Source organism: Caballeronia sp. KNU42 (assembly GCF_053760385.1).
In genome coordinates, this window is sequence record NZ_JBSNBT010000003.1 from 57,672 (window position 1) to 115,342 (window position 57,671).

Consider the following 57,671-nt stretch of genomic DNA (forward strand, 5'->3'; position numbering starts at 1 on the left):
GCAAGCCGCGGATTCCGAATGCCGGTTTGAAATTGACCGTTTTCGATTCTTGAGTGCCAGGGCGTGTGACACTCTAAATAAGCACAACACTTTCAGCATTTGGGAGAGCAACAAATAGCTCACAGAAGTCACTCTTGAAGCTCGATTAGTGCCGCTAGCCGTGATAACGACCGGTTCGCCTGCATTCCCTGCCCCCTCTTTCTTACCGTGTGTGCGTGAGCACGGGTGGCCCGGGCGCAACCCACCCCGTCTCGCCCCCCCGGGGGCGGCATGCCGTGATAAGTCCAGTTATCACCGCCACACTGGCTGTGCGCCCCCGGCGGTCACACGCGGCCACGGGCTGGCAAGTCCCGTCCGGTCCAGGATGGCTGGCCGGGTCGCCCCGCGTCGTAGGCGTTACCGGGGTCCAACGGTCCTCCGTAAGTCCGAAGCGGGCGGCAGGTTCTCGGCCTTTGCCGACATTGGGGCGGGTCGGGTTCTACGTCAGTAATGTGGCGGCTTGCTGACAGTGGCGGCATCGAGCAGTCGGACGGCAGCTTCCTGCATCAGCGAACTCACACTTCCGACCCTGAGCTGCCTTTCAGACCGGCGCAACACCAATGGCTGTTTCTGGGGATACAACTGCCCACCGCAGCTCCCCAAGTTGTCGCGGCGCATGAACTGCCTCTTAGGGAACTTCGAACTCTACTCAGCATGGTTTCCCGACCGTCGTGCTCCGAGCCGGGTTGAATGCGCTCAAAAGGCATAGCCTGTGCGAGAGCGACGCAGTGGTTGCTGCTATCAGCGACGCGACTGGCATATAACTCTAGACGATCTTGCTTACATAGCGCGAGTACACCCACCCGTGGACTGCGGGTGACTCGTCGTCGGCGATCCACGCGACGGAAGACCACGCTCTCTGCCTCTCGAGCAGCATAACCACCTGCCCGAGCGAGAGATTCCCGACAGCCAGAGACTTGCTCGACGGATGGGCGTGTACTTCCAGTTTCTCTTTCAAAACGAACCGGAACGAATGAAGTTGTTCCCGATCTGCTGCATAGATGACGGCTTTCTTGCGGATGTTCTGTTTGACCTCGCGCGGCGAGGCGGTGCGGGAGTGTTCCTCGAGCGCCCTCTTTACATAGAAATCGGCGACCGGATTCAGGATCATGTAGATTGCGCTGATCAGAACCGGGACGATAAAGAGCACCACAAAGGCCTTAAGGCGCGAGTCCTTCATCGACAGGATTTCATCAACAATCGTCTGCACGAACGGCGCCATCCTCGCTTCTGCTTGCTGTGCGGCGCGATCGATGGCCCTGTCAACAACTGCTTGCACGTCAGCGATGTCCCCAACTGTCATCGATACGGGTGCTGGCGGATTTGTCCCAATCAGACGGGTCGCCGATTCGACAAGTCCATTCGACCTCATCGCCTCGACCACTTCACCGAGTTCCGTGATGGGATTAGCGGCCTTCCATGTCCTCAGTAAATCGGTGAACTTGTCAGTCTGCAAATCTTGCAACCACTTGTTCGCGTGCAGATCGGCATAAGCCGATTCGAACGCCTTCGCCGAAGCCAAGAACGAAGGTTCCAATCTGAACGCGTCGATTGCTCTTAGCTGCCGCGCCCAGTTAGGATTGAGAGCAGCCTCAATCGCCTTATGGTGCTTGGCCCATCCAGTGTCCAAAGTGTCCTGGATCGCTCTGATCTGTTGTCCCAACCCGTTATCAAAGGAAGCTTGGAGTGCTTTGATCTGCTGTCCAATCCCAGTATCGAAGGAAGCCTGGAACGACTTGATTTGCTGTCCAATCCCATTGTCGAAGGAAGCCTGCAGCGACTTGATCTGCTGTAGCAAGCCGGTGTCGGCTTTCAGCGCCTCGATTGCCTTGAAGGAAGATGTCATCGTGGGGTCGAGCTTAAGGGCGTCGATCGCTTTGAGTTGGTGGGCCCAGCTCGCGGCCTCCATTGCTTCAATTTTTTTGACGGACTGCGTTAGCAAAGGATCCAGTCCGAGCCGCTCCATCTCCGTCATCGGCTTCATCATCTTCTGGTCGGCACCCGGTGCCTTCGCTTTATCTAACGGTTCCTTGTCCATTTCGCGTCGTCCTCGGATCACTCTACAGAATCGCCTGGAAACTACCCCCGGCGATGCGTACTTCTTGCGTATTCGTCTGCAGATTTTATCGGATTGGCCGACATACGGGGCGGCGCTGCATCACTACGCAGCGCGTCCGGATGTCATATGCCTGCAGCACACGTTCGGCGCGCACGGTATCCTCTCTTGATATGCCTTGAACATACGGGCGGACTATCGCGAAAGATACCTACGCAGAATGCTGCTCGGTCTCATTTCAAGCGTTCGGTTGCTCACGCGCCGGCGGAAGTCCTGCCACGCGTCCAGCCATCGGTGCAACAGAACTGGAGTGCTCATGCCAACTGACGCATCACAAGGCCCGATTGCCGCGCTTTGGCGCGACAGCAGGTGCCTCGGAAGTCCATTCTTCGGTGGCGTGGTCGGTAATCTTGCCGCGAACTTATTGTGGGAGGCGGGCAAGTGGGGTGCGCGACCGGTGATCAATCGGGTACCTGAATTGGCGGAACTGCTCAGTCGTGGTGGGCAAGACGGCAATCATCACCTACTACGTGCCCTGCGCCACGCGGAATGCGAAACTCTGGTCGAAATGATTGACTGCGCAATGCTGGGTAGCGCTGGTCTGCGGTTGGGACCCGGCCGGATTGCTGAGACATTGCGGGTTTGGGTGATGGCGCGCCACGACGAGAACATTGGAACTCTATTGAGGGTTCGTCGAGCATTTCAGCGTGCCGGAAAGGCGCTGAAAAACATGCCCGTCGCCGAGTTGGTCCGTCTGAACGGCGCGGCGCTTTCAGACTTGCCGGGCCTGATCCGTGCGGGTTCCGAGTGCCTCTCCGCGTCAAGCATTACGGGAATGCGCCAGCGCGTGACCGCTGAATATATTCAGGCACTCGAGAGGGCTCTCGCCCGTCCAGCGCGTTTCGGTGCGCTTTCCAAGTCGGACCTTGCACCGCTCGCTCCTGCGGGCCTGCCCGACGTTTTGCGCAGGCAACTCGAAATGCACCCGGGGGGATGGTGGGATGCACTGAGGCTGGCATTCCGCGAAGAACTGAAAAATCCGGCCAATGAGTCTGCCCGCGTTGCTTGGGAACTTGACGTTCAGTGCCATTTGTCGGCCCAACTGGGCTCGTCCTATGCCGACCTCTCAGCCCGCCTCGATTCGCTTGATACAGACGAACAGCAACGCTGGCAAGCTTGGATGGAGTTTCGTCTGACATTCGACAGCGTCGCCGAAGATCTCGCAGACCTCATCGGTCGTGTGAATGACATACAACTCGGCGTCGGCCGTATCGAGTCCAAGGTCGACTCGGGCATCGAGGGGCTTCAGCACGGTGTGGACACGCTTCAACGAGCCATGGAGAAGTTGTTGGCTCGGTATGGTGCGTCTGCCGTCGAGGAATTCGAGGCGCTCCGCTCGGTGCATGCGGCAACGTTGGAAGAGGTATCGGCGCTAGTGCGCGTCATTCTCGCGCAACCTGACTTGCCAGTCGACCAGGTCCGCCCAGCTTTGGAAAAGTCTCTCGGCGCTCACCGCGAACTCCGCGCTGAACTCGACGTTCTGCGGGCACGGTTGAAGGATCAGCCGGACGTTCAGGAAGAGTTGGACCTGTCGATCGCTGCGCTCGATACCGGCTCGCCTGTTGACCTTGTCCAGGCCGAGAAAGCACTCGAAGCGGCAAGGGGTCGATTTCGCGCGGCTGTGAAAGTGAGGCGGTACCAAGAGGCGGAAGTTGAATATCAGCTTCTCGCGCAGCAGGCGCTCCTTGCGTCAGCACGATTGCGGTTCTTGGAGTCCGCGGTACTCTGGAAAGAAGCTGCAAACTGTCTCATACCTGAGATGGGGATTCTTCGAGGCACGGCAATGCGAAACGAAGGACTGCAGCGTTACGATCACTGTTTATTGTTCGGGGGGACGCAGGAACTTTGCAATGCAGTTCAGTGTTTCGATAACGCGTTGACTTTGCTCAACTCATCAACAATGTCTACTAGCTGGGCGGCGACGCAGGACAGCCGGGCAAGTGCACGGCGAGTGCTCGGTGAGCGCTTAGGCGGCAACGATGGGTTACAAGTGCTGTGCGACGCGATCGCCGGCTACGATGCCGCGCTTGAGATCCGGACCCGAGAAGCGATGCCTGCCGACTGGGCCATGACGCAGGACAACCGGGCAAGTGCGCTGCGAGTGCTCGGTGAACGCGTAGGTGGCCGTGACGGATTGCAGGCCCTGCGCGACGCGATCGCTGGCTACGCTGGCGCGCTCGAGATCCGTACCCGCGAAGCGATGCCCGCTGGCTGGGCGGCGACGCAAAACAACCGAGCGAGCGCACTGCGAGTGCTCGGAAAGCGCGTGGGTGGCGATGAGGGGCTGCAGGCGCTGCGTGACGCGATCGCCGGCTACGATGCCGCGCTTGAGATCCGGACCCGCGAAGCGATGCCCGTTGACTGGGCCATGACGCAGGACAATCGGGCGAGTGCACTTCGAATACTCGGCGAGCGCGTGGGCGGCGACGAAGGAATGCAGGCCCTGCGCGACGCGATCGCTGGCTACAATGTCGCACTCGACGTCCGGACCCGCGAGGCGATGCCCGCCGTCTGGGCTGCGACACAGAACAACAGGGCGAATGCACTGCGAGCGCTCGGTGAGCGCATGGGCGGTTGCGACGGGTTGCAAGCCCTGCGCGACGCGATCGCCGGCTACGATGCCGCGCTTGAGATCCATACCCGCAAAGCGATGCCAGCAAGCTGGGCAACGACGCAGAACAACCGGGCGATTGCGCTGCGAGCCCTCGGTGAGCGCGTAGGCGGCGACGATGGGTTGCAGGCGCTACGTGAGGCGATCGCTGGCTACGATGCCGCGCTTGAGATCCATACCCGCGAAGCGATGTCCGCGAGCTGGGCGGCGACGCAGAGCAACCGGGCGAGTGCACTTCATGTGCTCGGTGAGCGCGTGGGCGGCGAAGAAGGGTCACAGGCGCTGCGCGACGCGATCTGCGCCTATGATGCCGCGCTTGAGGTCCATACCCGCGAAGCGATGCCCGCGAGCTGGGCCGGGACGCAGAACAACCGGGCGAATTCGCTGCATGTGCTTGGTGAGCGTGTGAGCGGCTGCGACGGGTTGCAGGCGCTGCGCGACGCGATCGCCGGCTACGATGCTGCGCTCGAGATCCATACCCGCGCAGCGATGCCGGTTAGCTGGGCCGCGACGCAGGACAACCGGGCAAGTTCAATACGGGCGGTCGGTGAGCGCGTGGGCGGTAACGACGGGTTGCAGGCGATGCGCGAGGCGATCGCCAGCTACGATGCCGTGCTCGAAGTCCGTACTCGCGAAGCGATGCCCGGTGGCTGGGCCACGACGCAGTACAACAGGGCAAATGCACTGCGAGCGCTTGGTGAGCGCATGGGCGGCTCGGATGGGTTGCAGGCGCTGCACGATGCGATCGCCGGCTACGATGCCGCGCTCGAAATCCATACGCGCGAAGCGATGCCGGCTAACTGGGCCGCGATGCAGGACAACCGGGCGATTGCGGTGAAAGTGCTACGTAAGCGACTGCGTCGCGAATAGTATGTTGAGATGGCAATTTGTTCTTCGGCTGTGAGCGTGCCCGTCGATAAATGCTGCCCCCATAACCTTCCACGATGACCATACGTCGGAGAACGAAGTAACGCCGACACTCCCTAATAGTGCCTTGACCATCGCGCCAAAGTATTCGCCTGAAGTACCGTGGGCAGCCCCGGATGACAGGAGCAATGGCCGTTGTACCCCCGGGAGCGGTCTCTGGTTCACTAAAAGTTCGTATGACCGCGTCGGGTGGGGAGTGTGAGTTCACCGATGCGGGAAGATGCCGCCCGTCTGCCTAAATCTGTCTCCGTCAACAGTCCTCCCCATTGCGGGCGTAGGCTCCGTCCGTCCCAACGGCTGTTCTGGCCGAGGACCTGCCGGTTACCGATGCAACATGAAGGACAAGTGGTCGGCCGCAGTACGCGTTCGCTCAAAGATCCGGAAAGCTGCCATTGAGAATTCCAACATCCTCACGGCGGCACGCTCATCGAGCTGGTGCTTTCGGCCAGGAGCGGGCGCTGCTTAGTGGCAGCTATGGCGCGTCGAATTGAGGCTCAGGCTGTCTACTGGTTCCAAATCGATTCAGCCTTTGACGATGTGGTGTGGTAGCTAACGCTTGTCTCGCTAGCGTTAGCTACCACACCAACCGAGACGATTCAGACTGCCTAACGTGTCTTTGAACTTGACCGCACTGAGCAACAAAGTTGGTCGTACCTACTTCAGCACTACGACGACAGGCGAGTGACCGTCGCCGTAGACGACCTCGTACCCAAACTCCTCTATGAGGTCTTCGTCGTCCCAGACATCATTGAAGCTTGTGCGGTAGTTGAAGATGAGTGTCTTAACGTCCTTGCTGTCGTGGAGCACGCGGGCCACCGACTCCTTGTGCGGGTGCTTGGTGTTGCCGGCACCGTTCGAACTGAAGATCCAGGTGGGCGCGGAGAGCAGTGATGCCATGGCGCGATCCGTGTTGTTGCGGCTGCCATGGTGGGCCAGCTTGACCACGTCAACCTTGACGCGCTCGTTGAGAGAGAGGGTGCGCAGGCTGTTCGCGATTACCGAAGGGTAAGCGTCCCCTAGCATGAGAGCAATTCTTCCTTCGTACTCGAGCACGAGCGCAATGCTCGAGCCATTTGGGATGGTTTCATCTTCCTTGAACTTACTTTTGGCTAGCTCGGGGATGTCCATTGGCCCCATCGGTTCCAAGCCTGGTGTTCCCAAGTCGAGGCCTGACGGCACTTCGCCGCTGTCTTCGGCCTCTTCTGCAGCGCCAAACTCCTCGATGACGTCGTCCCAGCGCTCGCGCAATTTGACGAGTTGCTCGTGGGCGGGGCCGAGTACGGTCAACTTCATGCCTCCGTCGATCGAGTACGTGACGACGCTGCCGTCCGCCTCGAGCGCAATGGCCTTGCCGTCGGCCGCCTTATTCCAAGTCGCCTTGTGATTCTTCTTCAGGATCTCCGATAGGCGGATGCCTTCCTTGACCCCCATCGGTTCGAGGCCGATTGCCTTCATCTGGTCCCAGCCGTTGAACCAGATGTCGCCGAAGGTGATGCCGTCGGGCAGGTCTTCCAGGAACTGGAGGATGCCTTGGATGTGGTCCAGGTCGATGTGGGTCACGACCAGCAGTGCGAAATGCAGCGGGGTGCCGACTTCCTCCACTCGCTTGCGAAGGTGATCCCGACCTGTCGCTGTGATGCCGCCATCGATCAAGATGTGGTTCGGCGCATCTTCGGTTCCGTACTCAATCCACAGTGCATCTCCCCGCTGGGCTGGGAGCACATGGATGCGGTATACGTTGCTCATGCGCGCTCCTCGTCCAGTCGCAGGACGGTAAAGAATTCGCCGGGGACAGTGACGCGTCCCAGTTCGCGCACCAGGGCCAAGGCCATGCGCGTGCCCTCAACCTGCGGTCCCGAGCGCCCTTCGGCTCGGTCATCCCCGTCGATTGCGACCAGCACGTCGGTCAGACGGCGAACGCCCGTGCCAAGATAGGGCAGTCCGCGCCGAACCGCCTCAAGCGCATACCCCCGGAGCTTTTCCACGTCGATTTCGTCGCCGCGTCCGGTTTCACCATACGTCAACGCCATCTGGGCCATCGCAATCGCGCCGTCGGGGATCGTTGGGAACCAACGGTAGAGGTTCCCGACCCAGCGGCGCCAGTCGCGTTCGAGCCGCACGTTCGCTTCCTCCCTGTGCGAGAGCAGCATGTAGGCCCCTGCTGCTGCAGCGACCGGGTTCACGGTCTTCTCGAAGAGCCAGGCATGCGCGCGTTCGAGCATCATCTGACCTGCCTCGGTCTGACCGGTGTGCAAGAAGCCGAGCAGGCTCATGGACTCCACATCGTCGATCTCTGGCGCGCATCGCCAACGTGCCGAGGTTGAGCGTGAGTCTGCAGAAGTCATCGCGGTATCGATGACCACCGTTAGCAGCACCGACGGGGCGACGAGTTGGCCGAGGCGGTTCTCCGACGTGCTCGCCCAACCTTCCGGGAAAACGGCGTAGTAAGTGCCGCCGACCGGGTCGCGTACCGCTGCAAAGGCGCGTGCTCCATCGCCATTCATCAGTGCGCCAGATGCGGGCACCGGCAGCATCATTCGCGCATTGCGCTCGTCCGATTCCACAAGATTCATGAGCACCGGATCTGAAACTGGATCGCCCGTCCACCAGTGCGTCAAGTCCACCGGCGACAGGCGGTTCTTCGGAAATGAGCGCGTTGGGTTCACGCGGTTAATCCACCGCCAGCCCGCAGACTGGGCCACACGATGGTAGCCACTGATGCGATCCAGTTCACTCGTACTGCGGTCCAAGGACAGCACGGCTCTTGCGGCCAGTTCTCGGAACTGCGTTGAACTGCGATTGAACAGATCGGGCGTTTCCGCGCGCGCAGTTTTTGGGCCGCTTCGAAAGATGGCCGGTGCGGGGCGACTGAGCGCGGCCTCGAGTGACCTCGCTTCGTTCCCGCGCGGCAGCGTCTGCACGATGCCCAAGCTCGCTGCCGATCCGAGCCACTCGTGCGGGGACTTGCCGATGTCGAAATTCAGCTCCGTCAGGCGGCCGTCCCGAACCTCAACGCGCTCCGCCTGGCCGTCACCACTCGGAAGAAATAGGCGCACGAAGTACTGGCCAGCGTCGAGTGAAAGGTTCTTCGGCGCATCGTTGACACCGAGTAGGATCTTGAGACTTGGTGCTCGCGTCCCGCTGCGAGGTGCTGCGGTCACCTCGGCCATTGCCAGGGTCTCAGACCCGGTCCCCCAACTCGGCGATGACAGCCGGATCGCCAACTGACCGGTGCTCATAATCCGACCTCCACGCAGGGTGGCATCACGTACTTGCTCCTCTGAGCTAGCACCTGGGTCTTGTCGCCAGCGGCGAGCGCTTCGAATCGATAAGAACCCGTCGAGAGCGCGACCCACCAGGGCGCTGGATCGGGTGGACGTTCTTCACGCGCCTGAGTGTCCTCATCGACGAGTGCGAGGATTGTTTGCGGCAGCAGGTTCGGATCGCGGGTGAAGACCTTGACGATGACTTCGGGGTCGGCGCGCAACCGGTGAATCATCAACTCTGGGCCGGTTTCGTGGGGCTGGCAGTACTGCGGCTGGACCTGGAACGACATGCTGGCCACGCATTTGTTGATGCCCTCCGCGAGAGCAGGGACCTGAACCTCCCAGTGGTCGTCCTTGTCGCGGCTTGCTGGTCCGCGCATGGACTGGAGCAGCCCCTGGGTGAACAAGCTGGGTTGCCCGTTCAGGCCGTAGGCGGCTGATGCCAATCCGGTGGCGAAGTACACCGGTGCAATCTTGTCGCGCAGTTTTCGGCTGAGTCCGGCGGCTGCAATGGGGTCACCCGTCGCGCCGTTGCCGTAGATCTCCAGGAATTCCTTCGTCGGCGGTGTACGACAGGCGTCGACCAGATGGATCTGGAGCTTTGCAGCGCAATGGCGCAAGACGCCCAGGCGCATGCTGTCGAACGCAATGGCATCGGCCATGGGGTTCACAGGATTGCCGCCGAAGTCTTCCAAAAGCAGAGCGTTCTCGGCTTCGCCGAACGCCAGTCCGTGTCCGCAGAAGAAGAAGACCGCCAAGTTTTCCGGGTTACGGCCGGCGCGTGCCATCCAGTCGATCACTGCTTCCTTGACTACGGGCATTCGGGCACGATCCACGGCATATGGCACACCACCTGTACCGTTGATAAGCACCGGTCCATCCGCTGAACAGAGCACTTGCAGCGACCTTAAGGGCCGATCCGGGTTATGGAAGCCTGTGCCGGCATCCATGAACCAAGTTGCGAGTGCATGGACCGACAGAGGGGGAGACGACAACTGCCCCATGCCCATGGCCATATCGAACGGCTTGGCGTCGTCACCGTCCTTCAGGTACGGATAGTCGCCAACGCCAACCAGGAGCACGTGCGTGCCTGGATCGGTCTGTTCATCGTCGAGCAGTACGGTCATGGGCGCTGGTCCTCAACTCAATGGCGCGTCCGGCACGGGTAGCCCGATTGAATTTGCAATCGGCAGTCCGGCGCGTCGACGGAGCGCCGCGTCCGTTAGCGCGTAACCCCAGTTGGTTAGACGTCCCTCGGTCAATTGACCGAAGCCTGCCAGCCGTGTGGGTATCTGCGCCAGCGCGCCTGTGATCCCGTTGTCCTGGGCCGCCGCCAGCGGATCCGAATAGTCACCTATCTGCGTGTCCAGGCCCCAGTAAGCACCGTGGCGTCGGCCGGCAGTGAACTCATCGATCAGCCACCGTTTGCGGAGCGCGCGGGTCTGGTCGATAAGAATGTCGCGGACTCTGCCCATCTGTAGTGGCGTCTCCGACGGGTCGCGTTCAATCTCGAAGGGCGCGCCAGCATCGCTGACGAGCACGAGATCGACTTTGTCAACGAGTGTTTCAAGTCCCATGTTGTCGTACACGCCGCCGTCGGTCAACACGATCCGGCGACGCAGCTGATCCAGGTTCGGGATGTCTTCGCCCTCGGCCCAGGTGGATGGGTCGGTCTCGACGACGATAGGCGAGAACACGGGCGGGAAGGCGCTCGATGCGGCGACCGCTTGCGCGAGCGGCACACTGGCACCCGGTGACGTGCCCAGTTTCCAATCTGCCAGCATGTCCTGCCGGAACCGGAAGTTGCGTCCGGTCTGCATGTTGGTGGCGTGAAGCACAAACCGCGGTTCGCCCGGCCGTGCTGGGTCTGGCATATCGCGGGTGGTGGCGCCATGGAACAGGTGCTTGTCGTAGCAATCCGCCAAGTACTCGCCAGCCGACTTGAACGGGTTAATGAGGCCCTTGATGCCCGCCGAGACGTCGATGGTCTTGTCGCACAGCGCCCGCAGTGGGTCCACCACCTCGGCCCTGAAATTTCGAGCGCTACCGTCGGCGAATTCGAGTCGCCGCCATCGGTGGGCGAGCAATCCGGCCAAGATCGATCCACCCGAGACACTGGAAACACGATCCAAGCGACCGAGCAGACCCGCTTCGTTCAAGCGCCATAGGCTCCCGAGGCCAAAGAACGTGGCCCGGAAACCGCCGCCGGATAGCGCCAAGCCAATTGTCTTGCCGTCAAGTGTCATGGTCTCCCCAGGTTAGTGCACACCACATCTTAGGGGCCGCTGCAGACGGATTTGTCCCAGGGTGCGCATGCGCACCAGGTTGCAGGTTGCAATGGTCAGAACAAACATCTGATCCAATTTCTTCAGCCCGCGCACCATTACCTGACGCATCCCTCCCACCGTCTTGGCCCAGCCAAACCCTTGCCCAATCAGCTTGCGCTCTTGTTGCGACATCGCATACCCCTTGCTTTGTGCAATGGGGTCCGGCACCGCAGACTCCCGGCCTGACTTGTTCTGTGCCAAATGCGGCGTCACGTTCATCTCCTGGCAGACCTGCAAGAACTCCTTAGACAAAGTCCTCCAGCTTGCGCAGGGGAAACAGGCTTTCGGTGAAGGTGTCGGTGCCGCACATAGACTATGAGCGGTTGATGGATCGGGAACCAAGATTCATTTTAAGCACATAAAGACGCAGCTGGGATGTATTTCAGCAGCCTGTTAGAGTGAAGCCTGACTGCCGAGCGCATCAGCGAAAGAGGGTGAAATCGCAATACCTCTCGCCGTACGCGCTTTCGGCAGCGCGGCACCGATGCGCGAAGTCCTTGCTACCAGACCCGTCGCCGTTCCATACGGCCAAGTCGATGGGGATTCGTGGTGCCTGTCGCGCTGCAGGAGCCTCCGCTTCTCTTCGAAAGGCTTCCGGCGTACCGTGTTGGCGGGGATGTGCGGAGGCGATATGACGATAGGCGAACGGGCAAAAGTGGCGATGGAACGGTTGATTCCGCTGTACGAGAACCATCCCCAGGGCGGCATGGCAATCGACACCGAGAAAGTCACCGAAGTCGTTCGCAGCGATCCGCAGGCTGTTGCTTTCGGTGTCCGCAAGGCGATCGATGGCGGATTCGCCTCCCAGATCGGATGGGGACTCTGGCTCACCGTCGCTTACGTCTTCGAGAAGCAGTTCGACGATGACAGTCTGATGGTAGCTGTCAAGGCGGCCGCCGCGCGGGCCGGCGAGCCATTGCCCAACATCAAGGCCTGCTTCCCACACGGGACGGGCAATGAAGAAAAGCAGCAAAAGAAGGTCATTCTTCAAATGGCTGAGAGTGACGTCGCGGCCTGCGATACCTATCGTATGGTCAAGCTGCTTAGCCTCGAAACGGTCGCTCGGCATGCTCGCGAGGCGATGTTCGGCAACTGCGTCGTCACCTTTCCTGCCGACGGAGACTCGCGTCCGGTGCAACTCATCCCGCGCATCCGCGCATTCGTGAACAAGCTGCAGGCCAGCGTCCCGCACTTTCCGCTGTTCCTCGACCTCGATCCGCAGCACGGCATGTGGATGATCTACTTCGGCTGCTTGGCCGATGCCGGCGCTACAAAAGTCATCTCTGGCGACCAGTGCATCTTCGATGGCGCTCATCCAAGCGTACTGGTGGTGATCAAGTCGACGCTGCGCGACTTGCGGAAAGCCTGCGAGCCCTTCCAAGTCGACTGGCTGCCTTGCGCGGCCGCGATCGTACAACCGTTCGAACAATCGACCCGAATCGATCTGCTGCGGCACGCAAGGACGGACAGGTGAGTCCTGCTGAAGAGCGGCTAATAGCGCTGCTTCGCCAAATCGGAAACAACCTGCTCGAAGCGAGGGCGGAAGCGGAGGAAGAGTCGCGCCTCGACGAAGTCTTTCGCACTGCGGACGCGATCGAGTCGCCCCAGTCGCGCTTCGAAGTTCTCACCGCCTTCGTGCACGAACTAATCTTCAACCGTGCGCTGAAGGACTCGCTGGCGATGCGCGTCGCGGCCATTGCGCGTATGGCGGTGCGCATCCAGAGGCACGTTGATGCGGCGCTTGCCATGCGGCTGGCTCTGTTGCTGGCCGACAAGCTCGAAAGTCTGGACGCCGAAGAGAGTGCCGTCGCCCTGATCGATCAAGAGATCGATAGCGCGGCCGGCGGTTCGGGTGACGCCATTGTTTGGCGGGCTGCGACCGCCATGCGTCTGCGCTTTCTCATCAAACTGAAGGCGTTCGACCGAGGCAACCAGACTTTCGAAGCCTACGAGTTGGATGAGCGGCGCGAAGCCGATGCCTTCGAGCTGGACATCTTGGTGAACGGCACCAAATGCGCGATGATGATGAACCTGCAAGATGCTGCCGTTCAGCGTGCACTGCTTGCGATTGAGCACCACCAGCGCGGCGATGCCAGCCGACGAAGCAGCACATGGCTCGATGACGTCGTTCGGCCGATGCCGACGGCGAGGATTTATCTGATCGCCGGCGAGGCGTTGCGCCAAGCCCGGCGGCCGCTCGAGGCCATCAATGCGTTTCAGCAGGGGCGCCGGCAGGCGGTCCGCGATTCGAACGCGCACGCTGCGGCTTTTTGCCTGAGCGAGGTCGGAATCACTTGGGAACTGGTCGGCGAGTGGGCGCGCGGTGCCGCGATCCTGGAGCGGGCGGCGACAGAAGCTGAGCGCCTAGGCGACATGAAGTCGGCGGCGCGTTGGCGCAAGCAACCCGTCATCGGCGACAACGGCGCTCCCGACCTCGCCGGCTTCAACGGCTTGGCCGCCGTTGCCCACGCGTTGCAGGTTGGGGCACCGACCGAAGAGCACGAGCGGACCATTAAGGCCCTCATCAAGCAAGGTAAAGCCGATGGCACGCAACTCGAGCCGATGGCTAGGAACCTGCTCGCGGCTCTATACGAGCGTCGGGGTAATACCGAGTTCGCGCTGATGGCCGTCAGAGCCGCTGTCGACAGCGCAGACAGGCTTCAGGCCCCATGGCTGGCGCTGTCGCTGCGGTCGAACGAGGCCAAGATTCTTTTCAAGGGAAGCTACTGGGGCGACGCCCAGCGCCGCAGCGAACGCGTACTCGACGATGCGCAGCGGCTGTGGGACGAGGCCGGTGCCTCCGAGGTGCGCCAGATCGCCGTCGCGGCAACGTCAAGCGCTGCCGAGATTGCCCTGTTAGTCAGTTGTATCGAGGGGGAGAACCACAAGGGAGAGCCCTGGCCCATTGACCCCGGTTCGGTTCGACGAATCTCGGACCGGACGCGCGCGCGGAGCTTCAACCGCTGGCTTGAGTTGGTCGACTGGAGCCGCGGCCTCGGCATGCCCGAGTTCGAGAACGCCATCTGTTCGCTGATCAGTGCCGACTTGGCGGTCGAGTGGGCGGCACAGGAAGGCGAGTCTATGAATCTCGTCCTCAAGCGACGCGATCAGGCGGCCCGGTCCGTTGCGGCCATCGTCGAAAGCACTGGTGCGCGACCGCCCGATGCGGCGAGTCCCGTGGACGACAGTGAGCTCAAGCTACCTGCGGATGCGGCGGCGATCGACCTCAGCTCCATCGAGTCTGGCGTCGTCTGTCTGTTTGCCGAGCAAGGCAAGTCACTGCGAGTCCTACACATTCCGTGGGAGCGGCCTCAGCGGAGGGCGTGGCGTGCGCGCTGGAGCGTCGCTTGGAAAGCAGAAGTGCAGCGCCTCGGGTTGAACCGTAGCGACCTCAGGGCGCCGACACTCCCACTGGACGACGAACTGCCCGTCGAAGCCGGAATCAGTCCCACGCTCGAAGCTCTGTACGACGAACTCGATCGCGACTTCGTGCGCCCACTGGTCGATGCCCTTGGCGAAAATGTCGAGCGCCTGATCGCCTCAGTGCATGCGGAGCTTTCCTTCATCCCGCTATGGGCGCTGACAAGACGCAGGCCGGCGTTGTCGCTTTCGCTTGTGCCGTCCCTGCGATCGATAGGCTTGCTGGCAAGTCGCCCGCGTGCGGCCGACGGCACCTCAGTCGCCATCGGCGACGCGACTGGCTCGCTCGCGATGGTCGCTAGGGAATGTGAGTTGCTGACGGGCTTCCTGCGCTTAGCACCAACCATCGGGGCGCTGGTCGATGCGATGCCGTCGGCACGTCGCGTGCACTTCGCGGGCCACGGGGAATTTGACATCGACAATCCCTATCTGAGCGGGCTCGTCCTTAAGGCGTCGCACCAGCCTCCGCAAGTGATCGCGACCGGCGCTTTCGGCTGCGGGCGCCTCACAATCCTTGGAATCTTCGAGCGGCTGGATGCCAGGAACTGCGAACTTGCGACGATCTCTGCCTGCTCGGTCGGTTCCCCTCGCGACCACGCGGCGAGCGAGTTCACAAGCGTCCCGACTGCTCTGCTGCTTGCTGGTGCGAGAAATGTTGTTGCCGCGAGTTGGCATGTCCACGATGCTGCGACAACGGTCCAGATGGCGCACTTCCACACCGAACTGCGAAGCGCTAAGAGCATTGCGGCGGCCTTGGCTACCTCAAGACACAGACTGGCGGCGACAACCCGTGATGAGGCGACGCGCATCCTCGGACGACAGGATGTCCTACCGGAAGGAGAATGGCCGTTTGCGTCACCGCTGTTCACCGACGCGATGATTCACTTCGGCATCGGCTAGCGCTGATTTCAGTGCCATGATGCCGACTCCGTTGGTTCGTTTGATCCTGGCGCGCGTGATGCATCTCGAATAACCTTTCGGTGTAACCGAGCCGCGTCAACTGGGGTGGCTTGGTTGGCTGAGCTCAAACGGCGACTGGCCGCTTTCCGGCGCGACACTTTGCCATCGGCGACTTCCGTTGAGGGTCGGGAGTAGAGTTCACTGATGCAGGATGCTGCTGTCGGGTTGCTCGATGCCGCCATCGTCAGCAATAAGCCATATTGCTGACGTAAAACCCAGCCCATCCCAACGTCGGCAATGGCCGAACTGCAGTCCTTCCGTCGCGCGGGGCCCCGCCGTAGAACAACGCGAACGGCGACGCCCTACCCCAGTCCGTTTCCGGTGGCATTGCCACCGCGTGATTGCGGTGATAACCCTGGTTTATCACCGCAAAAAGCTTTCCGTTTTCGATGCAATACCGGCTATCTGGCGTTAGACCTGTGCGTGTTCTAGACTGGAAAATCCCGCCTGTGCCCGGCCCTCCTCGCTTTCGCCGAAGGTGTGCTGGCGTGCCGCCGCTGGAGGTCCTCGATGTCCCGCCCTGCCGCCGTCTCCGCCGACCAGATCCGCACCACGGTGCTCGCGATGCTCGCCGAAGCGGGCATGGACAACGACCACCAGCCGCCCTCCGGCGAGCGCTTCCGGCACGTCGTGTCGGTACGGAAACTGCGCGCACGCCTGGGCGCCGGTGACCCGGCGACGCTCGCGCGGATCCTCAATACCATCGAGACCGAGGTCGTGCGCGCGGGCCTGGCCGGGGTCGCGATTCCCGGGCTACGTAATACGATCGCCGAACAGAGTCTTCGGCTTGTTACCCTGGTCATACCAGTAACGAACCAACGCACGGATGTGCCTGTCGTTACGGTTGTGCGGTTCCTCGATTCCGCATGGCGAGCTTCTCGTGCCAGACGTGCAGGCCGCCGAAGACCACCTTGGCGTTGTGCCACTGAGTCACGGTTGAGGCAACGGCGCCGTTCGCGCACGTAACGCCATACTCCTTGAGAACCGCTGCAAACTAGGCTTCCCAGCCACGCTCTGCCTTCTGGCGGCCAGGCCGCAACCCCTCGGGGTTCTTACGCTTTGTCCTCTTCGCCAACTCCACAATGTGAAATCCCAGCATTTGGCGCTACGCCAGCCGCCGCGCGGAGATACCACGCCAGTGCCGTTCGGTCGAACGCTGTCCCCGACACAGGTTATGTCGGCATTCGTCAGGCGAACGTAAGCACCGCTGATACCACTTAACGCCGGATTCACCACCCGAGGTCTCGCCTCCGATCTGGCTTCGCGCGATATGTCACTTATCGAGTATCGAGAGCCGGTCGCTCCCGCATTCACAGAATCCCGTCGGCGGAGGCCTGGGCGCTCGCACCTCACGAGGGGTTGGCGAGACTTTTCCACTATCGAAATAAGGGTCGCCTTAGGATTTACCACGAAGCAGCGCTTCACCAGAAGCGTTCAAAGACGCTCTGCTTTCTGTCACGCAAGCTTCCTATACATCACTGTGACAGCCCGATGCAGCAGGAAGCTTGCCGCCCTCCTCCTAGCTGATCGACCCGCACGGGCCGCTGCGCTCACTTACCCATGGTCCGAAGGTGGATCGCTCCCCAGCGGCAGTGCGCTCACGAGACGTATCGGTGCCGGGCACCCTGACTTGCATCCTCGGAACTCCATGTGACTCTGGATTTGTCCTCGCGCAGCATCACGCGCAGGCAAGGCTGTCGGATGGCATCCCTAGGTTCTGTCCGGCTGATGAACAACCATAAGCAGATGGAGTGACTCGATGTGCATCAAAGATTCTAAGCAATCCACTACAGCAGGGATCGCGGCAGCGTCGATCTTTACCGCCGCCGTATCGGCGCACACAACTTCACATTCTTTCGCTGGTTCCGATCTGACGGAAGACGGTGTTGGACCGGTGAGCATCGTGACGCCAGAACATAGGCCACCCGCAACGACCCAACTCGCAGAGGTCACGTCATTGACCATGCCGGATACAACAGATGCCGTGATAACGGGCATCGACTGCACGCCCAGCGAAGACAGAGGAATCAGGACCGGTCGCCGTGAATACACGTTCGTCGGCGCAGGTGCCGATCTTTCGCGAATGCCTCGGGATCTGCAGGCCATGCGGGAAGAACAGCGCCGCGGCATCCCGCCAGCGTTAGCCCCTACACCGGATGGTTCGCGCGTCGCCTCCATGTCGCATCGGTAAGCGGCCTGCTTTCGCTCCGGAAACCTGTTTACTCCGGTGAACCAACTTATACAAGGACACCCTATGGGCAATCCCCAAAATAACCTCTGGCATGTCTTCGTCGAGGAGTGCCGACTACTCCTCCTTGATGTTTGCGCACCGCTCATCGTAGTCGCACGGTGGGTACGGCGTCATATCCACAAATGAGACGTTAAAAGTACGAGCACGGAGATCCCACATGAAAACCACACGCTTTACTGCAGTCAACGCCTGCGAAGTTATCAAGGTCGTGACCGACTCAGGCGTCACTGGCTACATCGACGCAAGCATCCCGCTCGAGGGGATTGCAACCTGGTACCGCCGCCTGAGCACCGACCTCAGGCGCCCTATCGCACACTCGCGACGGATGCTGCGACAGAACCGGCGTCGCACGCCCCGGGCGATGCGTAAACACACGCGCCGCAAGCGTCCCGGACCTCGTCTGTGGCTGCCCAAACGAGGTCGCCCGCTTATCGTGCTTCGCTAGTCCGTATCAACTTGCTTTCTGACTGGGCCATGGGAACCTGGATCTGTTCCCGCACGACGGGCCGTCGTGATGGGAACAGATCTAATCTATTATCTAAGGAGTACGGATGTATAACGATCAACAGCAAACGTCGCTGTTTTCCTTCATCCACCCGGACCATGCGAGCCTTCCCCGCTCCGTCAGGGTGTTCTGCAACACCGTCGCCACGCTGACGCTCTTCGCCCCGGTTTTCATGGCCTGTACTTCGTGCCTTGGAATCTTGCTGGGGCTCGCTGGCCTGCAGGAGGCCTACCCAGCGCTAGCGCAGGGGATTGCCCTCGGGATAGTCGACATGATCAAGGGCAGCGCCATTGCGTTCACGGCCCTTCTCCTCACCGTGGCTTTCTACGACCGCGAGCAGTTCGCGCAGTTCATCCGCGACGACCTGTATCGCATGGTCGAGGACGAGATCATGCCCGGGTATCGCTAGGCGTGCCGCGTGTATCAACGCCCGCATCCCATCCCTTTGCCATTGCCCCCTCGCCTACACGGAGAATCAACCATCAAGGATGTCATCGTATTCACAGCCCGTCTGCTCCCTCCGATCCTGACCGGCACCCTCGCGGGTGCCGGCATCAGGTCGGTTCTTCACCTCCATGACCGGTACTGGCTGCTAGCGATGCTAGTCTGCGCCGGCCTTGCGCTCGTACTCCACCATTTTGTCCGCGCGGCCCGCCGGCTGATGATAACCGGGACCGTTGCGATGCTGGTGCTTGCGATCGGTCAGTATTCTGTGCTGGGTGCAGGTCTGCTCAGCGCAGGAATCGTACTGTGGCTGGCGTTGCTTGCCAGAAATGGGTACGGCAAGACCAGACAACCCTCCCAACGGTCCGTACAACAGCCCGCTCCAAGCTCAGGGGCGCCGCACGCACCTGGTCAAGCGACGCCCCAGCGGGCGTATTCCCTGGACGAGCGTGTACTGCGCGCCCGGTTCGCCTTTGACGCGATCACGGGCATGGCTGACACAAAGAAGCGGCTGCTCAATGCGGCGCGCGACATCCTTGCCAACCCCGCGCAGGCGAGAAACGGAATCCTGCTCTCCGGCGAACCCGGCAATGGTAAAACGATGTTTGCCGAAGCACTCGCCGGCGAGTTGCGAATCCCCTTCTTCTCGATCTCCTACCAGGATATCGCATCGAAGTGGGTCAATGAAACCCCTGAGCGCGTGAAAGCGGCTTTCGCGCAGGCCACCCAGTTAGGACAGGCCGTTCTCCTGATTGACGAGGTCGATGGGTTCATCAAGGCGAGGCATGTCTCACACCATATGGATCACGATCTGACGAACACCATGCTCACCGAGATCGTCCGCCTGCGCGGCACCCGGATTATCCTGGTCGCGGCCACCAACGATCTCGACTGGCTCGACGGCGCCGCTGTGCGCGAGGGTCGCTTCGACTTCAAGATCAAGGTGCCTCCGCCGGACGCGCCGGCACGTGAAGCGCTGCTTTCCCGTACCGTCTTCCAGGCGCTCGGACCCAACACGCTCGGCGCGCCTGTGCTCAGGAGTCTCGCGGCCCGCTGGGAAGGGTTCAGTGCGGCGCGTCTGATGGCCTTTGGACCTCAGCTTGCCGACATGCGGCGCGCAGGCGCTTTCAGTGGGGTCGTTTCGTTCGATATTGCCATGCAGGCCATGCGTCTCATCCAGGGATCGAGGGGGCACCTGCCGGAGAAGGTCAAGACGATCGAGGAAATCATCATGCCTGACGCATCTCGTCAAGATCTGCACGATCTTGCGTTCAAACTTCAGCACGTTTTCAACCTCGAAAAGCTGGGTGGAGACCTGCCAAGGGGCCTGCTCTTTTACGGGCCGCCAGGCACAGGCAAGACGCAAGCGGCAATGTCTCTCGCGGCAGCCAGCGGTTACGCATTTCTGAAAACAACGGGAGCGGAACTGCTCTCCAATCCTTCATCATGGGACAAGCTTGTTCGAGATGCAAAAAGTCTCAGACCGGTTATCGCATTTATCGACGAGGCAGATGACGTGCTTTCCGACCGGCGGATGTCAGGTGTGAGCGCTGTGACTAACAAGGTCCTCACCGCCATCGACGGCGCTGATGGTCGCGTGCGCGACGTGCTGTACATCGCCGCGACGAATTACCCGGATTCACTCGACAGCGCCGCGATTCGAGGCGGCAGATTCGAGCAAAAAATTCGCTTCGATGTTCCAAGCGATGAGGCGCTCGCGGCGTATGTACGCACGAAACTCCGATTGCTCGCAGGCTGCGCATTTGGGGTGTCACGCCATACAACTGAATACCTTGTGTCGGAACTTTTGGGACGCTCGATAGCTGACGCAGACTCTGTGCTACAACGTGCGATAGATAGTGCGGCGCTCAGGCATTTGCGTGAAGGTTCCAAGACAATCACCATGGTCGATATACGCTCTGCTTTGCGTGGTACGTTCGATAATAAATAGCCATGTCCGAGTATTCTCTTGCTCGTGCGGGCCTGATTCGGAGCACAAGCTATTTCCGGACGAGCAGTCATTCGAATCACGGTAATTGGTGCTGGGGTTGGTAGTGGAATGGACAGTCAATGCGCGGGACAGCGGCGTCGGCAATCCGCACAGTGACCCGAGCGACTTTACAGGGATCTGCTCAGTGCTTGCCGATACCGCGACGCGATCGTAGAAAGTGCGTTGCTTCGTCTTACAGTCTATGCGAGCGCGATTCTAATAGTTTAGACGACGGGGAGCACCCGGCAGACGACTCTGCCATTCGTTCTTACCCAGTGTTGGATTTCCACTCGCTGGTGCCAAAGGTGCGATCACTTCTGTGTCACATACGGAGGGCGGCCGCGGTCGCTATCGGTGGCGTTCGAGCTTTTCAACACCCAAGCTGATTTCGCCCCCGGCATCAAATTATCGATCGTCGCGCCCTGTGGCTTCGCGCCGCAAGTCCTTGTGCACATTCTCAACCCACCTCTTGAAGCCGAATGCTCGCATACCCGATTTACGGGAGCGCGACTGTACATTTGAGTCACAGAGAGTCCGTCCAAATAATAGGCATCGAATTGTCTTGCCGCCTCTCCCACCTGCCACGCCAGGCTCCAACTCGTTGATTTATTGATACCGGAGCGCCGGCAGCGCGCGGCTGACTTGCAACGAACGCTTGCCACCGCAGAATTGAATCAACCGCTGTCTGCCCAATTGCAAGCGCCCCCGCTCTGTAGCGGTTGGCCACATCGGCATTCCGTGCTGCTGCGCATCCGCGCGTTCCGGTGTCGCAATAGAGAAGAGCAAGGATCTATGAGAATCTCGAAGACAAAATCAAGGATGTTCGGCGCTCATCAAACGAACGAGCACGTGCATGGACCCTTTCAATTTGGCCGCTATTCGTATCGCGAGTTGGAGAGGGAACAGGCCACTCGACGCGTGACCTTGGGTACTGTGGTCCTCATCATCTGGCCGATGTGCGCAGGGACGATTCGACCGGAGCAAACCATTGATGCATTTCTCGTGGCCCTGCTCTACGTCGCCTATGCCACGGCCAGCTGGCTCGCCGTTGACCTGGTAAATCGGCCATTGCGTGCTCGACTCGCTATTACCACTCTCCTCGACCAGGCACTGGTCGTAGGGATACTTGCCGCCGCACCGCTTACCCTTCCAATGATGGGGGCAGTGTTTTGGTTTCTGATCGACTCGGCATGCCGGTTCGGCAAATCGACGTTGACATTGTCCTGTGCCTGCGCGGTCAGCGGCATACTCGTTCTGGCTCTGCTGAGTCCTTGGTGGATCGAGAACTGGCCCGTGGCATTAGGACTCGCACTCAGCGTAATGGTGACTTCATTTTACTTAGGTTTGCTGGGCAAGCGCGTCAGCCGTGTCATCGAACAACTCACTCACCAGGCCGGCACCGATCCTCTTACGGGTCTATGTAACCGCTTCGCGTTGAACAAAAGGCTCGAACAAGCCATCTTGGCAACATCGACTTCTTCGACATCTGCGCTCATGTTGATCGACCTCGACGGCTTTAAAGAGGTCAACGATAGCTATGGTCATGCAGTGGGTGACGTGCTCCTTCAGACATTCGCGGGTCTACTCAAATCACGTATGCGCAGGGTCGATACTGTCGCCCGACTGGGCGGCGATGAATTTGTTGTGCTCGCTCGCGATATACAAGACAAAAACGCCGTGCTCGCAATTGCTAACGCTGTTCATTCGGCGCTCGCCGACATGACATCGATACAGGGTCAAACAGTGAAGGTGTCTGCAAGTATCGGCGCCTGCATGGTATCCGCCTCCACGGACATTGCAGCGCTGTTGCGCGCTGCGGACCACGCCATGTACCGGGCGAAAACGCTCGGCGCGGGGTGCACCGTTTTCAGCGACGAGAATCATTTCGCAAAAAGGTAAGTTTCTCCCGCTATCGAACCATCGATCAATCATGACAATCTAGAGAAATGCTTGCACGATGGCCCGGTGCTTGCCCCGTAATGCCGCGGTTACCTGGTACTACAAGGCCAAGCGGAAAGAGTGCCTTTGCTTGGTCAGGCAATCCGTTGCTCGGAGTCTTGACTGGTTCACATCTAAGCGCGACCCACGAACTGTTTGTCGCCGATCTTCCGCGTCAAGCGCGGACAGTTCCTTTTTCCACCATGCCGTGGAATTTCCCGAGGGTGGTGTAGCGTTGGCAACGCTGGTGTATCACGCGGACATTTTCGAGATCACAAGGGCTTGAGAGAGCTCGGTTTTATGAGGCTGCCGCTTTCTTCTCCCCTACATCAGCCGATGCTCTTTGCGAGAGCTAACACGCGGGCTACTCGAGGACGGTACTTGTGCCCAAGGGAGGGAGTTGTCAATCAAATCAGAGCCATTTCAAAGGTCAGAAGCGCTGGTGTCGCCGTTGCACTCGGATGCATCCGTAAGAAAGACCTGATGCAGTGGTGGCGACGGAGGGAACCATCTGCCAACCGTTAAGGCAATGCGCCGGGTATTGCGTGGCTGACTATGTTTGATTCAACTGGCGCACTTTCAGGCTGTCGACTCCGTGACCGGCCCGCAGTGGGTTCGACTTAATGGATGCCAGAGGGTCAGACAGTTAGTTGCATAAGTTGTCGACGACCCATCACTTACTATAAAACGGCTTCACGGCTTGAAAACGGCCGGCCCGTCTTGAGGGCGCGGGACCGCTGATGGATGAAAAAAGATCACCCCACTTCGTGGCAATTGGTGCTTCAGGCGCCGAGGGTCTGGATGACATTCGACACTTGGCTCGCCAACTGGCCCGTCGGCGTCGATGCCGTCGTCTTGGTTGTACTTCATCGACCAAGCGAACATGGTAGTTAATTGAAAGCAGTTCTCGAGCGCTCAAGCCGTCTACCGGTTCACATCGCGTCCTCTGGCATGTCGCTATTGCGTCAATGTTATATCGGCGAGCCCGCCAATACCCTTACCTTGGGTGTTGGTGCAGTCGCGCAACTGGTTGATGGACTCAATAACAAGCTCGGCAAATCTGCCTTCGTCGGAGTCGTATCGCTTGTTTCTTGGTAACTTGAATCGCACTTACCGGATCGGACCACCCTCGACTGCCCGGAGTGCAATATCGCTCCCTGCGCCTCGAAGATTCGTGCCGACCCGCTACGCAGCGACCAACTCCGCCGGACGAAAGTCGCGGTTCCTCAAGCAGCGTATGACAGACCCCGCTGACTTCGGGCTCGCGGATGGACAGGCCGATGCCAAGGCCCGACACATCGACATTGGAGACCCAACTGAGCGAGCAACTCGCTGCGCGCGCCTCATCAGTCGTGTCAATATCAGGCCGAAGCGGGGCAGTTCGTAGTACGCGAATAGATGCAAAAGCACGGATCGCTGTGGAAACAGGCTGAGTTCCTGGTTGACGATGTCGGCGCTCATCGCGCGTGCCTTATGTCGGCGCTCATCGCGCGTGCCTTGTTCGGCGATCCGATCGAGATCGCTTCGCCGTAGACTGCGATCTCGCCGCTCTCAGCCCGCGCAACGGCGGCCAGCAGCTTCATCAGCGTCGACTTACTGGCGCCATTTTCACCGACTATCAAGTGAACCGTTCCCGGAGTGACTCCCAGACTCATTTCCCTAGGCGCGAATCGCTCCAGCATTGCGTTTCGAAGTGGGTTACGCACACGAGCGGCACCTGCTTCGAACCCCCGCGCCGTGCGAAAACGCTATCAGCATTGTCTCTAGGTTTATCGGGGTAGAGTTCGATTACCTTTGAAAATGGCATGCCATCGCGTAAAAACCTAAAGCTCGCCGAAATCGTATAGCTTTGCGGCGCCATGGCCGCGCAAGAATGAGTTACGCATTTGCTATGTCGCAGTTTTTGATCTTGTTTTTCCACCGCATGCCCGTCCGCCCACCGGCGTTTCGAAGCGACGGTGACGAAAGAGATCAAGATGATGGGTAGGGTATCGAGTCGTGCTCGTGTCGGCTTCGACATCCATATCGCCAGCCTGAGCTGCAAGGCGAGAGGCGCGGGGACCGAATCCAGCGTCGAAAGGCATGAATCTGAGGCACCACTAGCCCAGCCATGTGAGCGTGCCTGCGAGCGCAGCCACTACCCTCTCAATTGCTTATGCGAGACACCCGATGGGCTGGCTACGCCGTCGCGCTGGACATCTGATTTGCGAACATCGAGCTGGGTCCTGACCGGTTTGCGCTTGCACGTCTTTGCACTCAGCTTGAGCATTACATCGAAACGAGCGCTGCTCTGATCACCCGCTCGGAGTGGCTTGCAAACGTGTCAATTCAGTTCGACGCGTGCTAACTGGGCGGCGACAATGGTTAAGTCCGGTGTAGCGACATTCATCTTGGCCGGTAGTGAGGAGTCGAAGGCGGCGTAGCCGCCGGAGACGACGAACTGCCGGCGGCGCCGGGTCGGCGAGGCCTAGGATGGCTGACTAAAGCTTAAATAAGCGGTCAGCTCATGTCTGGAACCCGCATCACCGACCAACAGGTCCGCCTCTACATGAACAATCGCAAACACCATCCCCAGAAGCTTGCAGCCGCCAAGTCAGGCATGAGCGAGCGCACGGCGCGACGCGTCGAACACGATGCCGGCTTGCCGTCGCGGCAGCCGCGGCGCTATTGGCGTTCCCGTCCTGATCCGTTTGCCGACGTCTGGGAATCTGAGATCGTCCCGTTGCTGCGCAGTTCGCCAAAGCTGAAGGCGGTCACCTTGCTGCGTAAATTGCAGGAAGACCATCCGGAGCGTTTCCCCGACAGCATGCGTCGCACCTTCGAGCGGCACGTCAGTCAGTGGCGCGCGCTTGAAGGGCCTGACAAGGAAGTGTTCTTTCCCCAAACGTATCTGCCCGGCGCGCGAGGCCTGTCGGACTTCACCCACATGGACAAGCTGCGCGTGACGATCGGCGGCGTCCCGTTTAGCCACCTGCTTTATCACTTCGTGCTGGCGTTCTCGCGCTGGGAGTACGCCAGCGTGGTCGATGGCGGTGAGAGCTTCCAGGCACTCGCCACAGGATTGCAGAACGCGCTGTGGCAGGCGGGTGGCTGCCCGCGCGAACACCGCTCTGACAGTCTGTCGGCGGCATTCAGGAATTTGCAGGAAGAGGAAGACTTCACGGCTCGCTATGCGGCGCTGCTCGAACATTACGGGATGGAGGGCACGCGCAACAACCGGGGCCTGGGTCATGAGAACGGCAGTGTCGAGTCCTCACATCGCTACCTGAAGGATCAGGTCGATCAGGCCATGGAACTGCGCGGTAATCGCGACTTCGCCGATCGGGCGGCCTACGATGAGTTCGTACGCGGCGTCGTGATGCGGCGGAACCGGCGCAACGCCGCGGCGTTCCAGGTCGAACGCGAATACCTGCTGGATCTGCCTGAGCACCGGACCACTGACTTCGATGAGGAAGAGGCGCGCGTGACCCGCTGCGGCACGTTCAGCGTGCGCTGCGTCCTCTACAGCGCGCCGTCACGGTTGATCGGCCATCGATTGAAGGTACGCGTGTTTAGCGACCGTCTCGATTGCTATCTATCCGGCGCGCTCGTGCATAGCACGGCGAGAGCCACGCACACGAGCAAGCGCCGCGGCCGCGGCATCGACTACCGGCACTTCATCAACTCGCTCAAGCGTAAGCCGCAGGCCTTTAGGGGCCTCGCGTTCCGTGATGATCTGTTTCCGCGCGAAGCCTACCGCCGGACCTGGGAGCGACTGGATCAGGCACTGACTCCGCGCAGCGCCTGCAAAACCATGGTGGGGCTGCTTGAGCTGGCCGGAAACCACGGCGTCGAGGCGCAACTCGCCGAGCGGCTCGATGCATTGCTTGAACTCGGTGAACTGCCTGATCTGAAGGCGCTGTTCGATGAGTTCGCGCCGCGCCAGGCCGAGTGTCCTGTGGTGGTGGTCGAGATGCCGTGCGCTGCGCTTTATGACACGTTGCTCGATGAGGAGGTGCTCGCATGAATGCCTGCGCTTACGATGCTGGCCGTATGGCACTGATGCTCAATGAGTTGCGTCTGCCAACGATCGGCCGCTTGTGGTCCGACTTCGCTGAACGCTCGGACAAGGAGGGCTGGCAGGCGTCCCGCTTGCTTGGCGCGCTACTCGAACATGAGCTTGCCGAGCGGGCCAATCGAAGAATCGAACGCCATCGCACCGAGTCACATCTGGATCCGACCAAGACGCTCGCCACCTTCGACTTTGCCGTTGTCCCCATGGTATCGAAGGCGCACGTGATGGCGCTGGCCACCGGTGATTCGTGGCTCGAGAAAGGCGCCACGATTCTGCTGTTCGGGCCGCCTGGCGGGGGCAAAAGTCACCTTGGAAGCGCCATCGGACACGCCCTAATCGACGCCGGATATCGGGTGCTGTTCACGCGCACCGGCGAAATCGTGCAGAAACTCCAGGTCGCACGCCAAAGTCTGCAGCTACCTTCGGCGCTCGCCAAACTCGACCGGTTCGACCTGATCATCCTGGACGATCTGTCGTATGTGAGGAAGGACCAGGCTGAAACCAGCGTGCTGTTCGAGTTGATAGCTGAGAGGTATGAGCGGAAAAGTCTTCTGATAACGGCCAATCAACCGTTCTCGGGGTGGAATGACGTCTTCCCCGACCCTGGCATGACGGTGGCCGCCATTGACCGGCTCGTCCATCACTCGACGATCTTCGAGCTGAATGTTGAAAGCTATCGGCGCCGTACCGCTAGCGACAAACAGAAAGAGCGTCGCCGTCAATTACCCACCGACAAGCCGAGCGGAGCGACAACCATGATCTCCTGACGCAGCGACAATCATCCCGACCGACCGGCCAAGATGATTGTCGGTAAACCGGACATGCTGCTTGACGGTATCCAGCTAACCGATTGCCCAGCTTCATGCCTTCGTGGCAGAGGCTGCGCGGTAGGTTAATTGGGGGGCACGTTCAAGGCGCACTTGAAGGTAGTCTCAGACAAAATAACGAGCGAGTTCTTCCGCCCGTTGCGCTGAACGCGCATTTCCCGTTACCGTTCCGTGAATCGAGAAATTGCGCTTTCGTTGCCGATAGGTGACCTGCCCCAGCACATTGCTCAAGGTGTTGGATTTCCGAGGTCGTCCGCGCGTGCGGCATATACGGAGCATGGACCGTGTTAACCTAATTCGTCTGTTCCACCAGGTAGCCTCAAAGCAATGGACCGTTTTTATTATGCGTATCGAGATCGTTTCGCCGGGGCTTTGATTGCATATTGTCGAAACTGCCGACCGTCCGCCGCCACTTCGACACCGGACAAACTATTTCAAGCGCACCCGCAAACGGTCCGCCATGCAACGAAGATCATGACTCGACTTATCGAATTTGCACCTGGCGTTTTATTCGCAGCCGACGTGTTGTCGGCGGACTGGGTTTATGTTTCGACGGGTCGCCCGATCCCCTGCAATGCGGATTGTGAGCGAGATCGCGCCTTAGCTACCTCCGAAGTTCCGAAGAAGACCTCGGGCGCCCCCCCGAAGCAACTGGACCTGCTGTGATCGGACTTCGCGGGTGCGGCGTTTCGGCGCTTGCGGTCCACGTGGTTCCGTCGGCTCATCCGAAGGTCGTTTAATTGTGGTGAATCACACGCCCTATCGACAATAATGAAAGTTATCGAGGTTTCGTAAAAAGACGCTCATCCCATACCACTGGTTGCGGCTCTGTGATCGACAAGTGCTTCGCATCAGGATGCGCCGGATTGACCAATGCATTGAATTCAGCGCACGCGACCACTGATGGAACAATCAACACCGCGGTTCTGCCCTCCTCTATCCAGCGATCACCTACTGCTCGGGCGATCTTCGGGTCCGGGCCATCCCAGGCCCTGAGCAGATCATCCACATCAATCCGCTCGGTCACAACGGAATTGGGAACCTCAGCTTGCACCCACACGTGATGACGCGGCACCTTGCCAATACGAGCGTGCACCAGCACTTCGAGCATGGCGCCTGCAAAGCTCAGTGCACCATAAATAACCGGACGACCGGGACTATTAAAACGGCCCCCGACCAGCATCGCCCCGGTGCCGCTCCACACCGGATGCCGGCTATCCGCCATTCTATAAATCTGCATCAGGCCAGCGCCTCAACTGCTGTCATGCAAGAGCTCACGCCGGCACCCCATAGAACAATTTCCAAAGCAGCTCTTCGACCCGCCGCGCGCCAAGTTCCGTCATCGCCACGTCGAGCGGCGTGCGACCATCGAGCAACGGATGCATTGTGTTCAAAAACGCGCGAGCGTCGTCTTCGTCGTCCCATACGTAGTTGGCTGTCGCAAAGATACGTGCGAGCCGCTCAGTCTTCTCCGACTCGTCTGGACTCAGCCGCTCGCGGCGACGCTTGAAAGTCGCTTCTGGCACGATGCGCGCGAGCAACGCCTTGCGTTCTTCAGGACTGCGCGTCGCGTGCTCAACCCCTTCGCGCAGCGCAGATTTAGGCAAGCCTTCGCGAACGCGATCGTCGAGCTCCGCGACCGAGTGCGGCACGGGGGTGAGCGCCATCACGGCGGCGATCTTTTCCGGCGAGACGAGAATCACAGAATATCTCCAAAAAACCATTTGATCCATCATCATAGATCAAATGATACTGAAACGGTAGTCGTCCGGCGGCCAAGCTCCCTTTCGCCCATTTTTTCCGTATGGAGTACGCTACGGCTCATAGCCAGACGTGACCCAGCTAAGTGTTTTACAAGCAGCAGAATTCGGTTGCGCAGTGTCTAATAGGGGTTTACACTTAGTTTGTCTCCTCCATGTCTCAACTGATATGGATTGTGCCCGCCATCATGAGCGGGCCTTTTTTTGTCTATAGTTGGCACGGGAGGACCTCCTCGGGCGAAGGTCCACTTCGGATACGCAGTGCGCTAGGCCTGAGTTTGACAAGCACGGCGTGCGATGGGGACGATGAAAGGCTTTGACAGGTTGCTCGACCGTGCCAACTTGATTGCTAAGTTACCGCCGTTTGCGTGCGTTGATCCCAGCGTTGCAAGCGCAGTTTCCGGATCTGGTCGATCTCGCGAGCGCGACCTGTTGATGGGACGTGTTGCGTTGAATCGGCGATTGAAATAGTCGCTCACCTCATCGATTTTTTCAGGGCTGGCGGAATCGGTATAAAGGACAGATCCGGGCGACGCAGCATCGTAGAACAGGTTGTAGTTCCACTTGGGTACGAACGAGACAGGCCTCGACTCAGTGATTAAAAACGAGCCGATAAGTTGTTGCCGGTCCTTCCTTCCCTTCGGCGTCACAGACGTCCATACCTTGCGCGAAAGGCCTCCTTCAATTGTTCAAGCACGACTCTGTTAGACCCGAGCGTACCGATGCGTCCTCCCTTCATATCGAGCACAAAGTCCCTCCAGTGATGGAAAATACCGACGTCTCTCCTCGCTGTTAATCAACTCGACGCAAGGTCTCCGGCCGAGTAATCCGACGTAGAGATGTTGAAACCCATTCTAAGTCCGTGACGGCACTCGTTTCATTTACCTGACTTGGCAGGAAACGGAAACTCTCGCTCGCCCTCACCTATTGCCGTCGTCGATGACGACCGCCAAAGCTAGCCGAGCATCTTCGAGCTCCTGGACTGCGGCAGTTAGACGTGCAAGCTCCAGCGCGGAAGCCTGTCGCTCTCCTACGGCAGTGAATCGCGCCTCTATCGCAGCAGACGCGGCTTGCACTTCGCGGGCGGCCTCGGCCACTCTTGCCAGCGCCGCTGCCTCGCGAGGATTCGAATTCCCAGCTTTCATGTTTGCATTGTGAATTGCTTTGCGGCGCGTTACCGTCTCGCCTACCGCTGAAAGTCGGGCGCTTCCAGCTGGATAGAAGCGGCCGCGAGTCGACGCGCCTTGCGTTCGGCGACAGCAACGATTCGCCGGCGTCCGTCATTGAAGATCTTCAGCACGCGTGCATCGTCCGCACCAGGTTGAAGCCAAAAGTAGTGTTGCAACGATTCGCGTGAAACCGTGCATTTCACGACCCGACCAGCCGCGATGAGTTCGAAGGCGACCGCAAGCCCGCCGTCAACGACGAAAGCTTCAGTCGAATTGGTTGCGTTCATTTCCATCCTCATGCGAACCGATGATCCTCTAACGCGCGGCGACATACCTGAAGCATCCGCTGAACGATCGTACTGGCTGGGTTCAACTTCATGTCACCCGTGAAGAGACGCTGAACGTCCGCTTGTTTTAACGCAATGCCTACGCCGCGCAGATCGCGCCTCGCAATTTGCAACGCCAACTGCCGAAGGCGAACTCGGTCGAGCCACGGCAGACTTAGTCGGTTGCGCGAAAGCCACGACCGGCAGAAGATCACCATATGGTCCACTCGGCAGTCACTTGTCAGCGCGTGAGTCGCCGCCGCCGTGGCGACGAGATAGCACAGCAGGTCAGCGCGCGCATCGGGCAAGAGGATCATTTCACGAGTTTTCATACATCCACTTTTACAATAAACCGCCGAACGACACTAGCCAAGATCTAGCGTTTATTCGGATGGGGAGCGATCAGTAATGCGTTGCATCGCGGCGGCTTTTTTTTATAAACTGCGCGGCTCAACATCCGACGACGATTCGTCCGATCAGAAGTGCTGCAGATAGCGCGAAGCCCGTGACTCGGCGATACCGTCGCTGGAACGACAGCGGGCAAGTTCATTCATACGGGTGCCAACTTGTCGAATCAAAAGTAGCGAATGACTGTTTCAATTGCGCGACCCGACGCCTGAAGCGTCGATAGCCCGGGCGGCAACCGCAGCGCTTCAAAAAAGCGTTTAGCGTATCATTTTGGAAGTCGCGGAACCGCCAGAAAACGTATTGTAAAAGTGGTGCTCCGCTCCCATCGAACATCAAAACAGACGTAGATAAATGACGCAGGCAATAGCCAAGTTCCATCTCAGTCATGGACCCAAAAACCGGCCGACCCTGGTCTTCTTGCCGGGCGTCCTCATTCCGCCAAACGCGATCGTGCCCGTCACAAGAATCGTTAAACTTCGTGCGATTGGCGTGGGCTGGCTCGAGGGAGCGGGCCCGCACGACCTTCACTCGGTTGCAGCGCGTGTAGCCATTTTACTAAGAGAGCTTGGACCAACCGTGTTGATAGGGCATTCGGTAGGTACACCTATCGCGGCGCTCGCCGCTGCGATCGATTTACGCTCAACAAAAAGCAACGTGGTTGGTCTCGTGCTGAGCAATAGCGGAGCGAATACAAAGGGACATGGCGATGTCGAATCAGTCATCGCGCGCGTCCTTCAGACATGGGGGCCGCCGCTGTGGAAAGCCATGACCGAACGCTCACTTGGAAGCGTCTGCCCCGCCGAGCTTGTGGACTCGTTTATGACGTATCCACGCCGCATTACTGCTGAAGCGACCGTCCAGAGCCTGCGCAGTTTGCAACAGACTGATCTTACAAGCATGCTCAGCGAACTATCATCCCCTCCTACCGCGGTGGTCCATGGAAATCGTGACCCAGCTCGCACCTTGTCCCATGCGCAAAGCCTAAGCGACGGCATTCCGGGCTCGAGACTTGTGGTGCTTGAAACGGGCCATACGTCGTGCGTCGAAGCACCCGAGGAGTTCGCCAAAGTAGTGCACGCCGTCGTTGAGCAAGGCCTAAGAGCTGGCACCGGGAGCACAGATTAGCAACTGACCTTTCGAAATCAGAAAATGTGTGTGCGAGGCACTACGACTCCAGATTAAATGAGGGCCGGCCCCTCTTCAGTGTTGCGCTTGCGCTCGCCAAGATTCGCAGACCATCCAATTCGCTCTTGCACAACACACGCGGGCGATTATACAAGCTTGCCTCTGAGCGCAAGGCCAATCTGTTCAGCTGAATTTCAGAAATTTCGGGGCGTGAACGATTCGATCCTGCCAAACATTGGAGGCACTAATCTGGAGCTGATCGTTCGGCGACATTCGCTTTCAAGCCAATGCGAGCAACCTGAGCACGAACTCGAACAGCGGCCCATTCTGATCGTTTCGGCGCGAATGCCCTCTTCGATTAAGTTTTGCTTCGGCGCGCGCAAGGCGCTGTGCCACCATCAACGCGTCCCTCTTGGGTCGATATGCCTCGGCACATGCCGCATTGCGATCCCGACGAAGACTCTCCACCTCCTTTTCGAGAGCTGCCAACCGGTCATTCATGCGGTGCACGTGAATGACAAGTGGCGCGAACATACTTTCCCTTACCGTACGGAAAATAGACGATCTCGTTTGCGTTGTCGATATGGCGCATGGCGTTGCTGAATGCATCGGGCTTTCGAGGTCGACCTCGCCCGTGGGGGCCCCGGGAACATCCCGTCCTCTGTTTTTCTTTCCTCTACGTAGCTCACGATTGCCTCCTGGCGATCTTCGATTTTTCGTTACCTGTATCAAATAATGAAACGTAAGCGGCTCACCTGGGCCGTTAGTACAAGCGCGCGTGCCTGCGGCATGATGGCCTCGAGGAACTGCTAGGTAGCTTGATGTGGTGGGCTGGCTAGTGCGTGCAACTTGTCAGCCACACGCCATGGCAAGAGCTCGTCGATGCCAGAGATTTTGTGGTCAGCGATTCGGGTCAACACATAGTTTAGGTAAGCGCGCGGATCAATGTCGTTGAGGGCACAAGTGCCAATCAATGAGTACATCGCAGCGGCACGTTCACCACCGCTGTCGGAGCCGGCGAATAAAAAGTTTTTCCGGCCCAGGCTTACACAACGCAGCGCGTTTTCCGCGATGTTGTTGTCAATCTCGAGCGTACCGTCTTCGCAATATAGCGTCAGGGCGCGCCACTGGTTAAGGGAGTAGTTGATAGCCTTGGCAGTGTCGGACTTCGACGACAACGTTTCGAGCTTGGCCTTAAGCCACGCTCCATAGATTTCAAGCAGTGGCCTGGCTTTCTCCTGCCGTATTCGTAGCCGTTCGGCCGCAGGCTTGCCGCGAATGGAGGCCTCGATGTCGTATAGCGCGCCGATGTATTCAAGTGCCTTTTGCGTCGTGTCGGAAGGCGTGCGCACGTGGATGTCGTAGAACTTTCTCCTCGCGTGAGCATGACATGCCGCTTCCAGTACGGAGCCACCCAGGAACAGCTCATCGAAGCCCGCGTAAGCGTCCGCTTGCAGGGTCCCCCTGAACCCGGCGAGATGAGTCTGAGGGTGGATGCCTTGCCTGTTCGGCGAGTATGCGAACCATACCGCAGCGGGTTGCGCGGACCCCGAGCGACGATCGTCGCGCACATAGACCCATAGCCGACCGGTACGGGTCTTCCTGTTGCCCGGCGAGAGCACCGGGATTGGCGTGTCGTCCGCATGCAGCTTGGCGGCCGACACCGTATAGCGGCGCAGCGCCTCAATCAGCGGCGCGCACAACGCTTCGCATTGGCCGACCCAGCGACCCATGCTGGCCCGGTCGAGCGTCACGCCGTCGCGCGCCGCGATCGCCGATTGCCGATATAACGGCTGGTGGTCTGCGTATTTCGAAACGAGGATATCCGCCAGCAAGCTTGGATGGGCAATGCTCCGCTCGATCGGAAGGCCGGGCATCGGCGGCTGTCTGATGGTGCTGCAGCATGGGCAAACGAATTTGCGCCGGATCGTGCGAACGACTTTGAACGCTGCTGCGACCCGGGCGAGTTGCTCGGACAAGTCCTCGCCGAGCAGCTGCATCTGTTGACCGCAGTGCGGGCAACTCGATTCGGGATCGAGCACGTGATCCTCGCGCGAGAGGTGCGCAGGTAGCGCTTGCCTCGAAGCCGCTCCGTCCGTCGTTGCATTGGAGGAGGAGGCGTTTGCGCCTCGAGCTTGCGCACGCTCTACGTCTGCAACGCCCCGTCTGGCCGCCAGATCCTCGAGTTGGGTCTCGAGGGTCTCGATCTGCCGTTGCAACTGTTCGGACTTGCGGCCGAACTGCATGCGCCGAAGTTTGTCGATCTGCGCCTTAAGCTGCTCGATCTCGACATCGCGTTCAGCAAGCAGACTACGGGCCTCGACCAGCAAGGCCTTCAACAATTCGACATCGTCAGGAAGATCGGCGCCGTTCGACATACGTCGTAGTTTACGAGTCTGCCGCGCGGTTTACAACATCGATAACGCGGCGGTGCGACGGGGCTGTCGCCAATCGATGCCCTCAAGAAGCATCGACAGTTGTGCTGAACTCAAATGGACCTTCCCGCCGTCGGCCTGGGGCCAGATAAATCGGCCCCGCTCAAGCCGCTTCGCGAGCAGCCAGATTCCGTCCTCCGTTGCCCAGAGGATTTTTACGAGGTCGCCTCGGCGGCCCCGGAAGATGTAGACGTTGCCACCCAGAGGATTCTCTTCAAGCGCCGTTTGTACCTTTGCGGCCAGCCCCTGGAACCCACATCGCATGTCGGTCACGCCCGCAGCAATCCAGATACGCATACCAACCGGCAGAGAGATCATGATCGCAGACTGCCCAGCACGGTACGCAGCATGTCAGCGTCGACCAGGCCGTCTACCTTAACCACCGCACGGCCGATACGGATCTCGATCGTGCCCCCACGAGATGCCGGCTTCATATCTGGCGCTTGCGGATCACCCGACAATGACGCAACGACCTGCGTCGGGGTGTCACTCAGCAGTACGACCGGGAGGAGTCTGGTAGACGGAGCTTGCTGCTCGGCAAGATATTGCCGCCGCCAGGTGTACAGCATGTTCGCGTTGATGCCATTCTCACGGGCCAGTCTCGCGACCGAAACGCCCGGCTCGCACGCTGCTACCGCAAGCCGGTCCCGGAGCTCCCGTGGGTAATTCGGACGGCCTGCCCGACTACCATGCTTCTTCTCTGGAGGCTCTGACAAAGTGGTGTCCATCAAATCGAAAATGATGGACATCACTTTGCAGTGTATTGCAGTAACCGCCTATGACGGTGGGGACGAGCCGCTTACAATGAAACCGTATTGGGTCGGATTTAAATCGATGGTCCTCCGTGGAATGAACGATGTGCGTCCTGATATAGCGCAAGGTATGTCGCCTCTCTTCCATCTGACAACTTTGAGGGCCACTGCCTTGAGCGCGACGATACGGTTGGCCACACCCCGGTGTGACGGTCGATGAGGTCCTCGATCGAGGCTACCTGGGCTCGTGCGGCATTGCACGAGCAGGATCGGTTCGCGTGCCAGATCACGTGCGGCCCGTTGCTCACGGAGATAGATATAACTTTCGTGCAGGAACCCTAAGAGTAGCGGTCTAGCCAGATACGCTGCACCGCCCGCATTTCGCTCTGTTCCAGTCCTTCAGATCGCTTTTGGATAACGTCAAGCAGCAAGTCCGGTCAGGATGAATGTCGCTACACCGGACTTAACCATTGTCGCCGGTCACGCTGGCCCCTCGCGCTGCGAAGCTCAGGATAGCGACATGATTATCAGAGCCTTACAGGCACATCAGGGCGATGTACGAGACGAATTCATGCGCCCGAACACAAATTGTCCCAGGTACCAAACTAGGTCTGCGTTCGCGAGGATGTCCTCCTCCGTTACTGTTGAGGCCTCAAGTTTCATACGGCGGAGCATGAGTTTGCCTTGGCTCGACGTGATCCATGAGCGCATCAAATCTTTACGGGTTTTTAAGTCCGCAGAATTGAAGTGTTCACGTCCCTTAAGCGATTCTTCATTCATGCGTGCACGGACTTCTTCCTCACGCGACGCCATGGTGCGTGCGACCGAACTCCGGGTTTCATTCTTTGCGACCTCTGCTTCGGTTTCGTTGCTAAGCAGCTTGGCCTGAACGTCGACCATCGTCCGTTCGGCTTCGGACATTTTCCAATTATCGCGGAGAGCTCTCATCAAGTAGCCAGCTGGACTCCTTTTCACCTGTCCGCGATTAATCTTGAATCGAGTGTATTCGACAGCTTGCTGAATATGTGTATCGGTCCAGACCTCACGGTTTTCGGAAATCTCGGTGAACTGTTGGGTCGACAAGTTGAATTCATCCTTGAGAATCTTGTACAGGTGGCTGGCGTCAGCCAAGCTGGCCAAAACAGCGTCGGCGGTATCCTTGCGCTTGAGCAGAAACCTTATCCGGTCGATTTTTTTCGATGTGCTGGACTCGGTCCTAGTTTCATAAGTCAGATCGATGTCCGATACTTCATTGATTTCACGCACTGCCGGCTCAAGCCAGTCGCGTTTGAAGTATTTGAAGATGGCCGCGTTTGCACCCATTTTCCCGGGCCAATTTCGCATGTCTTCAAGCGGTATCCATTCCGTTCGGCCATCGGGGACACTCGGCAGTATCTGGTCATAAATCGCGCGCGCCAGACTGCGCGTAAAAGCCGTCGAAATGCGCAGGCTCAGCCAGTGTGACTTTTTTGGGTCACGGATGTGCGGGACTAATCTCGGATGCACGTCGAATCGGACCCGCCCTCTGTGGAACCCCACCATCCCCAGCAGTTGGACCGAGACCCATAGGTCGTCTTCATTGGGGTTGCGGTCGAGCGGCGTATCAGTCACCTGGATTTTCGCGTCCTGCGCTTCCTCTGCGATTGTGCGCAGGTGCTTGAGATTGCGGCTGTCATAGCGCATCAGCCACTTGAAGTAGTTCAGTTCAACGTCATACTGATCTCGTGCTTCTTGTTCCTGTGCGACGATGAAATACGCGGCGTCAAGAAATCGCCGCGCCGGCAGGCCCATGTTGACGATTTGGGTGAAGAAGTTGTTCCGCTGGTAGCCGATTTCACGGGTGGCTTCACTGATAGGCATGCCTAGGTCGAACAGGTCCTCGAACAGCGCGAGCGCCATCTGGCGAGGTGTTACCCTCGACTTGCCTGCTTCAGGATTGTCCTCCGCCATAAGCTCATCAACTGATCGTTTGAATTGTTTGCGAATGTAGCATGCGTGGGTGAGCTGTCAACACATACAACCTCACCCTGCTCCAACCAGACAGGGCTGTCGGCTTTACCTTTGTCGGTTACGCACAATTAAACTCACCTGGGCACAATCAACCTCACCACGTTGAACCTGCGCCCAGTAGTCACGCCTTACCTCGTGCCGCTGGCAGCGACGCCTACCCGGTGCTGCACAGCCAACCTCACCTTTGGTAGAGCAGTTTTTTCCGCACAGCAAACCTAACCTTGGTGTGGAATGAACCTCACCCTCCGCACACAACGAACCTCACCTCTGTGCACAGTTAACCTCACCCCTGACACAAAAAACCTCACTTTCCGAAGGTTAAGCTGTTGAAACTAAACGTTGTCGTGGGTCGCTGTTGGTAGGTGGGTTGGTTTAATTCTTTAAAAAAACAAACCAACTAGTCTCTAGTACGTTGATATGTGAACCGCCGTCGACGGTGAGGTTAATTGTGCAATGCCCAAAAAAAACAGACAGTGCGCGGGACTGGTGAGCAAAATTTATGGTGAGGTTGATTGTGCATATTTACTCGTGAGGATCTTTCGACAGCTTTTCGGTGAGGTCTTTCCTGATACCTGTCCATGAAGGTGAGGTCCATTGTGCAATTTGGATATGGTCAAACGCGGCGGGTGTAATAGCTGCACAATCGACCTCACCTTGAAGCCTGAGTAGTGATTGAAGGTCGATCTAACGGTATGCAGTTAACAATAGCGGAATGGAGTGCGATGGTTCGGAAGAGGAGGTCGGGGTTTCACGCCTGGCGCGGGCACTCTATAACATTGCGAAGGAAACATCGACGGACGTTTCTAGAGGATATTTCTATAGAAAACAGCAATTTATAGCGCAATTGCCACGTCTTTCCTGTATTCTGAGGTTAATTAAAATTTCCGGAAAAACCTCAGAATGGTGAAAACGAGCCAACTTCCTGCTGTAGACAGAACTGTTCATCTTGAGCAGATTAGCCAGTTTGCTGAAAAGGTCTCGATTTTCACAGATGAACTGCGCGACACTATCCTCGCGCCACGGCCGAGAAAGGCTGCCCCTGTCTTTAAGACAGGGGAGATTGCCGAGATGTGCAATATCGCCCATTCTCAGGTTCAATACCTCGCCACCAAGAGTGACGGAGAGTTGCCCTCGGGCACGGCAGCAGGCACTGGTCGTACCCGGACATTCACTCTGGAGGAGGCGCGCGTCTGGGTGCAAAAAGTCTCTGACATCTATCAGACTCCGCTTGTTACTGGGACACGTGAGCCTGAAGGGAAAATCATCATAACGGCCCAATTAAAGGGGGGATCGGCAAAAACAACCACGACCATGTGCTTGGCGCAGGGATTGACCTTGCGCGGACGCAAGGTGCTGGTTATCGACCTGGATCCGCAAGCTTCGCTTTCCGAACTTTGCGGTCTTTACGCCGAAAAGGATGTGACGCCGGACGACACGATTCTGCCTTACATTTATGACCAGGACATCGAAGGCGGACTAGAGGCGAGAGTCCAGACGACGTACTGGGATGGTCTAGATGTGATCCCGGCTCACACTGAATTAATTGGTGCAGAGTTCCATCTGCCCGCGATGCAGAAGATGAGACCTGGATTTCGGTTTTGGACTGTGTTGCGACAAGGTTTAGAGCCGCTCCGCAAGCGATATGACTACATTCTCATGGACACGTCGCCCTCTCTGTCGTACCTCAATCTGAACGCGCTGCTTGCAGCAGACGCGATGGTTATGCCGATGGTCCCAGAGAATCTCGACTTCATTAGCTCGCTGTCGTTCTGGCGCCTGTTTTCTGACGTGTCCAAGAGCTTCATGAAGTACGAGACGGACAAGAAATACGACTTTATTTCGCTGCTGCTTTCGAGAGTCGATTATGGCCGTAACTCTTCAGCACCTATCGTGCGTGCGTGGGCACAAAGCGCCTACGAGAGTTGGTTGCACTCGATTGAAGTGCCCGCGAGTTCGGTAATGAGCACGGGAGCGCTCGCGTTCTCAACGGTGTTCGACGTGAGCAGTACCCATAGCGCGTCCAAGTCGTTGCAGCGGGTTAGACAGCCTCTTGTCGATTACTGTCGTTGGATAGATGAAATCTATGCGGAAAAATGGAGGAACGCGCAATGAGCAACATGCGTGAACAATTACTGGCCAAGACGGCGGGCATACGAGCGACTTCGTCTATTAATGAAGACGAGGTGAAACGTAGCACTCGAACGCAAACGGCGCCTGGCCTTGCAGGGGCGTTGGCGGTTGCGCAGCTCCGTGTGCAAGAGCTGGAGTCCACTGGCGCTGCCTCGCAATTGGCGGTGTCAGATATTGTGGCGAACCCCTGGCAGCCGCGGCGAGTATTCAACGAGGCGAAGCTGTCAGAACTGGCGGAATCTATTCGAGAAGTCGGGCTGATGCAGCCTATCGTGGTGCGCCGCTCGGGGGATGTTTATCAGATTGTGGCGGGCGAACGTAGGTGGCGCTCGCACAAAATGATCGAGCTTGCCACGATAAAGGCAGTTGTCGTGGAGTGTTCCGACGCGGACATGGCGGTGCTGGCCCTCGTGGAAAATGTCAGCCGTGACGATTTGTCGGACTATGAAGTTGCCACGTCCATGAGGCAAACGGAAAAGGAGTTTCCTGATCGAAAGCGAATGGCCGAGGCACTGGGTATGTCTCGCAGCGGGCTCTATCAGTTTCTCTCGTTCGAGAATCTGCCGGACTTTATCAAGAAGGACCTGGATATCCAGCCACGGCTACTTGGTGGGACTGCGGCTCAGGCAATCGTTACGGCGATCAGGAAGCATGGAGAGAGCGGAATGAGAGCTGCCGTCGAACTTTGGCCCTTAGTTGTGAAGGGCGATATGGACCAAGGGAAGGTCGCGGCGGCGATTAAGGCGTTGGCAACCCGCCAAGCAACGACAGCCAATTCAGCGAGCGAACGGAGCATCGACAAGTTCTTTTCTGGCAAGGAACACGCGGGATCCATTACAAAGGATATCAGCGGGATGACGGTGAAAATCAAGTCCGGCGTGCTGACCAGCGCGCAAGAGATACAGATTAGGGAGTTAATAAGTCAGATGTTCCACGCTCAGCCGAGAACGAGCTGAGGAACGTTGAGCGCAAAGCCCGCCAAGTGCGGGTTTTTTTTTGCTGTTTTCCAGCGTGTCTAGAGTCTAGACACACGCGTGGGTAGCTCTCGTCGAGGACGCTATTAACACGCGGCGGTCCACCCAGTCTGACCGAGGACGCCGGCTGATTAGCTGTGTCTTGATGGCGACTGTAGAGGTGTTCGCTAGGACGTGTTGGTGCGGGAAGCGATACCAACGCCGTTGGCTGCCGGTTTTCTGCGCGGGAGGCATGTAAGGGCTGCAAATATCTCTATGCGGACGCGAAATTCACGTTCGTCTGGTCCGCAAAAGACCGGGTCACGTTGGCAAGAGCAAATGCCGTGGCCCAGAAAAGCACCAGGGCGGTTAGCGCGCCCACAATGACAGTGGACCACAAACACCGGAGACTTCATCGAGAAGATGCCGGGATATCGCGCGCCAGTCGTTGCCTTGGTGTAGACAGCAGTCTGGTTGGTCGCCGATGCTCGTGATCGGACATCTTCAGTGAGGCCACTTTTTCCCCGTCGCTTGCTTCGGGGTTATATGGATCGTTGGGGCCGTGGAGGCGGATCAAAGGACATTAAGATAACCACGCAAGCTCGTGAGAGCTGGCCTTGCTGGGGATTCAGGGGTTTTCCGAGCGACCATAGGATGAACAGAAGCGTCTATTTCCAGTCAACAAATGCCTGTCGCGGGCTTCACGTTCGGCACGAAAAGCTTCCATGAACCCGCCCTTCGCCTGTGCTAGTCGCTTAGGAAATTGTGCCGGCGCTGAGTTCCGTGCCCCAGGACTTCACCGAGCGCCATTGTCGCCCTCGGTCCAGCGCGTCCGACTGACGCGCTGGACCAATCACTACGGCGACAGCCTTCTTTCCGAGCGTGTCTAGACTCTAGACACGCTCGTCCCGCTGGTGTCGCGCCCGTCCCGCGCTCAAAGAGCCTCCGGTTTTCCGCCCGCGTATGAGTGGCGAGGCTCTGCAATGTTGTTGAACCCTCGCGCGAGATTTTGATCTGACGGAATCGAATCGCCATATCATGGACACCCGTTTTTCGTTCCATGTCCGCATTGCGCGCTGAGTTGCTATCTTCGATGTCAGCTGAAGCTGGTCGGCATTGACGACTTGTTTTTCGAGCGTGGCGAGATTGGTAGCAACGAGAGTCCCGTCGCTGATGCGACACGTTTGACGGAAGCTTTGCATACAGTCTAAAGGCCGTGCCTTGCAAGTCGAACACCACCATCACGCTGTCACGCTGCCCGGCACGCCGTATTTGATATAGCGAGCAGTCGGCATGTGCACCACGATATTGAGTGTCGCCATGCCCCGCAATGACGATGCGCGGGGTGCCGCGCAACTAACGGTCTCCCCCGAAGGCGTATCCGACAAATAAAGCCACGCTCCACATTCGATGGCGGAAAAGGCCTACTACTTGTCATCATCCATCCCTCGGATTCAAGTACTGTATAAACATACAGCCTGCGAGGAAGCCATGGAACAGTGGGTACGCGTGCGGAACGACCGGGATCGTCAGTTGTTAAAGTGGCTCGTTGAGACCATCGGCGAGGCGGCGATTGTCAAGGCCGCACAGGCGTGCGCAAGGGGGGACGCCAAACCCTACTTATCGACCGTGTGTCGGCAACTAGGGATATCAGTTCAGCGGCTTTCAACCCAGCGTTCTCACCCCGGCGAGGTAGGCGAACAGCACCTCCAAGCGATCTACCAGATCCTGCAGCGCCCGCGTACCCATGCTCGAACGGGATTGTGAATCGATGCGCTCGACGTCCGTCCGTCAACGGACAATGATTTTCGGAATTAAGTCGCCGCACTGAGTCGCCAAGTACGCTGACCGCCGGGACAGACCGTTATCCGGCAGTTCGTGCTAATATTTGCGTTGCAAATGCAACGCATTGGATCCGCCATGAAAACTGCATCCCTCCCTTCGCTGCGTGTCGACCCCGAACTGCGTCAGGCCGCTGAAAATGTCTTAAACGACGGTGAGAGCCTCTCGTCACTGATGGAGTCGTCACTGCGATCAAGCGTCATACGCCGTCAATTACAGCGAGATTTCGTCGCCCGAGGGCTCGCTTCCCGGGATGAGGCTCGTCGTACGGGCGAATATTACGCCGCGGATGAGGTGCACGCAGAACTCGAAGCGATGCTCGCTGCGACCAAGAAAGGGAAGGGTGCTCGTTGAGTTATCGGGTCCGCTACACGGGTGAAGCGCGTGCTGACTTGATCCGACTTTACCAATTTCTACTAGAACAGGACCCTGCGGCTGCCGGACGAGCTCTGGAAACGATCCGCAAGGCTGCAGACATGCTCGCATCGTTCCCTTTCACCTGCCGCAAGGTCGACTCTGGCAATCCCTATCTGCGAGAACTCGTCGTGCCGTTCGGCAATACGGGCTACGTCGCGCTGTTCGAAATCGAAGGCGAGGAGACCGTGACAATTCTCGCCATACGGCATCAACGCGAGGACGACTACCACTAAGTAAGGCGTTTGCTCTCGGGTCACCGTAAAGCATTAGATGGAGCGTGCGTAAAGCACTGCAGTGCGCCGCACGTCCCACTGGATCTTAATGGGGCAGGCGGACCCCATTCGGCTTTCTCATCTCGGCGGATCGTGACGCGACACTCCGGCGCCGTTCGACGGGTGCATGTTCGTGCGAGCGGTACGAGCCCTATTAACTATTAGACATTATGCGCGGTAATGTTCAGTAGTTTGCCGCCCCAGCCCAGGGATCACAGGTCTCTCCGGCCGTCCAGGCAACGGCCCGCAGCTGCACACAGGACGTGTCCGGGTTTGCTGAACCGCTCGCCCGGACGGGCGCAGAACCGGGCGGAGCAGTCCGCTTTTGCTCAGCGACCGTGGGTCACAGACGGTCTCAGAGAGCGTGCTGCAAATATCCAAGGCCGTGAAACAATCGACATTGAATTAGGGCGGACCGAAAACCCATGTCCAGCATAGGTTAGCGGCATTGAAGGCGGCAATGTTTCACGCTTCAGAAAAACCTCTACGGGCTCGCCGCGATTTGAAAGGGGATTTTTCGCCCTCTGACGGCAATTCATCGATTTCCGCGGTCGCTTGTATCAATTGAGTCTCAAAGCGTATCAACCGCTACGTTCAGAACTCAGACACCGTCTCCCGCGCTATCACCCTTCATGAAGTCGACGAATGGGCCGCGGCACAATTGAAGGAATCTCCGGTACGCTCGCTAACGCGACCGCGTCGTGAGCGGTTGCCGAGAACGCGAATAACAACTGGAGAAAATAGATGAGCCTGAGCTTCACAGAACAGGCCGTTGTCATCGAACTGGCGACGTCGCTCTACGAATTTCTGCCAGCGAGTGGAAATAACACGACGTTGTTTCCATTGGCCCCCGCGCAGCCTGGACTCGCGCAGGGATGGTCGGCTCAACCGGGCAACAGCAAACGGCCTGGCATCACGCATCTAGTCACTTGGACGTTGGAGTTCCGCCGCGACCGGCTTTGTGTGCTGAATGAGGAAGGCGAGCGGACGGGCGCGCTCGCGAGCTGACGGCAGCACCGGTCCGTGAAAGTCTCGAGTCATGTTCAGTCTCGAACATGAAATCTTACTTTGCGGTTTAGCGTTTCAAATGCTATTGCATCGGCGCTCGCTAATGCGCACCGACCCTTCCCGGGCGGGTAACTAAAACGGTGCAGCAATAGGTCGGGTAACTTGGAAATCGGAAGGTGAGGGTGCTCATCCATACTTTCGGCGGTATGACCATTGAAAGCATGAGTAGTAGCTACTCGTACCACTCGCACTGTTTTTCGATCAATGCCAGTTCGCCGATGTCGCTTTGGCAGACACAGCCTCGAACCCACTCAATCATTCGGCAACCATGTTCGAAATTACACCTCAGGATGTTGCGCAGCTAGACGACACGCAGTTGAGGACACTCGTTGCGCTGCTATGCGAGGCGGATCTGCGTGGACGTGGGTATCCCACAGCCGCGGTAACTTGGGGTGGTGACCAGAATGCGAAGGACGGCGGCTTAGACGTGCGAGTCAGCTTGCAGCGGGACAAACCAATAGATGGATTCATCCCGCGACCCGCCACCGGATTCCAAGTCAAGAAACAGGACATGCCGCCGCGGGCGATTGCCGGTGAAATGTGTCCCAAGGGCGAGTTGCGTCCAGCTATCCGTCAACTGGCCGAAGACGGTGGGGCTTATATCATTGTCAGCTCGGAGGGCTCTACTGCTGACATTGCACTGACTAAGCGAATGAAGGCTATGGCCGACGCACTCGCGGGATTGGATGATCAGATCGCGTTTGACTTCTACGACCGCACTCGTTTGGCAACGTGGATCCGAAGTCACGCGGGTCTCGTCGTTTGGACACGGCGAGCGATAGGCCGAGCGATACCGGGATGGGAGCCGTACGGCGCGTGGGCATACCCGGCTGGCGGTACTGAGGCGGGATATCTTTCGGAAAGCGACGCCCGCGTTCGCGATCGAACAGTTAATAGTAGTGACGATATGTCGGTCGAAGAGGGCTTGAAAAAGATTCGTGGAATCTTGCGTAGCTCCGCGCGCGTGGTACGTCTAGTGGGATTGTCTGGTGTAGGCAAGACTCGATTTGTACAAGCATTGTTCGACGAGCGTATTGGCGAGGAAGCATTAGACCCGGCCCTTGCTATCTACACGAATATGAGCAATGAGCCGAATCCACAACCATTTAGCCTCGCATCCGATTTAATCGCGAACGGCACGCGTGCCATATTGCTTGTAGACAACTGCGCATCAGAGCTGCATGCGCGACTGGCGGCGCTAGTAGGGTCTACCGCAAGTCCGGTAAGCGTTTTGACGATTGAATACGACATCCAGGACGATTTACCGGAAGGCACCGATGTATTTGAAATTCGAGCAGCGTCGATCAATCTTATCGAGCAGCTTCTTCGAAGCCGGTTTCCGAAACTATCGCAAATAGACGCCAGAACAGCGGCGGAGTTTTCCGGTGGCAACGCGCGCATCGCCATTGCATTGGCGGATACCGTCGGGCGGGGCGGCACACTTGCCAGGCTCAATGACACGCAGTTGTTTGAGCGCTTGTTTTTTCAGCGCCAAGGACAGGATCGGTCCTTGTTCGAAACTGCGCAAGCTTGCGCGCTGGTGTACTCGTTCAACGGTGAGGATATATCGGATGATGAAGAAGCCGAGATGGCGAGAATAGCCGGTTTGATCGGTGGAACTGCCGATCAAGTGCACCGTGACGTAGCGGAGTTACTTAGACGTGATCTGGCCCAACGACGCGGTAAGTGGCGCGCGATTCTTCCACATGCCTTGGCCAATCGTATCGCAGCGACCGCGCTGCAAAACATACCGTATGCTCGTATTCAGCAATACCTCGTAAACGGTGCACCGCAGCGTCTAACGATATCGCTTTCCAGACGGCTTGGTTATCTTGACAGCAGCAAGGAAGCGGCAAGTATCGTCCGCGATTGGCTTGGTACTAACGGATGGATCGGGGAGCACATCTGGAATCTAAACGAGTTTGGCAGCTCGATGCTTCGGAACAGCTTGCCAGCCGAACCAGAAGCTGGCTTGCGGGCACTTGAGGTCAACCTGCTGACACTTGACGCCGACACGCCAATTACTTCAGGCGACTATTTGCCGCGGCTACTGCGCTCTCTAGCTTGGGGCGCAGCGCTGTTTGATCGATGTACTGCGTTGCTTCAGGTCATCGCAATTCGCGGTGAAGAGAGGATTGCGAAAGAGGCGCATGAGATTCATACGTCACTGTTCTCCATTTATCTGTCCGGCACTCACGCTACTTCGGAGCAGCGAGCCAGCGTTGTGAGGAATTTGATAGGCACTGATGGTGCGATGGAACGTGGTCTGGGCATCGCTGCTTTGCGCGCGATGCTGCAATGTAATTATTTTACTTCGCATCACGATTTCCAATTTGGCGCGCATTCACGCGACTACGGGTATGCGCCGAGTACATATGACGAAATGACACATTGGTATAGGGCGGCCTTCGCTGTCGCCGAAGAATTTGCGTCGACCGGCAATGCTGCCGCGAATGAAGTAAACAATGTTATATCAATGAGTTTCCGCGGTCTGTGGACGCAAGTTGGCCTGCGGGACGAACTCGAGAACGTAGCTGCCAGGTTCGCTGCCCAGGGATTTTGGAGTGATGGTTGGCTCGCAGTGAAACAGACCCGCTTCTACGACGAGAAGGACAAGGCTTCCGAAAACTACGCAAGGCTAACAAAGCTGGAGGAAATGCTTCGTCCCCGTAATCTGGTGGAATGCGTTAGAGGCAAGGTGTTTGCCTCAAGCTCATATGACGTCGACGGAATTGGCGCAGGGGATGCGCATAATTTTCACCTAGCGATCGAGCAACGGCAGGCGGAAGTTAAGTCGCTTGGCAGCGACGTCGCAAGCGATTCGGCCGCACTAACCGTACTTATGCCAGAAATCGTTGGCGGGAAGGGGGATCTATGGGAATTCGGGATGGGTCTGGCTCAAGGAACGAAAGAGCCGATGCAGCTTTGGCGGAACATCGTCGAGCAGTTCGAGGTAACACCGCAAGACAGGCGCGATACGAGAGCGTTAGGTGGATTTCTTTTTGAATTGAGCTCTAACGACTCGCCGTTGCTTAACGAGTTGTTAGATGAAGCTTTAGAGAACGAACCGCTCGCGCCATATTTCCCTTCGTTGCAAACCTCGACACCTTTCACGCCACTCGGTATGACTCGGCTAATCCGCTCACTTGATATCGGAAAGGCACCAATCCAGATGTACGCGAACGTTCAACTGGGTCGCGCAGTTGAGGTCGTTCCGGGAGCAGACATCGCGGCATTCATTACATCTATCTCAAAAGCAATCGATGGCGAGCCCGTCGCTATTCAATTGCTCAGCACGCAGTTCTTTACCGATCTTCAGGATAAACGCGCTCATACACCTGCTGTCGTTGAAGCGGGCAGAACCGTCCTTCAGACATTGAACTTCGATCAACACAGTTGGCGGCATGATTATCACCTGCACGGTGTTGTAGCCGTTTGCGGGGCAGGCGACGAGGGCTATCGCGTCGTGAAAACACTGTGCGAGAATTTCAGGCTGGCGACCATAGAGCACAAGATCAGCGGGTTTGATCACGATCAGCTTCTCAAAGCGCTGCTCAAAGTGCAGCCCAAAGCAGTACTGGATGCATTGCTAACGGGAAATCCGACGGCGGTTTCAGCCAGTGTACGTCTCATCGACCAGTCAAGCCATCGACAACAAAATCCAATGGATGAGGTGAGTGAAAGTACGCTGCTTAAATGGTGCTCCGAAGATCCAGTCAATCGCTATCCAGCCGTTGCTTCTGTCGTGTCCGTCTTCACTCTAACCGCCGATCAAAACCCGAGTGCATGGTCTCCTGTAGCAGCGCGGCTAGTACACGGTGCTCCTGATCCGCTCGCGGTAATGGGCGCATTTGTTGCGCGGCTTCGGCCGATGATGTGGAGCGGTTCAAGGTCGACAATATTGCAAACGAACGCAATGCTGCTAGTGTCCTGAGTTAGAGATTCGCAAACAAAATCGTTCGATGCTGGCCATGATGTCGTCAGCAGATTTTGTCCACATGAAGGGCTGCGGCTCAGCGTTGTAGATGTCGAGATAGTGGCGAATCGCGTCTTCCAACTGGCGTGTTGAACGATGGGTTCCGCGCCGGATTTGTTTTTCAGTCAGTGTGGCGAACCAGCGCTCCACCTGATTAAGCCAAGAAGCCGATGTTGGAGTGAAATGGATATGAAAACGCGGATGACGAGCAAACCAGGCGCGCACGGTCGGTGTCTTGTGAGTCCCATAGTTGTCCATCACCAAATGCACGTCCAATTGAGGAGGAACGTTGGCTTCGATCGTACGCAGGAACTTCAGGAACTCAGTGCCGCGATGGCGCCGATGCAATTGGCCGATGACTTCTCCGGTGGCGATATCCAGGGCCGCGAACAACGTCGTAGTGCCATGGCGTTCGTAATCGTGCGTACGGCGCTCGGCTATGCCGGGGGCCAACGGCAGAATCGGTTGAGTCCGGTCCAGTGCTTGAATCTGGCTCTTCTCGTCCACACACAACACCATGGCCTTGGTCGGCGGATCGAGATACAAACCGACGATGTCACGCGTCTTGGCAACGAACTGCGGATCGGTGGACAGCTTGAAGGTTTCCTGACGATGAGGCTGCAGGCCAAACGCACGCCAGATCCGACTCACCGCCGTCTGCGACAGACCACTTTCGCGCGCCATGGTGCGCGTGCTCCAATGTGTCGCTTTGGTCGGTTGTTCTTCCAGCGTCTTGGCAATGAGTGCATCGACCCGAGCATCATCAATGGTGCGTGGCGCGCCTGGCCGGGGTGCGTCGAGCAATCCATCGAGTCGCTGCTTGAGAAAGCGCGCACGCCATTTCGTTACCGTCTGCGGCGTGACACCAAGCGTGTCGGCTACGACTTTGTTGCTGATGCCGCTGGCGCAGTTCAAAACGATGCGCGAGCGCAGGGCGAGCGCCTGAGCTGTCTTGCGCCGACGCGACCAGGCCTGCAACTGCTCACGTTCCGATTCACTCAACACCAACTCCGCTTTCGGTCGACCTCTCATCGCGCCTCCGTCGTATCGAACCAACTATACGACGGACAATGCGGCGATCGAAAAATTCCATGAATTTCTAACTCAGGACACTAGAACAGTTCGATGTCCAAGGCAATGCAGCGCTGTATTCATTCATCGCGGCGAAGAAGGTTGGCTTGCTACGTGAAGCCAGCGATGATTTGCGCTGGGAAACCACGCGCGATCGCGAACGAGACGAGAGATTTGAGTGAGGTGCATATTCGATACCGCGACGTCGTTGATGGTCGTTCGAGCGAAATCGTTGAATGAGTGTTCTTGAATTAGGCGGAGGCGATATCCTAGGATGACGAGCTACCACGCGCGGTGGGAGCACAAGCCTCGCCATGCGGAAGGACCTCTTTCCGCACACAGAATGCGCACCTCCATTACCATTGTAGGGTCGAACGGATGCTAACAATGCCGGCACATGGCGGCGCAATCACTAACCAACGGAGAAATCAAATGCCCATCGTCAGGATCGAGTTGTCGCCAGGGCGGACACGCGAGCAAAAGGCCAAGTACGTCGAGGAGGTGACAAAGCTCACGTCGGACGTGTTGAATTGTCCGGTCGAATCTATCGACGTCATATTCGTCGAAATCCCTCCGACGAACTGGGCCCACGCCGGGAAATTTTATGCAACACCGAAGCAGGAGTAGCTCGCACGCGGCCACGCGAGGCGGGTCAAGATGGTTTGGCCGCGCTGCGGTTGCGGACATAGCTTTGCACATCCCACTAAGTTGCAATCTGGACGGTTGCTCTTCGGCAGCCAACGAACACCCATTGGCCGGCCGGAGTCAAGGATCAAAGGTAGAACAGCGCCGATCGCATCCTTCGGGAGCGTAGACCGCATTAAAAGTGTCACAACTTCGGCAATAAAACTGTCACTTCGCGTGTTGGTCAGTCACTTTCGCAAAAAAGGCGCGCCGGTTCAATGACTTGGCGCGAGCGAAGGAAAATCGTCACTGCCGCCGGTCCGCGAGCGTGTCACTGTGTAATCCTCTTGGGTCGCTTTCCTGCGTTGCGGAGCGCAAAAGCAAGCCTAGGGAAAGCATGAAGATCGTACTCTTTCTTTATGATTTTATGATACGTAATCCTGATCTATGGCCGCGGTGCAACGGTGTGGCGGCATGGTAGGTGGGAGCGCCTTCGGTACGAAAGGATACGGTGAATTGTACTGCCATCGGTGTCCCAGAAGGACATGGCCGAAGTGCTCGCTAGAACCTCCGTGGAGGCCCGCATCCCTTGCTGCGTAAGCGGTTAAGCTCCGGCAGTTGACCCACTCCCTGCGACCGAACTCACAGGTTGAATATACCTCAGTCACTGGATAGAACCCCTTGCTTTGGGTTCAATCATATCTGATGCAAGGCATCGCTTTGGATTAGATCGAATCTATGTGGTATTCCTAACTGTATATCCTTAGTTCCAGTCACACAACGCTACTCCTCGGCCCTCTACGGTTAAGCAAGAACTGCTGATGGCGCCTCCCAAGCGCGCGCCCATGCGGCAGGCACAGGTGACGGGCAACCGCCGATCGCGATCGAGAATCATCCGTAAAATCATAGAGTTACGGCAAAAGGTACTAAGCACGATGCGAAGTGACAAAGTTAATACGGACTTATGCGAAGTGACAGTTTTACGTCGTTCCGACTGCAAGCAAAAGTGTCACCTCAGCGGCGCCTCGGCCCGATGCTTCGAGGTCCGGGCGGTGACACTTTTAATTCGGTTTACGAATCGAGCCGGGAGTGCAGGGCTGTCCAGACTAACGCGGAAAAATTTTATCCGAACGCTGCGAGTGCTTTGTGACGCGCGATTAGTCTAGCGGCGTTGTTGCGCTCGGGAGCATCAATCCAGTGCTTGCCGTTCATCCCCACGTCCTGAATGGCATAGGCTGCCACCCGCTCCAAAGCCTCCGAGATCGCTTCAGGAGATGGCGTCAACGCGTTATTGACCTCAGGCACATGCTCTGCAAACACCACGCATTTCGATGTAAAGCCGAGTTGTGTCGATAGATCGAGGTCTGCTGCCAATATCTCGTCCGAACGGTAAGTACAAGGCAAGTCGATAGCCACGCACTCTGCGGCAACGCACTCGATCAAAAACCGACTGCGCGCATAAAGAAGTTCCGTTGCACCCGGCGTGCGTCTCGCACCCAGGTTCGCGGCCAGGTCCTCGACTGCAAGCATGCAGCATCGGATACGCGAGGTTGCGGACAAGATGTCAGCCAGCGCGACAAGACCCTTCGCCGATTCGATCGTTGGAACGATCTCGGTTGATCCTGGCGTAATGCCATGTACAGTTTCGAGCGCAAATAGGGCAGCATCGAGCGCGATCATCTGAGTGGCGTTCTCGCTATGCGGCAGAAAGATTGCGCGAGGCGCGCCGGCCATGATGCCTTGCAGATCGGTGTGACCATCGTGTTCGAGCTTGTTGATGCGCACGGCGCCGATCTTCCCGAGCACCGCGGTTTCGCGCAGCATCGCAACAATCCGTTGCTGCGCTTGTACGCGGTCCTCGGGCGCCGTCATTTCCTCGAGATCGGCGACGATCGCGTCGGCGCCGCTCTTCATCGCGATTGCGTGCTGGTTTATATCGTTGCCGGGAACGAATAGCCACGTGCGTCTGAGTGACGGTGGCCGGACTGCGTCGGTCAATTCCATGACGAGATCCTTTAAGTGATTAGAGCGAAGGCGCGCCCAGCCATTTCTTTTCGATCCGATCGATACTGCCGTCTTTCTGCGTTTCATCGAGCACGGTATTCAGGCGGTCCCGCAGTGGCCCCTCACCTTTGTTCACCGCAATGTGCATCGGCGAATCGAGCAGGCGCAGCTTTTCATCCATCGACGTCTGAGGATGCATGACGTGCACGCGCGTTGCGACATCCCCACCCAGGGATATCAGCTGTGTCTGGCCGCTGAGGAAAGCGGAGATTGCGCCGCTCTGGTCATCGAAGCGCTTGATAGTGGCCGTGTCTGGCGCGACCTTGCTCAGGCTGATGTCCTCGTTTGTGCCACCGGCGGTCGCCACTGACTTGCCGCCCAGGTCGGCCGCCTGTTTAACCTCAAGCGTCTTCGGGCCGAATACCGCGATGTAGTAGGGCGCGTAGGCCCGGGTGAAATCAAGCACCTTCTCGCGCGCGGGCGTCTGGCCCACCGACATCAGAAAGTCCACCTTGTGATCCGCGAGATAGGCGAGGCGGTTCGTGCCGGTCACTGGAACCAATTCCACACGCGCGCCGAGCTTTTGAGCGAGGACGGCGGCGAGATCGACATCGAGTCCCCGCGGCTTCATGTCGGCGCCGATCGACCCGAACGGCGGGTAGTCCTGGAACACGCCGATTCTGACCACTTTGGTTTGCGCGATCTTATCGAGTGTATCGGCATGGGCCGATGAAATCAGGCCGGTGGCGCAGAAGACCAACGCGAATGAGGCGAGCCGTGACTGCAACGTGCGAAAAGGTTTCATGGCGCGATCCTTGGAGAGTGTTTTAGGCAAAACTTTTTTGACCGGCCCGTGCGAGCAGCGCGTGCAACAGCACATCGGCGCCGCGTGTCACGTCTTGCGGCAACGCGTCTTCAGCTTCGTTGTGACTCAGGCCGTTCACGCAGGGAATGAAGATCATCGCGCTTGGGCAATGGCGTGCGAGATGAATGGCGTCGTGACCCGCACCGCTGACAATGCGCTGATGCGGATAGTCGAGCTTTTCTACAGCGTGCGCCACGGCGGCGACGCAATCGGCATCGAAAGGCGTGGCGGGGCTGATCCAATGACGCGAGATATCTACCGTCAGGCCCCGGCGCGCGGCGACCGCCTCGAACTTCTCGCGCAGCAGGGTTTCCATCGCGTCAATGCGGGCGTCTTCGGGATGACGAAGGTCGACCGTGAACGACAAATCAGCTGCGATGGTGTTGCGCGACGCATTGCGAATCGATACCTCGCCGATCGTCACCAGCCCTTGCGGCGCGAATTTCGCCGAGATGGCTTCCAGCGCGCTTGCCATTTCCGCGCTGCCGAACAGCGCGTCGCGGCGAAACGGCATCGGCGTTGTGCCCGCATGCGCCGCCTGTCCGCGCACGCGCACGTCGAGCCAGCGAATCGCCTGGCCGCCCGTCACAATGCCAATGGGTACACCGTTCTCCTCGAGCACCGGACCTTGTTCTATGTGCGCCTCGAAATACGCATCGAAGACAATGCCGGGCACGGGCCGCGCACCCGCATAGGAAATGGCCTGCAGCGCGTCGCGTACCGAATAGCCCGACGCGTCCTGTGCCGCGAGCGCCTGCTCACGCGGCATCGCGCCGGTGAATGCGGCGGAACCCAGCATGGCGGGCGTGAAGCGCGCGCCTTCCTCGTTGGTCCAGACTACGATCTCGATCGGCTTGTCGGTGTCGATGCCCGCGTCGTTCAGCGTTCGCACGACCTCCAGCGCGGCCAGCACGCCGTAGACGCCATCGAAGCGGCCGCCCTCTGGCTGCGTGTCGAGATGGCTGCCGCTTGCCACCGGACTCGCCGATGCATCGCGCCCCGCGCGTCGCGCAAACAGGTTGCCGACTTCATCGACAGTGAGCGTCAGGCCCGCTTCTGTGCACCAGCGCGCGAACAGCGCGCGCCCCGCCGCATCTTCTTCGGTGAGTGCAAGACGGCGCACGCCGCCTGCTGCGGTAGCACCGATTTTTGCCATCTCCATCAGGCTCGACCAGAGTCGTTCACCATCGATCTTCAACATTGATTCGCGCTCCCCGCGTAGTGATGTATCCATGCCTCCTTTATCGGGAATCCAAAATCATTCGTCCAATTTCTAATGCTTATTTTCAGTATAATTTTCGTGGATGATGACACTTCACCGAGGCGCGACATGAGCAAGGACAGGCCCGACACGTACTTGAACGACCGGCTCGACTGGAACCTGTTGCGTACGTTCCTCGCGATCGCCAGAGAGGGCAGCGTGAGCCGCGCGGCGACGCGTCTGCATCTGACACAGCCAGCCGTCAGCCAGGCGCTCAGACGGCTGGAAGACGCGCTTGGCATGCGCCTGGTCGACCGTCATGGACCGCGCATAGAAGTGACGCAGGCGGGTATCGACGTGCAGCAGATCGCCGAGGATGTGTACGGCATGATGTCGAGATTGTCACTCGCCAAATCCGACGGCGATCACGATATTTCCGGCATGGTGCGGCTCTCGACCGTGAGCGGCATCGACTTCCCGGCGTACGACGCGTTTCTCGCGGGGTTTCATCGTAGCTACCCGCGCATCGAACTCGAAAGCCAGGAAATGCGCAGCGCCGATGTCGTGAATAGTCTTCAGCAAAAGACCGCCACGCTCGGTCTTTCACCGCGCCGCACATTGCCCAAAAAAGTGGAAAGCAGGCTGTTCCTGCGTCAGCGCTACGCGCTTTTTTGCGGCCGGCATCATCCACTATTCGGACGCGAAGGCTTGCGCACGGCGGATCTCGTCAGCGAGAAATTCGTGTCTTTTACCGGCGATAAAGTTGGCGATCACATGTCCCCGCTGACCTTCTTCCGCGATGAAATGGGCTTCACCGAGCGCGTAATCGGGTCATCGTCGAGCATGTCGGAGGTGAAGCGCTTTATCTTTGCTGGCTTCGGCATTGGATGTTTGCCCGAACACGTGGTGCGCGAAGATGTTGCGCTCGGGCGGTTCCAGCGCCTGCCGCCTGACGAAGGCGTCGCCAATCTCGACATCCACCTCCTATGGTCGGCCGATCGCAAGTTCAGCGCGGCCGAGACCGCGTTTCTCGACGCGCTGAATGGGTTTATCGATACGCAGGAAGCGCCTGCCGAGCCTCCTCAATAACCTCAATAACCGCGCGCTACGTCGACCTGGTTGTGCAGCGGTTCGCCGTTGATCATCCGGCGCACGTTCAATGCGACCTGCAAGCCGATCGTCTCCGGGCTTGCCACCGATGCCATGTGCGGCGTGACGATCAGGTTCGGCGCATCCCAGAATGGATCACTGGCGGGGAGCGGTTCGCTCGGGAAGACATCGACGATTGCCGCGCCAATCTGCTCGCGCTGTAACGCACCGAGCAGGTCACCCGGCACGAGATGCTCGCCCCGTCCGACATGGATCAGTTTCGAACCCGGCCTCAACAGGCCGAAGGTGGCAGCGTTGAGAATGCCCCGGGTTTCATCGGTGAGAGGCAGCAGGCACACGAGAATATCGGTGCCTTGCAGGAATGCCGGAAGACTGTCTGCGCCGCTGAAAGTATGTATGCCCGGCAGATCTTTTGGCCGCTTCGCCCAGCCTCGCACGCCAAAGCCGATCCGGTGCAGGTCGACACTGACTCGCGTGCCGATTTCACCGAGTCCCATCACACCCACAGTACATGTTGACGGTGCCCGCTGGTCGTGGCGCAGCCATACTTTATTGCGCTGATTTGCCATGACCCGATCCAGTTGCCGATGAAAATGCAGCACGCCCCACGTGACGAATTCGCTCATGCCGCGCGCATGCTGCGGATCGACCACGCGGCACAGCGGCACGCGCGGCAGGCTCGGGTCGGTCAGGATATTGTCGACGCCCGCAGCGATGCTGTGCACCAGCCGCAATCGGGGCAACGCCGCTACCGCACCCTCGGGCGGGTTCCAGCAGACGGCCACTTCGGCATCGAGCGCGTCACGGCTGCCGTGCATCATGACATCGAGTTCGGGCGCGGCCTGGCGGATCAGCGGCGCGAGATGCGACATGTCATAGTCGCGGCTGATGAGGACAAGCCGGGTCATGAGCGATAGTCCGAGTTCGGGTCCTCGATCAGGCGCAACGCGGCACGCCATGCCATGCCCATGATCTCCGCCGATTCCTCGCGGTTGAACTGGCTTGCGGTCAGCTCGCACACATGTGCGGACGGAATGCGCAGCGCCGAGCCGCCGACGAGCGCCTGGACCTGCGCCTGACAGGCGCGTTCGAGAAAGTAGATTTCGTGGAAGGCTTCGGCCACCGTGCGGCCCGCGGCGAGGAGGCCGTGGTTGCGCAGGATCATCGCCTTATGCGGGCCGAGATCGCGGATCAAGCGCTCGCGCTCGCCGAGATCAAGCGCGATGCCCTCATAGTCGTGGTAGCCCAGCTTTCCGTAGAACTTCAGCGCGTGCTGGCTGATTGGCAACAAGCCATGCTCTTGCGCCGATACCGCCGTCCCCGCCGCCGTGTGCGTATGGATCACGAACGAGAGGTCGTGGCGCGCCATGTGGATCGCGGAATGGATCGTGAAACCGGCAGCGTTCACGTGAAAGCGCGCGGGATCGTCGGCGGCGCGCGCGTCGATCACGTGGCCCAGATGGTTGATTTTCACCAGGTCGGACGCGCGCATTTCATGGAACAGGACACCGTAGCGGTTGATCAGGAACGTCGGGGTGTCGCCGGACAGGCGGGCGGTGATGTGCGTGTCGATCATGTCCGTCATGCGGAAATGCGCGGCGAGCCGGTACAGCGCGGCCAGCTCGGTGCGGACCTGCCATTCGTGGCTGGACGCGTATGAATCGTGGATTGCATGCATGCTCGGGCTCTCAGGTTCTGGAAGGGCGATGTTTCATCAGGTCAGTGTTCGTGATTTCGCGCGGCGGCGTCAAATTGCGCGTGCTGATCTTGATCATCAATCAGGCTAATGATGAAGGGGCAGGACGTTGCGCGCTGCTTCGCCTGCGTGCAGCCGGGCGAGGAGAGCGGGTTCCGCCCGGTCCGACGCGAGGGCTTGATCGATCACGGCAGCGGCCGTGCCGTCATTCATGAAGAGGACGCCGTTGTCGTCGGCAACGACGATATCGCCGGGATTCACCGTTACGCCACCACACGTCACCGGCTCGTTCAACACGTTGCCCCGTGCGCCCAGGCGTTTGGTGGTCAGCAGGCTCGTGCCTCGCGCAAAAACGGGCATGCCCATGGCGCGTAGCTCGAGAATGTCCGTCACGACACCGTCAACGATGATCGCCTTTGCGCCCGCATTCAGCGCCGCGCAGCCAGTCACGGCACCCACCGGCGCGTGCGTGTGATCACCGCTCATGTCGATCACGAGCACGTCGCCGGCGGCGAGTTCGGCGAGCGCCTGGTTCACCGCGAAGGCATCCGGGTTGACGAGCTTCAGCGTAACCGCACGACCCACGATCTTGACGTTCGGAACCAGTGCACGGATCGCGGACTCCGCGAAACCGTTCTCCAGGAAGTGGCCCAAGGTCGGAAAGCTGACGGCATCGAGGCGGTCAAGCAGGTCCTGTTCTACAGTGATCGATGTCATGGCGATCCTAGGAAAGGGTGGCTGTTGCACTGCGTTCCTGCGACTTCGAAGGCACTTCCTTCTTG

General features: G+C 58.6%; 41 protein-coding genes and 2 pseudogenes (1 of these 43 only partly in view). 21 read left to right on the forward strand and 22 right to left on the reverse strand.

The window, feature by feature from the left end; all coding sequences use genetic code 11:
- Positions 1-805 precede the first annotated feature (805 nt).
- Complete coding sequence (locus ACSOSP_RS40545) at positions 806-2,077, reverse strand: SH3 domain-containing protein (RefSeq protein ID WP_455315579.1); 1,272 nt, start codon at positions 2,075-2,077, stop codon at positions 806-808.
- Positions 2,078-2,825: 748 nt separating this feature from the next.
- Here ACSOSP_RS40545 and ACSOSP_RS40550 point away from each other — a divergent pair.
- Positions 2,826-5,636 carry a hypothetical protein gene (locus tag ACSOSP_RS40550; RefSeq protein WP_455315580.1) on the forward strand — a complete coding sequence of 937 codons (2,811 nt, stop codon included), beginning with the start codon at positions 2,826-2,828 and terminating at the stop codon, positions 5,634-5,636.
- 711 nt (positions 5,637-6,347) lie between these two features.
- Here the strand turns inward: ACSOSP_RS40550 and ACSOSP_RS40555 are convergent.
- From ACSOSP_RS40555 to ACSOSP_RS40575, 5 genes and pseudogenes are all read right to left on the reverse strand, one after another.
- The gene (locus ACSOSP_RS40555) at positions 6,348-7,439 is read right to left on the reverse strand and encodes a hypothetical protein (RefSeq protein WP_455315581.1); all 1,092 of its coding nucleotides are present in this window, start codon (positions 7,437-7,439) and stop codon (positions 6,348-6,350) included.
- Positions 7,436-8,932 carry a hypothetical protein gene (locus ACSOSP_RS40560; protein WP_455315582.1) on the reverse strand — a complete coding sequence of 499 codons (1,497 nt, stop codon included), beginning with the start codon at positions 8,930-8,932 and terminating at the stop codon, positions 7,436-7,438. The genes ACSOSP_RS40555 and ACSOSP_RS40560 overlap by 4 nt, the downstream gene beginning before the upstream one ends.
- Positions 8,929-10,086, reverse strand: a complete 1,158-nt coding sequence (locus tag ACSOSP_RS40565; protein WP_455315583.1) for a hypothetical protein — start codon at positions 10,084-10,086, stop codon at positions 8,929-8,931. The genes ACSOSP_RS40560 and ACSOSP_RS40565 overlap by 4 nt, the downstream gene beginning before the upstream one ends.
- Positions 10,087-10,098: 12 nt before the next feature.
- Positions 10,099-11,205 (reverse strand): patatin-like phospholipase family protein, encoded by a 1,107-nt coding sequence (locus ACSOSP_RS40570; protein WP_455315584.1) that lies wholly within the window; start codon positions 11,203-11,205, stop codon positions 10,099-10,101.
- Positions 11,206-11,217: 12 nt separating this feature from the next.
- A pseudogene (locus ACSOSP_RS40575) lies at positions 11,218-11,529 on the reverse strand (IS5/IS1182 family transposase); the annotation flags it as partial.
- A 388-nt stretch (positions 11,530-11,917) separates the two neighbouring features.
- On the opposite strand from ACSOSP_RS40575, the gene ACSOSP_RS40580 reads away from it, so the two are divergent.
- The 9 genes from ACSOSP_RS40580 to ACSOSP_RS40620 all read left to right on the forward strand — a co-directional run bounded on the left by ACSOSP_RS40580 (position 11,918) and on the right by ACSOSP_RS40620 (position 24,327).
- Positions 11,918-12,760, forward strand: coding sequence for a hypothetical protein (locus ACSOSP_RS40580; RefSeq protein WP_455315585.1), 843 nt, complete (start codon positions 11,918-11,920; stop codon positions 12,758-12,760).
- A complete protein-coding gene (locus ACSOSP_RS40585) occupies positions 12,757-15,606 on the forward strand; it encodes a CHAT domain-containing protein (protein ID WP_455315586.1) in 2,850 nt (949 codons plus the stop codon). The genes ACSOSP_RS40580 and ACSOSP_RS40585 overlap by 4 nt, the downstream gene beginning before the upstream one ends.
- Before the next feature lie 570 nt (positions 15,607-16,176).
- Complete coding sequence (locus ACSOSP_RS40590; RefSeq protein WP_455315587.1) at positions 16,177-16,632, forward strand: hypothetical protein; 456 nt, start codon at positions 16,177-16,179, stop codon at positions 16,630-16,632.
- A 793-nt stretch (positions 16,633-17,425) separates the two neighbouring features.
- A complete protein-coding gene (locus ACSOSP_RS40595; protein ID WP_455315588.1) occupies positions 17,426-17,857 on the forward strand; it encodes a hypothetical protein in 432 nt (143 codons plus the stop codon).
- Between the two features lie 217 nt (positions 17,858-18,074).
- Positions 18,075-18,362: a hypothetical protein gene (locus ACSOSP_RS40600; RefSeq protein WP_455315589.1), complete on the forward strand. Its 288-nt coding sequence runs from the start codon at positions 18,075-18,077 to the stop codon at positions 18,360-18,362.
- A gap of 106 nt (positions 18,363-18,468) precedes the next feature.
- Positions 18,469-18,831 carry a hypothetical protein gene (locus tag ACSOSP_RS40605; RefSeq protein WP_455315590.1) on the forward strand — a complete coding sequence of 121 codons (363 nt, stop codon included), beginning with the start codon at positions 18,469-18,471 and terminating at the stop codon, positions 18,829-18,831.
- Positions 18,832-19,104: 273 nt separating this feature from the next.
- Positions 19,105-20,817: an AAA family ATPase gene (locus ACSOSP_RS40610; RefSeq protein WP_455315591.1), complete on the forward strand. Its 1,713-nt coding sequence runs from the start codon at positions 19,105-19,107 to the stop codon at positions 20,815-20,817.
- 831 nt (positions 20,818-21,648) lie between these two features.
- Complete coding sequence (locus tag ACSOSP_RS40615; RefSeq protein WP_455315592.1) at positions 21,649-22,755, forward strand: diguanylate cyclase domain-containing protein; 1,107 nt, start codon at positions 21,649-21,651, stop codon at positions 22,753-22,755.
- A gap of 1,437 nt (positions 22,756-24,192) precedes the next feature.
- Positions 24,193-24,327: a hypothetical protein gene (locus ACSOSP_RS40620; protein WP_455315651.1), complete on the forward strand. Its 135-nt coding sequence runs from the start codon at positions 24,193-24,195 to the stop codon at positions 24,325-24,327.
- Positions 24,328-24,353: 26 nt separating this feature from the next.
- Here ACSOSP_RS40620 and ACSOSP_RS40625 read toward each other — a convergent pair.
- A pseudogene (locus tag ACSOSP_RS40625) lies at positions 24,354-24,476 on the reverse strand (ATP-binding cassette domain-containing protein); the annotation flags it as partial.
- 824 nt (positions 24,477-25,300) lie between these two features.
- On the opposite strand from ACSOSP_RS40625, the gene istA reads away from it, so the two are divergent.
- Together istA and istB are read left to right on the forward strand one after the other, a co-directional pair.
- Complete coding sequence (istA, locus tag ACSOSP_RS40630; protein ID WP_455315593.1) at positions 25,301-26,800, forward strand: IS21 family transposase; 1,500 nt, start codon at positions 25,301-25,303, stop codon at positions 26,798-26,800.
- On the forward strand, positions 26,797-27,615 hold the full coding sequence (gene istB / locus ACSOSP_RS40635; protein WP_455315594.1) for an IS21-like element helper ATPase IstB: 819 nt from the start codon (positions 26,797-26,799) through the stop codon (positions 27,613-27,615). The genes istA and istB overlap by 4 nt, the downstream gene beginning before the upstream one ends.
- Before the next feature lie 838 nt (positions 27,616-28,453).
- Here the strand turns inward: istB and ACSOSP_RS40640 are convergent.
- From ACSOSP_RS40640 to ACSOSP_RS40650, 3 genes are all read right to left on the reverse strand, one after another.
- Positions 28,454-28,915 (reverse strand): RES family NAD+ phosphorylase, encoded by a 462-nt coding sequence (locus ACSOSP_RS40640; RefSeq protein ID WP_455315595.1) that lies wholly within the window; start codon positions 28,913-28,915, stop codon positions 28,454-28,456.
- A 34-nt stretch (positions 28,916-28,949) separates the two neighbouring features.
- Positions 28,950-29,378 carry an antitoxin Xre/MbcA/ParS toxin-binding domain-containing protein gene (locus ACSOSP_RS40645; RefSeq protein WP_031364829.1) on the reverse strand — a complete coding sequence of 143 codons (429 nt, stop codon included), beginning with the start codon at positions 29,376-29,378 and terminating at the stop codon, positions 28,950-28,952.
- A gap of 1,243 nt (positions 29,379-30,621) precedes the next feature.
- Complete coding sequence (locus ACSOSP_RS40650) at positions 30,622-30,891, reverse strand: DUF1488 family protein (protein WP_455315596.1); 270 nt, start codon at positions 30,889-30,891, stop codon at positions 30,622-30,624.
- A 798-nt stretch (positions 30,892-31,689) separates the two neighbouring features.
- On the opposite strand from ACSOSP_RS40650, the gene ACSOSP_RS40655 reads away from it, so the two are divergent.
- Positions 31,690-32,463: an alpha/beta fold hydrolase gene (locus tag ACSOSP_RS40655; protein ID WP_455315597.1), complete on the forward strand. Its 774-nt coding sequence runs from the start codon at positions 31,690-31,692 to the stop codon at positions 32,461-32,463.
- Positions 32,464-33,272: 809 nt separating this feature from the next.
- Here the strand turns inward: ACSOSP_RS40655 and tnpC are convergent.
- The 4 genes from tnpC to ACSOSP_RS40675 form a co-directional block, all read right to left on the reverse strand.
- Positions 33,273-34,841, reverse strand: coding sequence for an IS66 family transposase (tnpC, locus tag ACSOSP_RS40660; protein ID WP_455309615.1), 1,569 nt, complete (start codon positions 34,839-34,841; stop codon positions 33,273-33,275).
- A gap of 30 nt (positions 34,842-34,871) precedes the next feature.
- A complete protein-coding gene (tnpB, locus tag ACSOSP_RS40665) occupies positions 34,872-35,216 on the reverse strand; it encodes an IS66 family insertion sequence element accessory protein TnpB (RefSeq protein ID WP_455309614.1) in 345 nt (114 codons plus the stop codon).
- Positions 35,213-35,614: an IS66-like element accessory protein TnpA gene (gene tnpA, locus ACSOSP_RS40670; RefSeq protein WP_455309613.1), complete on the reverse strand. Its 402-nt coding sequence runs from the start codon at positions 35,612-35,614 to the stop codon at positions 35,213-35,215. The genes tnpB and tnpA overlap by 4 nt, the downstream gene beginning before the upstream one ends.
- A 582-nt stretch (positions 35,615-36,196) precedes the next feature.
- Positions 36,197-37,600, reverse strand: coding sequence for a RepB family plasmid replication initiator protein (locus ACSOSP_RS40675; RefSeq protein ID WP_455315598.1), 1,404 nt, complete (start codon positions 37,598-37,600; stop codon positions 36,197-36,199).
- A gap of 960 nt (positions 37,601-38,560) precedes the next feature.
- Here ACSOSP_RS40675 and ACSOSP_RS40680 point away from each other — a divergent pair.
- From ACSOSP_RS40680 to ACSOSP_RS40705, 6 genes are all read left to right on the forward strand, one after another.
- Positions 38,561-39,772, forward strand: coding sequence for a ParA family protein (locus tag ACSOSP_RS40680; RefSeq protein WP_455315599.1), 1,212 nt, complete (start codon positions 38,561-38,563; stop codon positions 39,770-39,772).
- A complete protein-coding gene (locus ACSOSP_RS40685) occupies positions 39,769-40,746 on the forward strand; it encodes a ParB/RepB/Spo0J family partition protein (RefSeq protein WP_455315600.1) in 978 nt (325 codons plus the stop codon). Before ACSOSP_RS40680 ends, ACSOSP_RS40685 begins: the two co-directional genes overlap by 4 nt.
- 1,917 nt (positions 40,747-42,663) lie before the next feature.
- Positions 42,664-42,939 carry a YlcI/YnfO family protein gene (locus ACSOSP_RS40690; RefSeq protein ID WP_455315601.1) on the forward strand — a complete coding sequence of 92 codons (276 nt, stop codon included), beginning with the start codon at positions 42,664-42,666 and terminating at the stop codon, positions 42,937-42,939.
- Positions 42,936-43,235, forward strand: a complete 300-nt coding sequence (locus ACSOSP_RS40695; protein WP_455315602.1) for a type II toxin-antitoxin system RelE/ParE family toxin — start codon at positions 42,936-42,938, stop codon at positions 43,233-43,235. Before ACSOSP_RS40690 ends, ACSOSP_RS40695 begins: the two co-directional genes overlap by 4 nt.
- Before the next feature lie 783 nt (positions 43,236-44,018).
- Positions 44,019-44,282, forward strand: coding sequence for a hypothetical protein (locus ACSOSP_RS40700; RefSeq protein ID WP_455315603.1), 264 nt, complete (start codon positions 44,019-44,021; stop codon positions 44,280-44,282).
- A gap of 328 nt (positions 44,283-44,610) precedes the next feature.
- Positions 44,611-48,276, forward strand: coding sequence for a hypothetical protein (locus tag ACSOSP_RS40705; protein WP_455315604.1), 3,666 nt, complete (start codon positions 44,611-44,613; stop codon positions 48,274-48,276).
- Here the strand turns inward: ACSOSP_RS40705 and ACSOSP_RS40710 are convergent.
- Positions 48,265-49,350: an IS630 family transposase gene (locus ACSOSP_RS40710; RefSeq protein ID WP_455312806.1), complete on the reverse strand. Its 1,086-nt coding sequence runs from the start codon at positions 49,348-49,350 to the stop codon at positions 48,265-48,267. The genes ACSOSP_RS40705 and ACSOSP_RS40710 overlap by 12 nt on opposite strands.
- 471 nt (positions 49,351-49,821) lie before the next feature.
- Here ACSOSP_RS40710 and ACSOSP_RS40715 point away from each other — a divergent pair, with 471 nt between their 5' ends.
- On the forward strand, positions 49,822-50,016 hold the full coding sequence (locus tag ACSOSP_RS40715) for a 4-oxalocrotonate tautomerase (RefSeq protein ID WP_455315605.1): 195 nt from the start codon (positions 49,822-49,824) through the stop codon (positions 50,014-50,016).
- Between the two features lie 1,119 nt (positions 50,017-51,135).
- On the opposite strand, the gene ACSOSP_RS40720 is transcribed toward ACSOSP_RS40715, so the two are convergent.
- The 3 genes from ACSOSP_RS40720 to ACSOSP_RS40730 are packed head-to-tail and all read right to left on the reverse strand — an operon-like array spanning position 51,136 to position 54,083.
- Complete coding sequence (locus ACSOSP_RS40720) at positions 51,136-52,017, reverse strand: HpcH/HpaI aldolase/citrate lyase family protein (protein ID WP_455315606.1); 882 nt, start codon at positions 52,015-52,017, stop codon at positions 51,136-51,138.
- Positions 52,018-52,036: 19 nt separating this feature from the next.
- Positions 52,037-52,822 (reverse strand): transporter substrate-binding domain-containing protein, encoded by a 786-nt coding sequence (locus tag ACSOSP_RS40725; protein WP_455315607.1) that lies wholly within the window; start codon positions 52,820-52,822, stop codon positions 52,037-52,039.
- Positions 52,823-52,844: 22 nt separating this feature from the next.
- Positions 52,845-54,083, reverse strand: coding sequence for a Zn-dependent hydrolase (locus ACSOSP_RS40730; protein ID WP_455315608.1), 1,239 nt, complete (start codon positions 54,081-54,083; stop codon positions 52,845-52,847).
- Positions 54,084-54,212: 129 nt separating this feature from the next.
- Here ACSOSP_RS40730 and ACSOSP_RS40735 point away from each other — a divergent pair, with 129 nt between their 5' ends.
- Positions 54,213-55,172 (forward strand): LysR family transcriptional regulator, encoded by a 960-nt coding sequence (locus ACSOSP_RS40735; RefSeq protein ID WP_455315609.1) that lies wholly within the window; start codon positions 54,213-54,215, stop codon positions 55,170-55,172.
- Positions 55,173-55,174: 2 nt separating this feature from the next.
- On the opposite strand, the gene ACSOSP_RS40740 is transcribed toward ACSOSP_RS40735, so the two are convergent.
- From ACSOSP_RS40740 to ACSOSP_RS40755, 4 genes are all read right to left on the reverse strand, one after another.
- Positions 55,175-56,101 carry a 2-hydroxyacid dehydrogenase gene (locus ACSOSP_RS40740; RefSeq protein WP_455315610.1) on the reverse strand — a complete coding sequence of 309 codons (927 nt, stop codon included), beginning with the start codon at positions 56,099-56,101 and terminating at the stop codon, positions 55,175-55,177.
- Positions 56,098-56,871, reverse strand: coding sequence for a class II aldolase/adducin family protein (locus ACSOSP_RS40745; RefSeq protein WP_455315611.1), 774 nt, complete (start codon positions 56,869-56,871; stop codon positions 56,098-56,100). The genes ACSOSP_RS40740 and ACSOSP_RS40745 overlap by 4 nt, the downstream gene beginning before the upstream one ends.
- 105 nt (positions 56,872-56,976) lie before the next feature.
- The gene (locus tag ACSOSP_RS40750; protein ID WP_455315612.1) at positions 56,977-57,606 is read right to left on the reverse strand and encodes an RraA family protein; all 630 of its coding nucleotides are present in this window, start codon (positions 57,604-57,606) and stop codon (positions 56,977-56,979) included.
- Between the two features lie 7 nt (positions 57,607-57,613).
- Positions 57,614-57,671, reverse strand: partial view of an MFS transporter gene (locus ACSOSP_RS40755; RefSeq protein WP_455315613.1) — the end only. It continues 1,295 nt past the right edge of the window; 58 of the gene's 1,353 nt are visible here — the last part of the coding sequence; its start codon lies beyond the right edge, outside the window — the gene reads right to left on this strand; its stop codon occupies positions 57,614-57,616.

Bases quoted from the DNA above. Each gene is read 5' to 3' on its own strand.
- ACSOSP_RS40610 (WP_455315591.1), top strand. From the start codon at position 19,105: ATGCTGGTGCTTGCGATCGGTCAGTATTCTGTGCTGGGTGCAGGTCTG.
- ACSOSP_RS40615 (WP_455315592.1), top strand. From the start codon at position 21,649: ATGAGAATCTCGAAGACAAAATCAAGGATGTTCGGCGCTCATCAAACG.
- ACSOSP_RS40620 (WP_455315651.1), top strand. From the start codon at position 24,193: ATGCAAAAGCACGGATCGCTGTGGAAACAGGCTGAGTTCCTGGTTGAC.
- ACSOSP_RS40560 (WP_455315582.1), bottom strand. From the start codon at position 8,932: ATGAGCACCGGTCAGTTGGCGATCCGGCTGTCATCGCCGAGTTGGGGG.
- ACSOSP_RS40580 (WP_455315585.1), top strand. From the start codon at position 11,918: ATGACGATAGGCGAACGGGCAAAAGTGGCGATGGAACGGTTGATTCCG.
- ACSOSP_RS40595 (WP_455315588.1), top strand. From the start codon at position 17,426: ATGTGCATCAAAGATTCTAAGCAATCCACTACAGCAGGGATCGCGGCA.
- ACSOSP_RS40570 (WP_455315584.1), bottom strand. From the start codon at position 11,205: ATGACACTTGACGGCAAGACAATTGGCTTGGCGCTATCCGGCGGCGGT.
- istA (WP_455315593.1), top strand. From the start codon at position 25,301: ATGTCTGGAACCCGCATCACCGACCAACAGGTCCGCCTCTACATGAAC.
- ACSOSP_RS40750 (WP_455315612.1), bottom strand. From the start codon at position 57,606: ATGACATCGATCACTGTAGAACAGGACCTGCTTGACCGCCTCGATGCC.
- ACSOSP_RS40640 (WP_455315595.1), bottom strand. From the start codon at position 28,915: ATGCAGATTTATAGAATGGCGGATAGCCGGCATCCGGTGTGGAGCGGC.
- ACSOSP_RS40650 (WP_455315596.1), bottom strand. From the start codon at position 30,891: ATGAACGCAACCAATTCGACTGAAGCTTTCGTCGTTGACGGCGGGCTT.
- ACSOSP_RS40710 (WP_455312806.1), bottom strand. From the start codon at position 49,350: ATGAGAGGTCGACCGAAAGCGGAGTTGGTGTTGAGTGAATCGGAACGT.
- istB (WP_455315594.1), top strand. From the start codon at position 26,797: ATGAATGCCTGCGCTTACGATGCTGGCCGTATGGCACTGATGCTCAAT.
- ACSOSP_RS40590 (WP_455315587.1), top strand. From the start codon at position 16,177: ATGTCCCGCCCTGCCGCCGTCTCCGCCGACCAGATCCGCACCACGGTG.
- ACSOSP_RS40605 (WP_455315590.1), top strand. From the start codon at position 18,469: ATGTATAACGATCAACAGCAAACGTCGCTGTTTTCCTTCATCCACCCG.
- ACSOSP_RS40680 (WP_455315599.1), top strand. From the start codon at position 38,561: ATGGTGAAAACGAGCCAACTTCCTGCTGTAGACAGAACTGTTCATCTT.
- ACSOSP_RS40685 (WP_455315600.1), top strand. From the start codon at position 39,769: ATGAGCAACATGCGTGAACAATTACTGGCCAAGACGGCGGGCATACGA.
- ACSOSP_RS40705 (WP_455315604.1), top strand. From the start codon at position 44,611: ATGTTCGAAATTACACCTCAGGATGTTGCGCAGCTAGACGACACGCAG.
- ACSOSP_RS40675 (WP_455315598.1), bottom strand. From the start codon at position 37,600: ATGGCGGAGGACAATCCTGAAGCAGGCAAGTCGAGGGTAACACCTCGC.
- ACSOSP_RS40725 (WP_455315607.1), bottom strand. From the start codon at position 52,822: ATGAAACCTTTTCGCACGTTGCAGTCACGGCTCGCCTCATTCGCGTTG.
- ACSOSP_RS40715 (WP_455315605.1), top strand. From the start codon at position 49,822: ATGCCCATCGTCAGGATCGAGTTGTCGCCAGGGCGGACACGCGAGCAA.
- ACSOSP_RS40720 (WP_455315606.1), bottom strand. From the start codon at position 52,017: ATGGAATTGACCGACGCAGTCCGGCCACCGTCACTCAGACGCACGTGG.
- ACSOSP_RS40700 (WP_455315603.1), top strand. From the start codon at position 44,019: ATGAGCCTGAGCTTCACAGAACAGGCCGTTGTCATCGAACTGGCGACG.
- ACSOSP_RS40745 (WP_455315611.1), bottom strand. From the start codon at position 56,871: ATGCATGCAATCCACGATTCATACGCGTCCAGCCACGAATGGCAGGTC.
- tnpC (WP_455309615.1), bottom strand. From the start codon at position 34,841: ATGTCGAACGGCGCCGATCTTCCTGACGATGTCGAATTGTTGAAGGCC.
- ACSOSP_RS40690 (WP_455315601.1), top strand. From the start codon at position 42,664: ATGAAAACTGCATCCCTCCCTTCGCTGCGTGTCGACCCCGAACTGCGT.
- ACSOSP_RS40600 (WP_455315589.1), top strand. From the start codon at position 18,075: ATGAAAACCACACGCTTTACTGCAGTCAACGCCTGCGAAGTTATCAAG.
- ACSOSP_RS40565 (WP_455315583.1), bottom strand. From the start codon at position 10,086: ATGACCGTACTGCTCGACGATGAACAGACCGATCCAGGCACGCACGTG.
- tnpB (WP_455309614.1), bottom strand. From the start codon at position 35,216: ATGATCTCTCTGCCGGTTGGTATGCGTATCTGGATTGCTGCGGGCGTG.
- ACSOSP_RS40655 (WP_455315597.1), top strand. From the start codon at position 31,690: ATGACGCAGGCAATAGCCAAGTTCCATCTCAGTCATGGACCCAAAAAC.
- ACSOSP_RS40550 (WP_455315580.1), top strand. From the start codon at position 2,826: ATGCCCGTCGCCGAGTTGGTCCGTCTGAACGGCGCGGCGCTTTCAGAC.
- ACSOSP_RS40730 (WP_455315608.1), bottom strand. From the start codon at position 54,083: ATGTTGAAGATCGATGGTGAACGACTCTGGTCGAGCCTGATGGAGATG.
- ACSOSP_RS40545 (WP_455315579.1), bottom strand. From the start codon at position 2,077: ATGGACAAGGAACCGTTAGATAAAGCGAAGGCACCGGGTGCCGACCAG.
- ACSOSP_RS40735 (WP_455315609.1), top strand. From the start codon at position 54,213: ATGAGCAAGGACAGGCCCGACACGTACTTGAACGACCGGCTCGACTGG.
- ACSOSP_RS40740 (WP_455315610.1), bottom strand. From the start codon at position 56,101: ATGACCCGGCTTGTCCTCATCAGCCGCGACTATGACATGTCGCATCTC.
- ACSOSP_RS40555 (WP_455315581.1), bottom strand. From the start codon at position 7,439: ATGAGCAACGTATACCGCATCCATGTGCTCCCAGCCCAGCGGGGAGAT.